General features: G+C 50.1%; 56 protein-coding genes (2 of these 56 cut by a window edge). 31 read left to right on the plus strand and 25 right to left on the minus strand.

The window, feature by feature from the left end:
- Nucleotides 1-237, minus strand: the 5' portion of a protein-coding gene (locus DQW12_RS09360) for a tRNA (cytidine(34)-2'-O)-methyltransferase (protein WP_113907599.1). The gene continues 228 nt to the left of window position 1, outside the view; the window shows 237 of its 465 coding nt (coding positions 1-237); its start codon is at nt 235-237; its stop codon lies off the left edge, out of view.
- A gap of 132 nt (nt 238-369) precedes the next feature.
- On the opposite strand from DQW12_RS09360, the gene DQW12_RS09365 reads away from it, so the two are divergent.
- Nucleotides 370-2,010 carry a type 1 glutamine amidotransferase family protein gene (locus DQW12_RS09365; RefSeq protein ID WP_113907600.1) on the plus strand — a complete coding sequence of 547 codons (1,641 nt, stop codon included), beginning with the start codon at nt 370-372 and terminating at the stop codon, nt 2,008-2,010.
- A gap of 22 nt (nt 2,011-2,032) precedes the next feature.
- Here DQW12_RS09365 and DQW12_RS09370 read toward each other — a convergent pair whose 3' ends face one another.
- The 4 genes from DQW12_RS09370 to rph form a co-directional block, all read right to left on the minus strand.
- Nucleotides 2,033-3,904 (minus strand): Lnb N-terminal periplasmic domain-containing protein, encoded by a 1,872-nt coding sequence (locus DQW12_RS09370; RefSeq protein ID WP_113907601.1) that lies wholly within the window; start codon nt 3,902-3,904, stop codon nt 2,033-2,035.
- 91 nt (nt 3,905-3,995) lie between these two features.
- Nucleotides 3,996-4,484 (minus strand): DUF3015 family protein, encoded by a 489-nt coding sequence (locus tag DQW12_RS09375; RefSeq protein ID WP_113907602.1) that lies wholly within the window; start codon nt 4,482-4,484, stop codon nt 3,996-3,998.
- A gap of 148 nt (nt 4,485-4,632) precedes the next feature.
- Nucleotides 4,633-5,274: an orotate phosphoribosyltransferase gene (gene pyrE / locus DQW12_RS09380; RefSeq protein WP_113907603.1), complete on the minus strand. Its 642-nt coding sequence runs from the start codon at nt 5,272-5,274 to the stop codon at nt 4,633-4,635.
- Nucleotides 5,271-5,987, minus strand: coding sequence for a ribonuclease PH (gene rph, locus DQW12_RS09385; protein WP_113907717.1), 717 nt, complete (start codon nt 5,985-5,987; stop codon nt 5,271-5,273). Before rph ends, pyrE begins: the two co-directional genes overlap by 4 nt.
- Before the next feature lie 84 nt (nt 5,988-6,071).
- Here rph and DQW12_RS09390 point away from each other — a divergent pair, with 84 nt between their 5' ends.
- The 8 genes from DQW12_RS09390 (at nt 6,072) to abiEi (ending at nt 15,868) form a co-directional block, all read left to right on the plus strand.
- Nucleotides 6,072-7,346, plus strand: a complete 1,275-nt coding sequence (locus tag DQW12_RS09390; RefSeq protein ID WP_113907604.1) for a sensor domain-containing diguanylate cyclase — start codon at nt 6,072-6,074, stop codon at nt 7,344-7,346.
- 81 nt (nt 7,347-7,427) lie between these two features.
- Nucleotides 7,428-8,291, plus strand: coding sequence for a YicC/YloC family endoribonuclease (locus DQW12_RS09395; RefSeq protein WP_113907605.1), 864 nt, complete (start codon nt 7,428-7,430; stop codon nt 8,289-8,291).
- 2 nt (nt 8,292-8,293) lie between these two features.
- On the plus strand, nt 8,294-8,590 hold the full coding sequence (locus DQW12_RS09400; protein WP_113907606.1) for a hypothetical protein: 297 nt from the start codon (nt 8,294-8,296) through the stop codon (nt 8,588-8,590).
- Between the two features lie 127 nt (nt 8,591-8,717).
- Nucleotides 8,718-9,896 carry a Fic family protein gene (locus tag DQW12_RS09405; protein ID WP_113907607.1) on the plus strand — a complete coding sequence of 393 codons (1,179 nt, stop codon included), beginning with the start codon at nt 8,718-8,720 and terminating at the stop codon, nt 9,894-9,896.
- Between the two features lie 427 nt (nt 9,897-10,323).
- On the plus strand, nt 10,324-10,614 hold the full coding sequence (locus tag DQW12_RS09410; protein ID WP_113907608.1) for a helix-turn-helix domain-containing protein: 291 nt from the start codon (nt 10,324-10,326) through the stop codon (nt 10,612-10,614).
- Nucleotides 10,615-10,616: 2 nt separating this feature from the next.
- Nucleotides 10,617-11,951, plus strand: coding sequence for a HipA domain-containing protein (locus DQW12_RS09415; RefSeq protein WP_113907609.1), 1,335 nt, complete (start codon nt 10,617-10,619; stop codon nt 11,949-11,951).
- 74 nt (nt 11,952-12,025) lie between these two features.
- Nucleotides 12,026-15,178, plus strand: a complete 3,153-nt coding sequence (locus DQW12_RS09420; RefSeq protein WP_113907610.1) for a DUF3427 domain-containing protein — start codon at nt 12,026-12,028, stop codon at nt 15,176-15,178.
- A 120-nt stretch (nt 15,179-15,298) separates the two neighbouring features.
- Nucleotides 15,299-15,868, plus strand: a complete 570-nt coding sequence (abiEi, locus tag DQW12_RS09425; RefSeq protein ID WP_113907611.1) for a type IV toxin-antitoxin system AbiEi family antitoxin — start codon at nt 15,299-15,301, stop codon at nt 15,866-15,868.
- Between the two features lie 16 nt (nt 15,869-15,884).
- Here abiEi and DQW12_RS09430 read toward each other — a convergent pair whose 3' ends face one another.
- Complete coding sequence (locus DQW12_RS09430) at nt 15,885-16,886, minus strand: SEC-C metal-binding domain-containing protein (protein WP_113907612.1); 1,002 nt, start codon at nt 16,884-16,886, stop codon at nt 15,885-15,887.
- A 206-nt stretch (nt 16,887-17,092) separates the two neighbouring features.
- Here DQW12_RS09430 and DQW12_RS09435 point away from each other — a divergent pair, with 206 nt between their 5' ends.
- From DQW12_RS09435 to DQW12_RS09465, 6 genes are all read left to right on the plus strand, one after another.
- Nucleotides 17,093-17,287 (plus strand): zinc ribbon domain-containing protein, encoded by a 195-nt coding sequence (locus DQW12_RS09435; protein ID WP_113907613.1) that lies wholly within the window; start codon nt 17,093-17,095, stop codon nt 17,285-17,287.
- Between the two features lie 98 nt (nt 17,288-17,385).
- A complete protein-coding gene (locus DQW12_RS09440) occupies nt 17,386-18,246 on the plus strand; it encodes a delta-class carbonic anhydrase (RefSeq protein ID WP_113907614.1) in 861 nt (286 codons plus the stop codon).
- Between the two features lie 302 nt (nt 18,247-18,548).
- Complete coding sequence (locus tag DQW12_RS09445) at nt 18,549-18,767, plus strand: hypothetical protein (protein WP_113907615.1); 219 nt, start codon at nt 18,549-18,551, stop codon at nt 18,765-18,767.
- Between the two features lie 48 nt (nt 18,768-18,815).
- Nucleotides 18,816-19,736 (plus strand): metallophosphoesterase, encoded by a 921-nt coding sequence (locus DQW12_RS09450; protein ID WP_113907616.1) that lies wholly within the window; start codon nt 18,816-18,818, stop codon nt 19,734-19,736.
- Nucleotides 19,737-20,084: 348 nt separating this feature from the next.
- Nucleotides 20,085-21,470: a type II toxin-antitoxin system HipA family toxin YjjJ gene (gene yjjJ, locus DQW12_RS09460; RefSeq protein ID WP_113907617.1), complete on the plus strand. Its 1,386-nt coding sequence runs from the start codon at nt 20,085-20,087 to the stop codon at nt 21,468-21,470.
- Nucleotides 21,471-21,658: 188 nt separating this feature from the next.
- A complete protein-coding gene (locus tag DQW12_RS09465) occupies nt 21,659-22,987 on the plus strand; it encodes an ATP-binding protein (protein WP_113907618.1) in 1,329 nt (442 codons plus the stop codon).
- A 6-nt stretch (nt 22,988-22,993) separates the two neighbouring features.
- On the opposite strand, the gene DQW12_RS09470 is transcribed toward DQW12_RS09465, so the two are convergent.
- A complete protein-coding gene (locus DQW12_RS09470; protein ID WP_113907619.1) occupies nt 22,994-23,731 on the minus strand; it encodes an endonuclease/exonuclease/phosphatase family protein in 738 nt (245 codons plus the stop codon).
- 169 nt (nt 23,732-23,900) lie between these two features.
- Between DQW12_RS09470 and DQW12_RS09475 the strand changes: the two genes are divergently transcribed.
- Complete coding sequence (locus tag DQW12_RS09475) at nt 23,901-24,590, plus strand: VIT1/CCC1 transporter family protein (protein ID WP_113907620.1); 690 nt, start codon at nt 23,901-23,903, stop codon at nt 24,588-24,590.
- 43 nt (nt 24,591-24,633) lie between these two features.
- On the opposite strand, the gene DQW12_RS09480 is transcribed toward DQW12_RS09475, so the two are convergent.
- The 5 genes from DQW12_RS09480 to DQW12_RS09500 all read right to left on the minus strand — a co-directional run bounded on the left by DQW12_RS09480 (nt 24,634) and on the right by DQW12_RS09500 (nt 28,937).
- Nucleotides 24,634-25,479: a putative RNA methyltransferase gene (locus DQW12_RS09480; protein WP_232819939.1), complete on the minus strand. Its 846-nt coding sequence runs from the start codon at nt 25,477-25,479 to the stop codon at nt 24,634-24,636.
- Nucleotides 25,479-25,958 carry a magnetosome magnetite crystal formation protein family gene (locus tag DQW12_RS09485; protein WP_113907621.1) on the minus strand — a complete coding sequence of 160 codons (480 nt, stop codon included), beginning with the start codon at nt 25,956-25,958 and terminating at the stop codon, nt 25,479-25,481. The genes DQW12_RS09480 and DQW12_RS09485 overlap by 1 nt, the downstream gene beginning before the upstream one ends.
- Nucleotides 25,959-26,081: 123 nt before the next feature.
- Nucleotides 26,082-27,335 (minus strand): kynureninase, encoded by a 1,254-nt coding sequence (gene kynU, locus DQW12_RS09490; protein WP_113907622.1) that lies wholly within the window; start codon nt 27,333-27,335, stop codon nt 26,082-26,084.
- The gene (locus tag DQW12_RS09495) at nt 27,332-28,174 is read right to left on the minus strand and encodes an alpha/beta hydrolase (RefSeq protein WP_113907623.1); all 843 of its coding nucleotides are present in this window, start codon (nt 28,172-28,174) and stop codon (nt 27,332-27,334) included. Before DQW12_RS09495 ends, kynU begins: the two co-directional genes overlap by 4 nt.
- 118 nt (nt 28,175-28,292) lie before the next feature.
- Nucleotides 28,293-28,937 carry a response regulator gene (locus tag DQW12_RS09500; protein ID WP_113907624.1) on the minus strand — a complete coding sequence of 215 codons (645 nt, stop codon included), beginning with the start codon at nt 28,935-28,937 and terminating at the stop codon, nt 28,293-28,295.
- A 128-nt stretch (nt 28,938-29,065) separates the two neighbouring features.
- Between DQW12_RS09500 and DQW12_RS09505 the strand changes: the two genes are divergently transcribed.
- Complete coding sequence (locus DQW12_RS09505) at nt 29,066-31,156, plus strand: sensor histidine kinase (RefSeq protein WP_113907625.1); 2,091 nt, start codon at nt 29,066-29,068, stop codon at nt 31,154-31,156.
- On the opposite strand, the gene DQW12_RS09510 is transcribed toward DQW12_RS09505, so the two are convergent.
- Nucleotides 31,153-32,046: a sensor domain-containing protein gene (locus DQW12_RS09510; protein ID WP_113907719.1), complete on the minus strand. Its 894-nt coding sequence runs from the start codon at nt 32,044-32,046 to the stop codon at nt 31,153-31,155. The genes DQW12_RS09505 and DQW12_RS09510 overlap by 4 nt on opposite strands.
- Nucleotides 32,047-32,160: 114 nt before the next feature.
- Here DQW12_RS09510 and DQW12_RS09515 point away from each other — a divergent pair, with 114 nt between their 5' ends.
- The 3 genes from DQW12_RS09515 to DQW12_RS09525 are packed head-to-tail and all read left to right on the plus strand — an operon-like array spanning nt 32,161 to nt 34,764.
- Nucleotides 32,161-32,898, plus strand: coding sequence for a hypothetical protein (locus tag DQW12_RS09515; RefSeq protein WP_113907626.1), 738 nt, complete (start codon nt 32,161-32,163; stop codon nt 32,896-32,898).
- Between the two features lie 35 nt (nt 32,899-32,933).
- The gene (locus DQW12_RS09520) at nt 32,934-33,977 is read left to right on the plus strand and encodes a sensor histidine kinase (RefSeq protein ID WP_113907627.1); all 1,044 of its coding nucleotides are present in this window, start codon (nt 32,934-32,936) and stop codon (nt 33,975-33,977) included.
- Entirely contained in the window at nt 33,970-34,764 is a 795-nt protein-coding gene (locus DQW12_RS09525; protein ID WP_113907628.1) for a LytR/AlgR family response regulator transcription factor, read from the plus strand. Before DQW12_RS09520 ends, DQW12_RS09525 begins: the two co-directional genes overlap by 8 nt.
- 47 nt (nt 34,765-34,811) lie before the next feature.
- Here the strand turns inward: DQW12_RS09525 and DQW12_RS09530 are convergent, their stop codons facing one another.
- Nucleotides 34,812-35,246: a hypothetical protein gene (locus DQW12_RS09530; protein WP_113907629.1), complete on the minus strand. Its 435-nt coding sequence runs from the start codon at nt 35,244-35,246 to the stop codon at nt 34,812-34,814.
- A 168-nt stretch (nt 35,247-35,414) separates the two neighbouring features.
- On the opposite strand from DQW12_RS09530, the gene DQW12_RS09535 reads away from it, so the two are divergent.
- Genes DQW12_RS09535 through DQW12_RS09545 form a run of 3 tightly spaced genes read left to right on the plus strand, consistent with a single transcriptional unit; the run spans nt 35,415 to nt 37,795 of the window.
- On the plus strand, nt 35,415-35,789 hold the full coding sequence (locus DQW12_RS09535) for a PepSY domain-containing protein (protein ID WP_113907630.1): 375 nt from the start codon (nt 35,415-35,417) through the stop codon (nt 35,787-35,789).
- A complete protein-coding gene (locus tag DQW12_RS09540; RefSeq protein ID WP_113907631.1) occupies nt 35,786-36,481 on the plus strand; it encodes a response regulator transcription factor in 696 nt (231 codons plus the stop codon). Before DQW12_RS09535 ends, DQW12_RS09540 begins: the two co-directional genes overlap by 4 nt.
- A gap of 3 nt (nt 36,482-36,484) precedes the next feature.
- Complete coding sequence (locus tag DQW12_RS09545) at nt 36,485-37,795, plus strand: ATP-binding protein (protein ID WP_113907632.1); 1,311 nt, start codon at nt 36,485-36,487, stop codon at nt 37,793-37,795.
- On the opposite strand, the gene DQW12_RS09550 is transcribed toward DQW12_RS09545, so the two are convergent.
- On the minus strand, nt 37,751-38,878 hold the full coding sequence (locus DQW12_RS09550; protein WP_113907633.1) for a GGDEF domain-containing protein: 1,128 nt from the start codon (nt 38,876-38,878) through the stop codon (nt 37,751-37,753). The two genes, DQW12_RS09545 and DQW12_RS09550, sit on opposite strands and share 45 nt — an antisense overlap.
- Nucleotides 38,879-38,983: 105 nt before the next feature.
- Between DQW12_RS09550 and DQW12_RS09555 the strand changes: the two genes are divergently transcribed.
- Nucleotides 38,984-39,430: a YaiI/YqxD family protein gene (locus DQW12_RS09555; RefSeq protein ID WP_113907634.1), complete on the plus strand. Its 447-nt coding sequence runs from the start codon at nt 38,984-38,986 to the stop codon at nt 39,428-39,430.
- 9 nt (nt 39,431-39,439) lie between these two features.
- Here DQW12_RS09555 and DQW12_RS09560 read toward each other — a convergent pair whose 3' ends face one another.
- From DQW12_RS09560 to DQW12_RS09570, 3 genes are all read right to left on the minus strand, one after another.
- Nucleotides 39,440-40,465 carry a putative porin gene (locus DQW12_RS09560; RefSeq protein WP_113907635.1) on the minus strand — a complete coding sequence of 342 codons (1,026 nt, stop codon included), beginning with the start codon at nt 40,463-40,465 and terminating at the stop codon, nt 39,440-39,442.
- A 61-nt stretch (nt 40,466-40,526) separates the two neighbouring features.
- Entirely contained in the window at nt 40,527-41,429 is a 903-nt protein-coding gene (locus DQW12_RS09565; RefSeq protein WP_113907636.1) for a c-type cytochrome, read from the minus strand.
- Nucleotides 41,422-42,783 carry a cytochrome c gene (locus tag DQW12_RS09570; RefSeq protein ID WP_113907637.1) on the minus strand — a complete coding sequence of 454 codons (1,362 nt, stop codon included), beginning with the start codon at nt 42,781-42,783 and terminating at the stop codon, nt 41,422-41,424. Before DQW12_RS09570 ends, DQW12_RS09565 begins: the two co-directional genes overlap by 8 nt.
- 222 nt (nt 42,784-43,005) lie before the next feature.
- Here DQW12_RS09570 and DQW12_RS13460 point away from each other — a divergent pair, with 222 nt between their 5' ends.
- On the plus strand, nt 43,006-43,158 hold the full coding sequence (locus tag DQW12_RS13460; RefSeq protein ID WP_157957892.1) for a hypothetical protein: 153 nt from the start codon (nt 43,006-43,008) through the stop codon (nt 43,156-43,158).
- 11 nt (nt 43,159-43,169) lie between these two features.
- Complete coding sequence (locus DQW12_RS09575; protein ID WP_113907638.1) at nt 43,170-44,198, plus strand: M23 family metallopeptidase; 1,029 nt, start codon at nt 43,170-43,172, stop codon at nt 44,196-44,198.
- Here the strand turns inward: DQW12_RS09575 and DQW12_RS09580 are convergent.
- Nucleotides 44,152-45,048 (minus strand): LysR family transcriptional regulator, encoded by an 897-nt coding sequence (locus tag DQW12_RS09580; RefSeq protein WP_113907639.1) that lies wholly within the window; start codon nt 45,046-45,048, stop codon nt 44,152-44,154. The two genes, DQW12_RS09575 and DQW12_RS09580, sit on opposite strands and share 47 nt — an antisense overlap.
- A 145-nt stretch (nt 45,049-45,193) precedes the next feature.
- On the opposite strand from DQW12_RS09580, the gene DQW12_RS09585 reads away from it, so the two are divergent.
- Both DQW12_RS09585 and DQW12_RS09590 read left to right on the plus strand, forming a co-directional pair.
- Nucleotides 45,194-45,637: a DoxX family protein gene (locus DQW12_RS09585; RefSeq protein WP_113907640.1), complete on the plus strand. Its 444-nt coding sequence runs from the start codon at nt 45,194-45,196 to the stop codon at nt 45,635-45,637.
- A gap of 43 nt (nt 45,638-45,680) precedes the next feature.
- Nucleotides 45,681-46,484 carry a DODA-type extradiol aromatic ring-opening family dioxygenase gene (locus DQW12_RS09590; RefSeq protein WP_113907641.1) on the plus strand — a complete coding sequence of 268 codons (804 nt, stop codon included), beginning with the start codon at nt 45,681-45,683 and terminating at the stop codon, nt 46,482-46,484.
- Nucleotides 46,485-46,496: 12 nt separating this feature from the next.
- Here DQW12_RS09590 and DQW12_RS09595 read toward each other — a convergent pair whose 3' ends face one another.
- From DQW12_RS09595 to pyp, 4 genes are read right to left on the minus strand one after another with little or no spacing between them, the layout of a single operon-like run.
- Nucleotides 46,497-47,780 (minus strand): DUF4236 domain-containing protein, encoded by a 1,284-nt coding sequence (locus tag DQW12_RS09595; RefSeq protein ID WP_113907642.1) that lies wholly within the window; start codon nt 47,778-47,780, stop codon nt 46,497-46,499.
- Nucleotides 47,781-47,789: 9 nt separating this feature from the next.
- A complete protein-coding gene (locus DQW12_RS09600; protein ID WP_113907643.1) occupies nt 47,790-49,319 on the minus strand; it encodes an HAL/PAL/TAL family ammonia-lyase in 1,530 nt (509 codons plus the stop codon).
- Between the two features lie 2 nt (nt 49,320-49,321).
- On the minus strand, nt 49,322-50,566 hold the full coding sequence (locus DQW12_RS09605) for an AMP-binding protein (protein WP_113907644.1): 1,245 nt from the start codon (nt 50,564-50,566) through the stop codon (nt 49,322-49,324).
- On the minus strand, nt 50,566-50,943 hold the full coding sequence (gene pyp, locus DQW12_RS09610; RefSeq protein WP_113907645.1) for a photoactive yellow protein: 378 nt from the start codon (nt 50,941-50,943) through the stop codon (nt 50,566-50,568). Before pyp ends, DQW12_RS09605 begins: the two co-directional genes overlap by 1 nt.
- Nucleotides 50,944-51,138: 195 nt before the next feature.
- On the opposite strand from pyp, the gene DQW12_RS09615 reads away from it, so the two are divergent.
- Entirely contained in the window at nt 51,139-51,801 is a 663-nt protein-coding gene (locus DQW12_RS09615; RefSeq protein ID WP_113907646.1) for a tellurite resistance TerB family protein, read from the plus strand.
- 23 nt (nt 51,802-51,824) lie between these two features.
- On the opposite strand, the gene DQW12_RS09620 is transcribed toward DQW12_RS09615, so the two are convergent.
- A complete protein-coding gene (locus DQW12_RS09620) occupies nt 51,825-52,616 on the minus strand; it encodes a thioesterase family protein (RefSeq protein WP_113907647.1) in 792 nt (263 codons plus the stop codon).
- 9 nt (nt 52,617-52,625) lie between these two features.
- Nucleotides 52,626-53,615, minus strand: coding sequence for an LLM class flavin-dependent oxidoreductase (locus DQW12_RS09625; protein WP_113907720.1), 990 nt, complete (start codon nt 53,613-53,615; stop codon nt 52,626-52,628).
- Nucleotides 53,616-53,748: 133 nt separating this feature from the next.
- Between DQW12_RS09625 and DQW12_RS09630 the strand changes: the two genes are divergently transcribed.
- Nucleotides 53,749-54,696 carry a phospholipase A gene (locus DQW12_RS09630; RefSeq protein WP_157957893.1) on the plus strand — a complete coding sequence of 316 codons (948 nt, stop codon included), beginning with the start codon at nt 53,749-53,751 and terminating at the stop codon, nt 54,694-54,696.
- 132 nt (nt 54,697-54,828) lie between these two features.
- Nucleotides 54,829-57,175 carry the 5' portion of an ATP-binding protein gene (locus tag DQW12_RS09635; protein WP_113907649.1) on the plus strand. 1,334 nt of this gene lie beyond the right edge of the window, so 2,347 of the gene's 3,681 nt are visible here — the first part of the coding sequence; it begins with the start codon at nt 54,829-54,831; the stop codon falls past the right edge of the window.

Consider the following 57,175-nt stretch of genomic DNA (forward strand, 5'->3'; position numbering starts at 1 on the left):
GGTAATGGCATAAATGGTGCTGTTTGGAAATGCGTCGGTAAAGGCCTGAAAATTCGGGTAGCGCGCCACACGGCTCAAATCGTGGTAATCCAGCCCTGCGCGGCGCAGTTTCTTTTCTTCAAGATCGAAGCCCAGTGGTTCAATAAGGTGGAGTTGGCAGCCATTGTTCGCGGCCAGCCGAATAATATTGCCAGTATTGGCCGCAATAACAGGGTTAAACAGAACAATGTGGAACATAGATGGTCTCTTTATAGTAGCCAGCTAAGCTTGGCGTTCCGCAAGCTGGGAACAAAGTAATTAAGCACCACAAATGATACCATGAAGCGCATTGAACAGAAGTAACCAAAGTTTTCTTAAAGGAGTTTAGCCATGAAGTTTCTTACTCCAGTTGTGCTCAGCACAGTGCTGCTAGCAGCTACGTTCGGTAGTGCCCGCGCCGACACCCTACACAACCTCATGCTCATTGGCAGTGAACTCGAAATATGCTCCAGCATGGAGTCGCAGCATTGTGTGAACAATGAATGGATTGTAGCCAACGACATGCGTACCGCGCGGCTGTTCCAGCTTACCGACGTGCGCCGCCGCGAAGCCACTAGCCAAGCCATTTGGCCGCGCGAACGCAACGACATGCGCAACCGTGTAGCGTCCGCGCTTGAGGAGCTAGCGGAGTATTTCGGCCGCGGCGTGGTACCCGACTATCGGTTTATTGAGCGGCTCCGTTCGCGTGCGTATTTAGACTTATTGATGGAGCTTTCGGAAGCCGAGTACGAGCGCATTTTAGACCGCTTAGAGCTTGCCCGTGTGCCTGGTTTGAACGACGTAGCCAATGTCAGTGAGTCGCCCGCTCATACCCAAGAGCTGATGCAAGCCTTTAAAACCATGTTAGAGCCATTAGCCGGCGACAACACACCGAACGTGGTGCTCATTACCGCGGCGGCCCGCGATAGTTTTAGCGCAGTAGAGCGCTACACCAGCGCCTTTGAACAAATAGGGGTGAAGGTAACTTGGCTGCCCGTAAGTGCGGTGGTTACCCGTGCCCAGCAAAGCAACCAGTGCGAGAACTTAGAAAGCTTGCGCCGCACCATGTTAGGCACGTTCGATCGTGATCGCGTGAACGCGGCATTTCATGAGCAGCAAGTGGCATACTGCAAAAGTAATGCATGGCAAGACACACTGGCGAACGCACAAGGCGTATTTTTTGTCGACGGCCGAGCCGATCGGTTACGCGACGCTTTTGTGGTAGAGCAAGAGCCTACGCCACTTTTACGCGGTATATTGCAGCGCTACTTTGACGGTAGTTTAGTCATGGCTGCAGAGGGCGGGGCTGCACAAGGCTTAGTTGCCAATAACATGGTAACCAATGGCACCAGCCGCGACGCCATGTTAAACGGCGCGAACGCACGGCCTGCGCCGCCGCTCGACTGTGATTTAGAAGGCAACTGCCCGCGCGGTTTAAATGCCAACAGCCTTACCTACGACACCCTTGGCGGCTTAAAAGTGTATAACTACGGTGTGGTAGACACCGACGTGTCGCAACGTGGCTTACAAATTCGCATGATGCGCATAGCGCAAGCCACCGGCACGCCTTTAGCCTTGGGCATAGACCGCCACACTGCATTATTGGTGAATACCGCACAAGGGTTTTTCCGAGTTGTCGGCGAGAACGGCGTATTCGGCCTCGAAAATGCGCAAGGCACCGACCGCATGTTAGCGGGCAGTTTCCACTACTTAATGCGCGGCGCAACAGGGCGGATATCCAGCACCGGACTCAGCGAGGTTGAGCTGGTAGAGCAAAGCAATCAACGCATAGAAGAAGTAACCAACCGCTTTCTTGGCAATAGCGGCATTAAAGACAGCCTCGACAGCCTTTGCCGCCGTGGCAACGCACGCCTATTACAAGAAAACATAGAGCTGGTGATGCAAACCACCGACGACAGCACCGTGTTACCCGCCACCCGGCGCTGCCAAGTGCTAAACGCCACGATTGGCGTGCAGCGGACTGGCCGTTAGTGAGCAAGCAGTGCGTTGTGGCTTACCAGTAGTAGCTTACGCCAAAGCCCGCCTCGCTGCCGTAGGTGTCGGTAGCGAGGTGAAAACGCAGATCAAACTCACGGCTAAGTTGCGAGCGATGTTGAAGTTTTAGGCTTGACAGTCGCCCGCTTTGTCCTTGCAAACTGTCAAGATGAGACACCGTTAAATAGCTGCTGTGTTCGGAATTCCAGCGCCGGAAAAATCCAGCGTGCAGAGTAGCGGCCAGAAAACCGTCTTGATACCCTGTTGTGCGCACTTGAAAGCCCGTAAGCGCGAAAGGAACCCAGCCATTAAAATACCCAGACCATCCAGCGTTGAGTTCTAGGCTGCCATCTAAGCAACTGTTGCATGCGAGTGAACGGTTACTTATTTGCGCCTTCATCTGCCATGCTATTTCGTTTACTTCATGCAAAGGCGTGCGGCGGGCGTGTAGGTTGGTTACGTCGAAAAGCTGCAGGTGATGTAAGCGTACCGTGTTGGCGGTAATGTCGAGGTCGACGCGCCCTAGTTCAAGCGCCGCATAAGGCATGCGGGTGCTGTCGCTTTGCAACATGTCGTAGTGTAACGGGCGAGCACTCAGCCGCAGACCATTGCTTCGCTCAGAGGCTGCAAATGCTGTTGCTCGCCACATTCCCGAAGGCGAAGCGTTTTCGATAGGTGCGGGAGCCGGTTCAGGTTTTAAGCCGCTGCCTGTGGGTAGCTGTAACCGCTGCACCAAGGCCTGTTGGCGAAGTTCTGCAATAGGCAGTTCAGAACCCGACTCTTCAAGGGTTAGCAAGTGACTTAAGATAACGTCAACCACGGGCGCGCGGTCTGTGGTACTGAGCATCCGAAATGCATTGTCGTTAAATTCTAGTTTCGCAGGGTTCGCCCAAAGGCTCACTACAGCGCGTTGCTGTTGCTCGTTAAGTTGATGGTAATACTGCTCTGTTTGCAAACGCCGCGACGGCTTATGTAGCCGCGACCGCACTAAGGGTTCGCCGTTGTAGGTTGCATTACTCAGCTGGATCATAACCTGCTCGGGTGCTACCCAGGGCATCGGCGAGTGGGCTAAGTTTTCATGCACCACCAGCTCAAGTGTGCGCGCTATGCGTGAGGCGCAATTTTCACTCAAAAATAAGTAATCAAAATCTTGCCCTTGTATTTCCCACATGTGAGCAATGAGAAAACGCCGATCGTGTTCAGTTAAGTTGAATTCGTAGTGCCACAAGTCGCGCATTTCCGACTCGCTGTAAAGTGCCGAATTTCGGAAAAATGGTGCGCTTGAGTAGCGCGCGGTATAACCACTAAAAAGCCCCTTCCACATGTAAGGGAGAATACTGTCGCCTTGGGTGTCGGCACCGAAATTTAAGCTCGTGTCGAGCAACTGAATAGGCGACTGGTTAGTGTTTGTGTTGCTGCCAAGGTGCAGCAACATGTGGCCGAAAAAAGAAGCTGGGTTGCCTAAATAGCCGGAAGCGAACATAACGCCAACCTCATTTTTACTGTGTTTTTGCAACCATTCGTCTCGTTTCTCGCACTGAGCAGTTACTGGAGTTACTAATCCTTGCTCTTCGAGCCACATGGCCCGCGCTGGGAACTTACAGGCAGCGTGCTCACCCTCTCCGGCGTCTGGCATTTGCAAAGCGTTAATTGTGGCTTCAAGTTCTGCTGTGGGGTTATTTGCGCCATGCGCACTGAGAAAAAAGTCGGGGTCTATAACAGCGCTATGGGGGCGACCGAAAGCAGGCGTTTTGTCGAAATGTAAAAGCTTGAGCCAGGTACGCGACTGCGCCGCTTGCTCCGGCGTTAGGCTTTGAGAATATGCAGCGACCGAGATAAAACAGCTGGAAAAAAGCAACGCAAGCAAACAGGCAGGGAAGGGGCGCAACATAAGTGAACTCAGTAGAAGGTGACCACAGAAAGCGGGATTAGCAAATAAAAACGGCGAAGCCTAAGCCCCGCCGTGTATTCATAAAAAAAGCTTACGCGCCGCAGCTTGCTGCAACGTTTTCTAGGCTTGAATAGTAGCTGTACGCTTTTTCTTCGTGTGCCATTTCAACATAGTTTGCAGACGTTGCTACCGCAGTAAGGTCTGCGCGCAATGCATTTACGTTTGCTTCAGTTGCAGAACAACCCACTAAGTTCAGTGCAGCATTTAAATGCTCACCAGAACCCTGTGCAGTTTCCATTGCTAATTGGTCGTAAGAAGAGTCAATTAACAAGGCAACAGTAACAAGCGTAGTGCCACAGCTTTCTGGGCTAATAGTTGCAGAGGCAACCGCAGTAGTACCTAAGTCCCAGATAATGTTAGAAATAGCAGCTGCAACACCATTGTCGGTGAAAATCATTGCGCCAATACCACAGTGCTGCCATGGGTTAATTTTAGTTTGCGCAACCGCTTCTGTTGGAGTAACAGCAGCGCCAAGAGTCATTAAGCCAGCAACAGCAACAAATCCGAATTTTTTAAACATGTGTATGCTTCCTTTGTTATTGTAAATAGTTGCAACTAAAGTGTTTTGTGTTCATGCAACTTACAAAAGTTTAGATCACGAATATGATCATGTATATGTTTTTTTATTGTAATAATTTGTAAGCGCTGGTTTTCAGTTGCTCTTGCAACTAAACCCCGTAAGTGGCGCGGTAGCTGCGTACTTTCTCTAACATTTCTTCCTGACCTGGCTGTTCACTTAGGTATTCAATGAGATCTGTTAGGGTCACGATAGAAATGACCTTGGCGTTGTAATCGCGCTCTACTTCTTGAATAGCGCTTAATTCGCCTTTGCCACGCTCTTGTCGGTCAAGGGCAATAAGTACACCCGCAAGGCTGGCGCCGTTGGCTTCGACAATGTCCATCGACTCACGAATGGCTGTGCCGGCGGTAATAACGTCGTCTACCAGCATAATACGGCCTTTGAGTTCAGAGCCGACCAGGTTGCCGCCTTCGCCATGGGTTTTGGCTTCTTTGCGGTTAAAGCAGTAGGGCACGTCTTTGCCGTGGTGTTCGTACAGGCTCACCGCCGCGGCTGTTGCAATGGGTATGCCTTTGTAGGCGGGGCCGAACAGCACGTCGAATTCAATGCCCGAGTCTTGCAACGCGGCGGCATAATAGCGCCCTAGCTTGGCCAAGTCGGCGCCGGTATTAAACAAGCCGGCATTAAAAAAATAAGGGCTGGTGCGGCCCGACTTCAGCGTGAATTCACCAAACTTCAACACGCCTTTGCCAAGGGCAAACTCGATAAATTCGCGTTGATATTGCTTCATGCGTTGAGCGCCTCTTTTTGGTGGTCGTTTAGTTCACGAATAGCGTGCTTGGCTAACTCTACCATGGCGTTCATTTCGTCGAACGAGAACGGCTCGCCTTCCGCAGTACCCTGAATTTCAATCACCTTGCCGGTGTCGGTCATCACCACGTTCATGTCGGTTTCTGCTGCTGAGTCTTCTGGGTAGTCTAAGTCTGCTACGGGCTCACCTTTGTAAATTCCCACCGAAATAGCCGCCACCATGCACTTTAACGGGTTTACTTTCACAAGGCCTTTCTTGCGCATAAAGTTAATAGCGTCGACCATGGCTACGCAAGCGCCCGTAATAGAGGCTGTGCGTGTGCCGCCGTCGGCTTGAATAACGTCGCAGTCTACGGTAATGGTGTTTTCGCCTAATGCGCTTAAATCCACCGCCGCGCGTAACGAGCGCGCAATTAAACGCTGAATTTCCATTGTGCGACCACCTTGCTTGCCACGCGCGGCTTCGCGGTCTGAACGGGTATGGGTAGCGCGAGGGAGCATGCCATATTCGGCAGTAATCCAGCCTTGGCCTTTGCCTTTCATAAAGCGCGGCACGCCTTCTTGCACACTGGCGTTACACAGCACCTTGGTGTCACCGAACTCAATCAGTACACTGCCTTCTGCGTGGCGTGTATAATTACGGGTAATAGTTACAGGGCGAATTTGTTGGCTGGTACGACCGCTAGGGCGCATAGAAAATACCTCTTGCATTAACTTGCTTGAATGGCTTTGTGGGCGCAAAGTATAGCACGGAACCGTAATAATGAGGGATAAGGAATGCTCGTTAAATCTATACCGTTTTTAGCGTCTGACATAGCGAGTAGCTTTCTTGCTGCGTTCGAGCAGCTGCAATTCAGCGTTATTATTACCGACCCGAACAATGGCCCAAATGGCCATGAATTTTTGTATGTAAATGAAAGTTTCAAGCGCCAAACCGGTTATAACGAAGCCGAGTTAAAAGGACAAACGCCGCGTATTTTGCAAGGCAAAGGCACCGACGTGAAAACGCTGAACACGTTGAAGGCGAAACTTGAGCGCGAGGAAGTTTTCATCGGTCAAGCCGAGAACTATCGTAAAGACGGCTCTGCCTATATTGTGCGCTGGTCTATTTTGCCGCTCATTCATAATGGCGAAACCGTTGCTTACCTTTCCGTGCAACAAGAGCTTACCGACTATTTAAAAGTGCAAGAGCGCGAGTATTTCCTGAGCCAAGCGCTGAATCAGTCTGCCCAAGCCGCCATGATTACCGACCCAAGCGGGCAAATTGTTTATGTAAACCGCGCCCTTTGTGCCATAACCGGCTACGAGCCCGCCGAAATCTTAGGCAACAAGCCCAGCATGTTTAAGTCGGGCCAAATGGACGCCGACTTTTATGAAAAACTTTGGGCAACACTAGCCAGCGGGCAAAGCTTTGAGGGGGTTTTTATTAACCGCTCGAAAGAAGGTATGGTGTACCACGAACACAAAGTGATCTCGCCCATATTCAATGAAAAGGGTGAGCCCGAATTTTATCTATCGCTCAGTTCCGACATTTCCGAACGCGTGCGCGAAACCCTATGGCTGAGCTATAAAGCCAATCACGACGCACTGACCGGCCTGATGAACCGCAACGCCTTGCAAGAAAAAGCAGTGCGCGCCATTCAGGAATTCAAGCAAAAAGGCAGTACAGTTTCGCTTGTTGTAGCCGATATCGACGACTTTAAACCCATAAACGACACCCACGGACACGATAAAGGCGACACCGTACTCAAACGCGTTGCCGAGGTAATGAAAACCTCAATTCGCGACACCGACGCCGTAGGCCGCTGGGGCGGTGAGGAATTCTGTTTACTGCTGCATACCGACAAAGCCCAAGCGGTGCGCATTGCCGACATGCTGCGCGAGAAAATTGCCAGTTTGGAATTTACAATATTAAAAACGCCCATAACCGTTAGCTTTGGTGTAGCCGAAATAAAAGTAGAAGAAGACTTCGACAGCCTATTTAAACGTGCCGACAACGCCCTTTACGAAGCCAAAGAGAGCGGCAAGAACAAAGTGGTGAGCGCGCCTTAAGCAAGGCTTTGGTGTATACTCCGCACAAACTCCACGCATAATTTTTTACGCGCATAACTAAGCGCACAAAAGGCAAGTACCATGATTTACAGCATGACCGCGTACGCACGCGAAGAAGTAAAAGGCGACTGGGGCACAGCCGTATGGGAGCTGCGCTCAGTAAATCAGCGTTATTTAGAAACCTATTTTCGCTTACCCGAGCAGTTTCGTAGTTTAGAAATACCCCTACGCGAGCGTTTTCGTAAACACCTGCAGCGCGGTAAAGTAGAATGCAATCTGCGTTTCAACCCCGGCAATGCCAGCGGCACCGACCTTAAAATAAACGAAACACTCGCGCTCGCCGTGCTGCGAGGCGCAGAGTGGATTCAAAGCCAAGGTGCCAATGCTTCGGTTTCACCCCTCGACGTACTGCGCTGGCCCGGCGTAATAAGCACCGAAGAAAATGACACAGACAGCCTGCAAGCCGAATTGCTAAAAGGCTTCGACACAGTATTGAAAAGCTTTATCGACCACCGCGGCCGCGAAGGCGACACCATGAAAGGCCTCCTTGAAGAGCGCTTAAACGGCATAGGCCAAGAAGCCGCAAAAGTACGCCAACGCATGCCCGAAATATTACAGTGGCAACGCGACCGCATACTCGCCAAATTCACCGAAGCCAAAATTGAACTCGACGCCGAACGCGTAGAACAAGAAATGGTAATGCTGGCGCAAAAAACCGACGTAGCCGAAGAACTCGACCGCCTCGACAGCCACATTAAAGAAACCCGCAGCATCCTCAACAAAGGTGGAGCCTGCGGCCGCCGCCTCGACTTCATGATGCAAGAGTTCAACCGCGAAGCCAACACCCTCGGCTCCAAATCCATCCACACCGACATCACCGCCAGCGCCGTGGAAATGAAAGTGCTGATCGAGCAGATGCGGGAGCAGATCCAGAATATCGAATAACCATGCGTAAATCCGACAAAAAGCTAGAAAATGAAATCATTCGGCGCTTAACCGAGGTGTGTGAAGCTATGAAGCCGCAGCTCGAGGGCTTTGTGTGGCTGACCCATGAGGTGAATTATCAGCGTTTTCCACAGAGCTTGTTGGTTACGTTGGTGTTTAATGATGAAATTTCGGAGCCCGCTTTATTAACTGAATTTGCCGAGCTTCTTCCTGCAGTTCAAGCCGCGCTGCGGCCTATTCTGAACAAAGATTTACCCGCCAAGCAAATCGAAGCACGACGAGAGCACCGATTGCATTGATCGCAGAGTGCTCCTATTCTAGCTGCTTATTGTAAAGTGAGCCGAATACTACTAATATTTGGCTCATTAAGTGAGCTGAATAATCAGTAAATTGGCTCAAATAGTATAATGGGTGGCAGGTGAGTTAATGGGTTTTAATGAAATTGAGCAGAACCAGTGGCTGTGGCAATCGCCAAACTGGCCAGAATTCCGGTGGGACCAGCAACGCTTATCGCCGCTGCTCCGCCATGCCTATGATCACATCGGGCAGCTTAAAGGACGTATGGCTATGGTTGAAGGGGTCGAGGCTTTTACCTTAGATGCCATGTTAGCCAACATCGTCGCATCGTCGGCCATTGAAAGCGAAAAGGTGGACGTGTATGGCGTGCGTTCTTCACTTGCGCGCCAATTAGGTATTAATGACCAAAACCCAGTGAAAATTTCTGAGCAGAGTGAGGGCTTAGCCAGTTTAATGCGTGATGCAGTGACAGCTTGGCAGCAACCGTTGTCACTTAACGTGCTATTGCAGTGGCATTGTTGGCTGTTTCAAGGTTACACATCGCTCATGCAAAAAGTGACACCGGGTGAGCTGCGTGGCGAGGCTCCGATGCAAATAGTATCGGGGCCACTGCAAAGCCCAAAGGTGCATTTTGAAGCGCCGCCTCGCGCTATTATTGATCAAGAGCTTGAGCAGTTCATTCGCTGGTTTAATAGCTCACAGCAAAGTGATCTTGACCCTATCGTGAGAGCGGGCATCGCCCACCTTTGGTTTGTTACTATCCACCCATTCGAGGACGGCAATGGCCGTATCACGCGGGCGCTTACTGACCGGGCACTTGCCCAAGCTGACCAAAGTAGCATTCGAATGTTTGCCATGTCTGAGGCCATATTGGAGCACCGCAAGGCATATTACGATGTGTTGGAGCGCACGCAAAAACTCGGCGTAAACCAACAGCCTGATATTACCGAGTGGTTGGTGTGGTTTGTGAAAACCTTAGTGCTGTCTGTGGAAATGGCATTAGCGAGAATAGAGCGCACTGTTGTGAAAACAAAGTTCTGGGCTCGCCACAACGACCTACCCTTACTTGAGCCTCAGCGTAAAGTGCTGAACCGATTATTAGAAGGCGATTTCCAAGACGGTATCAATGCAACGCAATATCAACGCGTGGCTAAGGTGAGTAAAGCCACCGCCACACGACATTTAAGCGACTTGCTTGCACAAGGCGTGTTAGAAAAACTACCCGGCGGCGGGCGCAGCACGCGTTATCGAGTTCTGCGGCGCGATTTTTCAATGCTTTTGGTGTCGCCTCGTCGTACGCGTAAGTAATGATAAAACGTTCACCTTCGGGTTCGCTCAGGGCTTTCATTTCCGCTCGCCATTGGTCGCGGTGAATATAAAGGAATACAAAAGTGCCGATGAGTAAAAACACCGGCCCGAGTACGATCATAATTTTAGCAATGGTATCAGCCATGATTTATTTCCCTTTCGTGAATGAGTTAAAGCTGTGCTATTCCATTCATTGAATCATGCTTTTTGAATCGCGCAACAAATTAACAGACCGTCTTCCCTTCTACCAAGTGGTGAATGCTAAAGTGCTTGATGCCAAGCAATTATTAATCTATATCGGTGATTAAAGGAGGAATCATTCGCCTTTCCTTTATAATCACTGCTATCGGTGAATATATTTGACGCGGCTGGCAATTCACCTATAATCACTACTTCTGGTGATTTTTGTGAGTGGAGAATTAGTACCATGGCAAAAAAAGTAACGGCTTCAAACATGCCTCGCGTGGCTTGTATAAACAGCCCAGACGTATTGGGGCAGTTAATTAAGGCCAAACGTACAGAGCTTGGTATGAAGCTTATCGACTGCTCGGCGCTTTGCGGTATCGGCATTAATACCTTGTCGCGGATAGAAAATGGAAATGGGAATTGTACGCTAACGGCTGTTTTTGCGGTTTTAAATGGGCTAGGCATTAAACTCACATCCGAATTGTTAGACGCCAGCACGCTTGCCTCATCAAGCGAAGGCGAGTGGGTGTAACCATGAAGCAATCCGACGCTTATCAGCTGAACATGCACTATGGCGATGATGTGATAGGGACATTAACGCAAGAGAAGTCGGCCAACCTGCTCACCCTTAACTATGCGCAACAATGGCGAGAGCGAGGCTTTGCGATCTCGCCGCATTTGCCACTAAACGAAGAGCACGGGCGCACAGCCGCCTATAACTATTTTGATAACGCCTTACCTGAAGGCGAGGCTCGTAAACTACTCGCTGAGAACTTGGGCGTGTCCGAAAAACAGGTGTATTCCCAGGTGCGTGCTATTGGCCGTGATTTGTCGGGGGCTGTGGTTTTTAAACCAACTCACTGCGATTTGGCTGCTGAAAATAAGCCGATGTTTAGGCTGCTTGAAGAGCAAGAGCTGGTGGCGAGGCTGGATAGAAAAGAAGATTATGGCTTGTTAACTTGGGACGAAAAGCCACGTTTAAGCGTTGCGGGTGTGCAAGACAAGCTTAATGTATTCATTGATGCTGCTGGGAAGATGGGATTTGGGGACGGGAGCCTATGCTCAACGCACATTCTAAAATTCGAGCGGAAAGATTGCCCGAACCTCGTTTTGAACGAACTTTTTTGTATGAAGCTCTCGCGGGCGATTGGCTTACCCACCGCAGAGGTAGAGTTTAGACGATTCGGCGCTCACCCTGTACTGATTGTTAAGCGTTTCGATCGAAACTATGTAAAAGACGCGAATAAGGTTTTACGCCGCCACGTGATAGATGGCTGCCAAGCGCTTAATCTCTCTCGAGATCATAAATATGAGCGGAACTTAGGAGACGGTCGCGACGTCGCGCACATCAGAGACGGCGCTAGTTTGCCCATGCTATTTGAGTTTTGTAAGCAAACTTCAAGACCTATAGAAAGCAAACAGTGGCTCATTCACTGGCAGCTCTTTAATTTAATGATTAGTAATTACGACAGCCATGGGAAGAACGTTTCTTTCTACTTCGACAGGCAGAATAGTAGTTTTACCCCCGCATACGATTTGGTGAATATCTCCATGTTTCCACAATTTAAGCATGTGTTAGCCATGGCGATGGGTGATGAATTCGAGCCACAACATATTCACGCGTATCAACTCGCGGACTTTGCCGAAACCTGTCATATCGACAAAAAGCTATTGGTCCGTAATTTATCCGAGCTCGCGGATAATGTGCTCAAACAACTCTCCGGAGATCGCTTTATCAAGACGTTGCAAGATAACCCCGATATTACCATTGAAGATCAGCGCTATTTCAGAACATTGAGCGATAACATTGTCGCCAGAACGACCTACCTTAAAACCCAAGCAGCGGATATTGCTGGTATTGTGGTTTGAGTGTAGCGAGTGGCTTATAAACTTGCCCTTCACAAATTTTCCTGGCACTTTAGGTTTCCAAGTAAGGAGGCTGCATGTCGGATTTGCCACAGGGTTTGTATGAGCTGCTGAGAACGGCCGAGTTAGACGAGGCGTTGGCGCAGTTTGGTGGCCGCGCGGAGCTTGAAAGCCTTAATTTAGAAACCGGTGCGCGCCATTTGGTGCATGCCATTACCGAGCAGATTTCCGATATTTTAGCGCAGGTGGCAGAAGCGGGGGGCAATGGCCAAGAGCGCCTACAGCGGCAAGTAGAGCTTCTCAACGCACTGCTCGTGCAAGCGCGGCAACTCGCGCAGATTGAGCGTAGCGCCAACCCAATAGCAAATCCGCCTCAAGTGCTGCGCAGTATTTCGCCACCGAATCAAACATTAGAACTACCAGCCATTGGCCTTGCACAACCTTGGTTGTTTACTTCAGGCAAAGATTCCCCAGCACTTTTGCATGAGCTGCAAAGTGAACTGAATAGCTGCGATTCCGTGGACATTCTGGTGAGCTTTATTACAGTGTCGGGTGTTCGCAAAATTATCGACACTTTGAAACGCATTACAGCGCTTAACGCTGCAGGCCAATCGCAAACCCAGCTACGCATTATTACCACCACCTACATTGGCGCGACCGACCAAAAGGCGCTCGATCAGCTCGCGGCATTGCCAAATACCCAAGTGAAAGTTTCCCTCGATGGGCGGCGAACTCGGCTGCATGCTAAGGCTTGGATTTTTGAACGGGAAACGGGCTTTGGCTCGGCGTATGTGGGCAGTGCGAATCTTTCCGGTGCAGCGCTTATGGGCGGTTTAGAATGGACGGTGAAGTTTACTGAAAAAGGCCAAAAAGCACTTTTCAGTCGCGCCAAAGCTCATTTTGAAACGCTTTGGCAAGACGAAGAATTTCAAACCTACGATCCGAAGAACGCAGAGCATCAACGCGCCCTTAAAGACGCACTGGTGCGGGAAAAAGGCGGGCAATACGAAGTGGTGCAAGGTATTACCACTTTCTTCGATATTCAACCGAAGCCTTTTCAGCGTATTTTGTTGGATCAGCTCGAGAATGAGCGCGAGCATGGCCGTTTTAAGAACCTGTTGGTGGCCGCTACAGGCACAGGTAAAACTGTAATGGCAGCCTTTGATTACAAACGTTTATGTGAGCGTGAAGGCGGTCAACCGCGGTTGTTGTTCGTGGCGCACCGAAAGGAAATACTCCAGCAAGCATTGAATACTTATCGGCATGTGTTGCGCGACGGTAATTTTGGTGAGCTTCTTTCCGGGCAGCACCAACCGAGCCAATATACCCATGTGTTCACTACCATTCAAAGTGCTTTGAGCCAGAAATTGATTGAGCAATATGGTGCCGATTACTGGCGTGTGGTGGTGATCGACGAGTGCCACCATATTGCCGCTAATAGTTTTACTCAGTTTGCACAAGCGATTCAGCCGCGCTATTTGCTAGGGCTTACCGCTACCCCAGAGCGCTCCGATGACAGAAGCATTTTTACTCATTTCGATATGCGCCCGGACGGTTCACCTGCAGCACAGTTACGCCTTTGGCATGCACTCGATCAGCAGCTGCTAGCGCCTTTTGAGTATTACGCCTGTGCCGACAATACCGACTATCGCGATGTTCCGTGGCGCCAAGCGGGGGAAATTAGTGCGCTCGATGCCGTATTAACCGGCAACCATGTGCGTGCACAAGCCATCGTGAATGCGTGGCAAGGGCTGGTGAGCAATATTGAGGAATGCCGGGCGCTCGCCTTCTGTGTAACCATTGCTCACGCGAAGTTTATGACGGAAATGTTTAATAAAGCGGGTATTAAGGCGGCCTGTATTACGGGTGAGGCTTCAGCTTCAGAGCGTGAAGAATTGCCGCGCATGTTGGAGCGCCGAGACATCAACGTGCTGGTAACCGTTGATTTGTATAACGAAGGGGTGGATTTGCCCTTCGTTGATACCTTGCTGTTATTGCGCCCAACTCAAAGTGCCACGCTTTTCCAACAGCAAATTGGCCGTGGACTGCGCTTGCATGAAGGCAAAGAAAGCTGTTTGGTAATTGATTTTGTGGGTAATTCCGCAGGCAACTTCCGTTTTGATGTGCTTTACAGCGCTATTACAGGGCTTTCTCGCAAAGGCATTATGGAAGGTGTCGAAAAGGGCTTTGGTAAGTTGCCGATGGGCTGCCACATTCAACTACAAAGCCAAGCCCGTGAACAAATTCTTGCTTCCTTGCGTGAGGCTGTGAATTTCAGTTGGAATCGATTAGCACAAGAACTCGCTCACTATCGCGCCAGAGGCGGAGCGAACTCGCTCAGCCAGTTTTTAAGTGAACAGCAGTTGGAACTTGAAGATATTTACCGGCGAGCCACGGGAACAGGTAAAACCGGTTGGACGCCACTGAAGCGTTCTGCGAATATCGTTACCGAAGAAGTAACCACTCACCAACTTAACGAAGAAGCATATTTTAGCCGCCGCTTCGCGGCACTTCTGCATGTAGATGATGTGGAGCAACTTAAGGTTATGCGAGCCGTGGGTGCCAGCCTTGGAGAGCCAAAAGTTACTACAGAAAATAAAGCGCGTTTGCTGATGCTTTGTTATCAAATAGCAGGTGGAAGCGGAGCACTTACCATTGCAAGTGTCATGGAACGACTCGCGGTGTTGCCAGAGGTGTGTCACGAATTAATAGAGCTCGCTGATTACTTAGATGCCCGCACCAACAAAGTATATGCGCCACTTCCGGGATTAAGTAAAACGCCGTTAAAGCTGCACAGTGCCTATAATATTCGGGAAATACTCGCCGCTATTGGATATTACACCGAAACCACAGCGCTAACATCGCGCTCAGGTGTGCTGCGCTTGAATGAGCAAAAAACCGAATTGTTGTTTGTTACGCTCGACAAATCCGATGCCCTGCATGAAGGCGTGGCGTACGACGATTACGCAATCAGCCGTTCGTTGTTTCACTGGCAATCGCAAAGCTCAACACGACCCAACACCCCTGCAGGTAGGCGCTATATAGAACAGGCGCAAAATGGCTGGCAATTTCAGCTCTTCGTGCGCCTCAACAAACAAAGCCCTTATCGCGCCTGTGGACCAGTCGATTTTGTCAGCTACCACGGCTCACAACCCATGAATATTACCTGGCAGCTCCGCGAACCTCTCACCGACGAACTCTTCCAAGCGTTTTCGGTTATTCGCGGCTAAACCTCAAACACGAAGGTTTGTGCCAACAGACCAGTCTTAATGTAACACCACATTGCCACAACAACGCAATAGGTCTACACTAATGATAATAAAAGTTACTATTATCGTGAACCAGGTGAGATGAAGCAACTCGATGCCATTCGAAAATTATCTGATTTCGATAAACAAGGCCGTTACGTTTATGCGTTGTCGGATCTCAGAAAAATTTTTCATGAAGACAGTGAAGCAAATTTGCGCGCTGGTATTAAACGGCTAATTAAAGACGGTATTTTGGTGCGGGCGAGTAATGGTGTTTTTGTCTACATGCCGGCACGTTCAAAGGGTAGTAGCACGCTAGAACTGGTGGCGCGTACTATTCGACGCGGTGAATACAACTATGTCAGCCTTGAGTCTGCGTTGTCAGAATACGGTGCTATTTCACAAATTCCAATTGATCGGTTAACGGTAATGACCACTGGCCGTTCAGGTGAATTTAAAACGCCCTTTGGCACTATCGAATTTACCCATACCAAGCGGAACGTTATCGATATTTTGGATAATTCCGTTGAAGTTGGTCGTCCGCTTCGGCTTGCCACGCAGGCTGCCGCTTATCGTGACTTAAAACAGGTCGGCCGCAATCTGCATTTAGTTGATACCGAAGTTCGCCGCGCACTGTTCAGTAATGATGTGGAAAACGAATTTCGGATGTAACTTAAGTTATTCGAGGCTAAACCTCAAACACAAAGGTGTGTGCCAATAGGGGTTGCAGCTCCACGCTGCGCTGTACATTTTCTTCTGCGCTATAGCGATCCGAGTCAGGCTTTAAAAAGCCCCAATACTGCAGGAAGCGTTCGATAAAGCGAATTCCAATGATATTGCTAAATGTGCGTTCAATGGTGGTGTATCGCGACTGCGGAATTTGCGCCAAAATGTCTGGAAACGCAGTGGCGGTTTCTGCAACTAATTGGTTGAGTGAGCTGTGCTTTTGGATGCGCCAAAGCATGAACACCCAAAATAGGCGTATGTCGATGTGTTCACCGTAGCTGTCGAAGTATGCCCAGTTGTAGCGATTCACTGTAACTTCCAGCATGGGCATAAAGAATGCGCCTATCCCATGTTTTAAGTACTGCTTTTGCGCGTCTTTCTTTACATGGAAGTAGCCGCCACGGCGGTAAATAATACCGGCGATTTCTGCCAAAATGCGGGTGTAATGCAAGGCGTTGAATTTGTCTTCGTTTGCACCTGCGAATTCACTGATACTAATATGGATAGGGTAGTCGGAAGTGGGCAATTCTGACCACAGCTCGGTGGCTTGTTTCACAATAAAGGTAGGTAAATTCCCTTTCGACGTCGCTTTAAACTTGCCGTCGTTTTCCATGGCCGCGTTAATCATCAATTCCAAGTAACGCATTACGGGGCTGGCGCTGAAGTCTGTGGGGGTGTTAATTTTTATGCCCTGCAGCGCATTGAACGGCGCATAAAGCCAGTTCTGCATGAGATTGGGTGAAATGCCACAGAAGTCGTCAACGGGCTTGTTATTTCGGTCGTGCATCATGCGCTCGGCCACTAAATTAAGCTCATCGATGGACAAATTCGGATTCATCGCGAGCGTTTGCTCAAGCGCATCACGAATTTCATTGGTTTGTTCGCCAACGCTGTTCATGCAGCATTTCTTGAATTTTTTGCCGCTGCCACAAGAGCATGGGTCGTTCCTACCGAGCTGAGCCATAAACGCCTTTTCATCGTGAGTTTCAGGCGGGTATTCTAACAAACAAAAGATAAGGTTGAGAACCACGACATCGGCTGCCGTGGCGTGTTGTAAAATGTGAAGTATCAGCCGCAGTTATGCTATGTTCTGCAAAGATAGAAGTCAGCTTGGGAAATGGCCTTGAAACAAAGGGTGGTTGTCGACGCTTTTAATTACAGGAACACCGAATGCCTCTAAGCTACGAATCAGAATTCTCATGCCCTTATTGTATGGCACCGAATGTGCTCGAAATTGATGCATTAAACGATGTCGGGCAAGCGCAGATCGCAGATTGTCAGATTTGCTGTCAGCCGATTGAAATTACCGTGTACGAAACTGAAGAAGACGAGTTTGAAATTATCGCTCGCACCGATGATGAATAGGTAAGGTACTCTAAATTGTTTGCGATGATCGAACGCTTGTATTAGCTTCAGGGTTTAAGCTAGCGGTTCGTTATTCATTGGCTCAAAGGAATCGTAAAATGCGTGTCGTTAAATTATCGCTTATTTCAGTCGCTGTACTTTCAAGCGTGGCATGTGCAAGCCAGCACTCAACTTACAACCATGTAGATGATTCAGTGATCGCAGAACAGCGTGCAGCACTGGCGGCAAATACCGAAGGCAAAGATTTTGGGCCACAATCGCCGAGAGATTTGGAAACGTTGTCGGGAAATAACACGAGAATGTTCAATGCGGCACCTAGCCACACCGAAATGAATTTATGCAATATCCACTTCCATGTAAGTGCAGAGCATCGCGGTGGTGAATTTACTACTTATGCGGGGAATGGCGACGGACAAGGCCATCATTCCGGCTATGTTTATAACGGTCGTTTACCCAGCGCACATTTACAAACACCGTCGCGTGCAATTTGTGAGGGGCCAAAAGGTGGTTTAAAAGCGGGCGATACCATTGAGGTGCATTATGTATTTACCAGCGCACTGATAACGCCTGGCCCTACGTTAGCTGCGTGTTTTTCGGAAAGTACGATGAATCCACAGTTACGAGTTGAAAGCCAAGTATATGTGTTGGTGAGCGACGAAGATGCGCTAGACTTTCAGGAACTGACCGCATTTGGAGAGCGCAATGGCTATCAACAAGCGCTTAATATCCCAAGTAACACAGGAACGCCAATTCGCTATGCAGGCTCTACCACAGGCCATACTTACAACACGCTAGGGTCGCCTTTGCAAGTTTCTTGGAGTGTGCGGCCGAAAGTAGCGTATGTAAATATTGAGTCGGTGGGTGAGTGGTGTGATAGCAACCCATTTAACGAAACGACCGCTCATGGCGTGCGCAATTTAGTGGTAAACCCAGATTTAATCTCCGATATCGAGCAGTAAACGATAGCCGTTACCCCGAAGTGTTTGAATGTGTGAGCGAACGCCCGGGGTATCAATACGCTGTCGTGATAGTGTAATCCCCCGAAAAATCGCTGCATGAACACCCAAAATAGGCGTATGTCGATATGTTCACCAGTTGTAGCGAGTTACTGTAACTTCCAGATCACAAGCGTTTGCTCGAGGGCATCACGAATTTCAGGCTGGCATTCGAACAAACAAAGGATAAGGTTGAGAACTGCGACACCGGCTGTCGTGGCGTGTTGTAAAATGGAGCCTCATTAAAGAACACAAGGAGAGCACCAATGGCACAACGACTACACATTGTATTAAGTGAGCAAGCAACTCAGCGGTATTTAGAGTTGGCGAGTGCGAAAACAGAAGGGGAGATAAACGAAGACTGTGAGCCCTCAGGCGCAAGCATTCAGATAGATATTTGGCACCTTGAGAATGGTGTGTCAATGCAAAGAGGCAACGACTGGATCGACATCGGCGAAGCGAGTGTGGATTTGATCGATGCCTAACTTAAAGGGTATACACTAAGCCTTTAATTGTTAGCTAAAGGAGCAACAATGTACGACGTTATTGGTGATGTTCACGGCTATGCCGACCAATTGGAAGCGTTATTGAAGAAGTTGGGGTATGAGCTTAAGCGGGGGGTGTACCGGCACCCGGAGCGTAAGCTTATTTCGGTGGGTGACTTGTGTGATCGCGGGCCTGCGCAGCGGCGCACCATTGATATTATTCGTGCTATGCATGAGGCGGAGCAAGCCCACGTGATTATGGGTAATCATGAGTTTAATGCGGTGGCGTGGGCTACGCCCGACGGTAACGGTGACTTTTTACGTCCGCACACGGATAAAAATTACAGCCAGCACCGCGAGTTTTTGTTGGAGGCGGAGCAAGATTACGGTTGGTATGGCAGTACCATGGAGTGGTTCAAGCAACTGCCGATTTATGTAGAGCTGCCAGAACTAAGAACTGTGCATGCCTGTTGGCATGTGCCGTCGAAGCAGGTTGTGGATCGGTATACGGATAAAAACGGCATATTGCTACCAGAAGCATGGGTATTGGCGAGCACGAAAGGGCACGAGCTTTTCACCGCCATTGAAGTATTGAGTAAAGGCTGGGAATTGCAGTTGCCGGAAGGTTACTACTTTCTCGACAAAGACCAACACCCGCGCACGGCTATTCGTACGGAATGGTGGCGCGAAGACACACGGCGGTATCGCGATTTGGCGATTGGCGTGGGAAATATCGACGAGCTACCTGAAGGTGATATCCCGGGCTCTGCTTTACCGGGGTACGCCAGCTCAGAAAATGAAAGCCCCAAGCCACTTTTTATAGGCCACTACTGGATGAACGGCACTCCGTCGTTGCAGTCGCCGTATATTGCCTGTGTTGACTGGTCGGTAGCCGACAACGGCTTAATGGCGGCGTATCGCTTTAATGGCGAGCGCGAGCTAAGTGACAAGGGTTTTGTGTGGGTGTAACGCTCTTTTAAGCGCAGAAAAATCAAAGGATACTCGACTTCAGAACAGTCCTTTGCTTCTGGAAGTGAAAGCGTATTTATAGGAATGGCGTCATTGGGAGCTGGCTGCAATACCTTTCAGTTCCGCCAGGAAGCGATGAGCCTTAGCGGCCTTTTTCACACATGAAATATTTGTTCAAAAAACAATCATCTCTACCTTTGCTATAACATCTAAACAGTGGTAGCTTATCTATGCATTAATGTATGCAAAAAATAGATCGCATCGACATAAAGTGTTGAATATAAATGCGTATGTCATTATTTTAATCTGCATTTTTCGATGCAAAATTGGTCTTTCTAACGGTTTTCGATGAAGAAAATAGCTGAAAATATATTGTTAACACTCCGGGCGGGTCCGATGTCAGCAACTGACATTGCGGCGAGCTTGCGTGTTAATGCAACGACTGTCAGTCGTCAGTTGAACCGGTTAGGTGAGCGCGTCATCAGAGCGGGTGCGGGTCGGTCGACGCGTTGGTATTTGCCGCGCCCATTAGAGGCGACCGGCGGACTATATCGTTTGCCCGTGTACCGTGTCGATAAGGCAAGGACGGTGAGCAAAATAGCTCATTTGTATTCTGTGTTTCCTGCAGAGAGTTATCTGGTCGAATATTTCCGAGAGAACAAAGAACAGGAACGATCAGAAACCGTTGTTGAATGGACATATTTCGAGTCATTGCCCTGGTGGCTGACTGACATGAGACCTCAAGGTTTTCTCGGGCGCTCTTTTGCGAACCAACTGCGGGAACGAGGTGAGTTAGTCGATGCTGATCCGCGAATGTGGAGTGAAGATGAAATTCTGTCAATGCTTGCCAAGCACCCGCAAGAAGGAATTGGTAATCTATTGCTTGGTGAGGAAGCCTACAGACAATGGCTGCACTTGTCTGAAGCGGTATCAATCAGCGATTCCGAAGCCGCAGAACGGGCTGAAGCTATTGCGCGCGGTGAGCATTTTGATTCCTCAGCACAGGGGGAGCAACCGAAGTTTATTGCCCGCATTGCGGGGGCTGAGTGTATCGTTAAGTTTTCCGGTCAGGTAGACCAAACAGAAGTCGATACTGTTGCAAACCGCTGGGCGGATTTGCTGCATGTTGAAGCACTTACATCCAACGTACTCAATCATTCGTTACCCGACATTGCGGCTGTAAACCGGACGTTTCAGGCGAACGGGAGAACGTTCATGGCTTCGGAGCGCTTTGATCGGACTGCTAAGGGAGGTCGTGTTGGGGTAATTTCGCTCAGCAGCTTAGACGCAGAGTTTGTTGGCAAGGCGAATCAGCCCTGGCCAGTCATTATGCAAGTATTGGCAAACTCAAAAATAGTGACCGAGAAGGCTGTAGTGAATAGCAAAGTAGTCTGGGCGTTTGGCCAATTAATTGCAAACTCAGATATGCATTTGGGTAATTTGTCCGTGCTCAATGTCAGCGGTAGACCTTACCCTTTAGCGCCTATTTACGATATGCTCCCTATGCATTTTGCGCCCACTGCTGCCGGTGATCTTCCAGCGAAGCCGCGTGACATTACCCTGTGCTTAGAAGTAGAGCGCGTGCATTGGGAGCTAGCCTACCCGATGGCACTTGAGTTATGGCAAAGAGTTATCGAACACCCAAACATTAGCGACCACTTTAAAGCCATTGCCCGACAGCAATTTGAGGTTGTGAAAGACTTCTCAGCTGTGATTGAACGAATGGTGAAATAGCCTGTAAATATCCGGCGAACGCCTGCCAACCTTCAAGGGTTTTGTGTGGGTGTAACGCCCTTTTAAGCGCAGAAAAGTGCGGGTGTTTACATTATTATGCGCATAAAAGTGTAATCTTTATTGTTTTTAAGCGCGGAAAAGTGTAATTTGGTTGGTATTGAGTACTCGAACTAGCCGAGGTTTATGCAATGCAAAGACTGCTGCTGCCCCTGTTACAACACTGGAAAAGCCAATCGGTGCGCAAGCCTTTGCTTATCGATGGTGCGCGTCAAACGGGTAAAACCTATTTGTTGCAAGAGCTCTTTGGTAAGTCGTTTAGGCAAGTATTACGTGTCGACTTTCTTGAGTCGCCTGATATGGCGAGCGCATTTTCAGGCTCACTCTCGCCCAAGGACATTCTCACAAATATAGAGCTTCTTAGCGGCCAAGTATTCAATGAAGCTAGCGATTTACTGATTCTGGATGAGATTGGTGAATGCGAACGAGCGGTTACCTCGCTCAAGTATTTTGCAGAAAAAGCGCCTCATTTGTATGTTGCGGCGAGTGGTTCGAATATTGGTCTACTCAATACCTTCCCGGTCGGAAAAGTTGAACAGCACAACTTACGACCACTCTCTTTTTATGAGTTTTTAATGGCGGCTAATGAGCCTGCTGTGCTTAAAGCTTACGAAACTCAAACTAATTCTGAAGCAGCGCATAAAATGCTTATGGATAAGCTCACCGACTATTATTTCACAGGTGGCATGCCAGAGGCGGTGCGTGTTTGGTATGCGTCTCGTGAGCAAAGTATTTTGGAGCGGGTGGAAAAAGTAAAACGTGTGCATGGTGATTTAATTTCCGGTTATCAGCGGGACTTTGGTAAATATTCAGGCAAAGTGGATGCGGGATTAATTGAGTCGATTTTCAACGCGGTGCCGGCACAACTCTCTGCGGTGTTAGACGACTCCGTGAAGCGATTTAAGTTTAAAAATGTGCACGAACGTAAGTCGCGTTATCAAGAGTTAGAGAGCGGTATTTCTTGGCTAGAAAAATGTCGACTGGTACTCAAGAACCACCCTATTGAGGGGCGGCCACGCAGTCCATTAGCGGCGTACAAACAAGAAAATAAAGTGAAATTATTCCTCATGGACGTGGGCCTGCTTCACCACATGCTGGGCGTTGGTTACAAAGAAATTAAACAACAAGGTTATGAATATAAAGGCTATGTTGCTGAAAATTTTGTGCAGCAGGAGTTTGCGGTAATGGGCATTGAACCGAGTTATTCATGGAGTGATGCGAGGGCTGAGATCGAATTTATCGCGTCTGACTCGGAGGGAAATGTTATTCCGATTGAGGTGAAAAGCGGTAAACGGACGCGCGCGAGGTCACTGCAGTCTTACATTACCAAATGCGCTCCAACAAAAACCATTAAGCTTACGGGTACGCGAGGCTCAGGCGCGCTCGAAAACAGGCACTTGGTTTATCCACTCTATTACACAGAACATGCTCTACGCACGCATATCATGCAGCGTGCATGAACACCATTACAACGCAAAGCGCGCATAAATGGGGTTGTGATCAGACACGGTGGTGGTGTCGATGGCAGTGGCTTCTTTCAGCTGCAGGCCGCGATAAAACATAAAGTCGAGCGGGTGTTGGCGGTAGGCTTTAATATGGTGGGCGTCGAGCATGATGGCTTCGCGCAGCCCTACTGCACGGCAAAAGCGGCGCAAGTGTAAGCGCCGTTGTCGGCTCCACACGTTAAAGTCGCCTGCCACAATCAGCGGCCCTTGATGATGTAAAAGCTCCTCTTTAAGTAACTCCATTTCACGCAAAAAATAATTCGCACTGACAAAGTTAATGGCATGCACGTTCACGATCAGTAGGGTTTCGTTGGTGGGCAGTGGATGGTACGACAGCATATAGCTTTTATGGGTGGCTATAATGCCTTCGCGGCGTTCGCTGAGCAGTGTTTGCACATTGTTAAATGCGAACTGGCTGGCGGTAACAACGCCATAAGTAGCGCGCCGAGTTTGCATATTGGGGGCGACCGCATAAGACCACTGTGGCAACAGCAAGCTTGAGCCGGAGGCGAGTTTGGCCTCTTGAAACAGCAGAAAAAGGCTTGGGAATTGCTGCAAAAGCCGCTCTAGTTCAATTTGAAAGCGCGTGGTTTGGGTTAGCTTTTGTGTATTCCAGCACAGCACGCCAAAGTCTTCACCGAGAGTGAGCTTTTCTTGGTGTATAAACCGTTGTGGAACAATGATTTTGGGCTTTAACACGGTGCAGCCTTACGTTTTACATGTATTTTAAAAGTGTTCAGTATAGCTAAATACGTATGCGCGCGACCATTGGTTTTCCTGGTTCAAACTGCGCGCTAACCGCTAGGTATTTCGTGGGTGTAGGGCTATAGTGCGTGTTTACTCTAACGGGTATTGAGGAGATTAAATAATGGAGCTTCATACGCCGCATCGCTCGAGCCGCGTGGGCTGGCTTCGCGCGGCCGTGCTGGGCGCAAACGACGGTATTGTGTCGACCAGTAGTTTAATTATTGGCGTGGCCGCGGCAAGCACGGGCCAAGCGGAAATTATGTTAGCGGGTGTCGCTGGCTTGGTGGCTGGTGCTATGTCGATGGCGGCAGGCGAGTATGTGTCGGTTAGCTCGCAGTCGGACACTGAATATGCGGATCTTGAGATTGAGAAAAAGTCGCTGCGCGAACAGCCTGAAAAAGAACAACAAGAACTAGCGGAAATTTACCAACAGCGCGGATTAACCCCAGAGTTATCTCAACAAGTGGCGGCGCAATTAATGGCGAACGACGCGCTGGCGGCACATGCCCGCGACGACATTGGCATCACCGATGTGGGCAAAGCCAATCCGGTACAAGCGGCCTTGTCGTCTGCGCTTACCTTTACTATTGGTGCCTTGTTGCCGTTGTTGGTGGCGTGGTGGGTGCCTTTACCAATACTTATTATGGCGGTGGCGGGTTCGTCGTTAGTGTTTCTTGCCGCACTCGGTGCTGTTGCAGCGCGCGCGGGCGGCGCGCCAATGTTTCGCGCGGCTATTCGGGTTACCTTTTGGGGTGGCTTGGCTATGGCGTTAACCGCTGTTGTGGGGCGGCTTTTTGGCGTGGCCGCCTGAGTGCCCGACTAAGTGCCCGCAAAAGAGGCCACTTAATAGCCATTTATGTAGGCGTGAATACTCGCAACCAAGCGTCGGCAGTAAGCGTTAGCGTGTGCAGGCTTTCTGCGCGTGCACGGCCCTCTGCGCTAGCGCGGTATAGATGTGGTGTCATAACCAGTAGGTTGTGAATGGCTTGTGGGTTAGGCAGGGTAAACTGAAAAGTAACGCGCTGCTCGTGCTCAAGCTGCCATTCGGCGGTTGGCAACGGTAATTGGTATTCCTTTTCGTGCACGTTGGGGTAAATAATTTGCTTGAGCTCCTGCAAATGTTGGGCGGCGGGATCGAGCATAACAACCCGGCCAGTGGCTGCGAGCACGCGTTTAAATTCATTACTTACGGGAAAGCCAAATAGGCACAGCACTGTATTTATGCTGTGCTCAGCTAGCGGAATGTGGCTATTCGACGCCACCAACCAAGTGGCTGGCACTGAGCGAAAGCTGGCGCACTGTTTGGCGTGTTTTGCTGCGGCTAATACCGCCCACTTGGAGATGTCGAGGCCGGCGACCTCCAGTTGCGCACTGGAGTTGCTTTTGCCCGCAGCGGCAACGAATTCGCGCAGGTAATAGCCTTCGCCGCAACCTGCGTCGAGTACAGTGCCGATTTCTACTGTACTTGCCCAGTGTGCGAGAGCATGAGCAAAGGGTTGGTAATAACCGCCCGCTAAAAATTGCGCGCGCGCCTCTACCATGGCTTTGCTGTCACCTGGATCTTTAGAGCGTTTTTTCTGCACGGGCAGTAGGTTTACATAGCCTTGCTTGGCCACGTCAAAACTATGGCCTTGCATACAACGCCAAACCCGATCGGTGAGCACAAGAGGCTCACCGTCGAGTGGACAACAAAGTTTCACTAGAGTGTGTCTACCTTAAAGAACTTAATGCTGAGTGGATACGCCCATACTTCGCCTTCTCTGGCTTTCATGGCGCCTACAATGGCGAACACCACGGTACAAATGGCCACAGCGGCTAAAACAGCAATACCAATGAGCACCAAGAGTAACACCATGCCAATAGCAGAATAGATTAAGGAGCTAATAAGCCAGTTCACTACAATACGGCCTTGTTGGTTAATATAGCTGTTTTCCTTTTTCATAAGCCACAGCACTATAGGAACAATGAAGCCCACCCAAGGAAACACAAGGCCAAGTAATAAGCTTAAGTGCATAAACATGGCGTATTGGTTAAGGTCGTTCGTTTCTACTAATTGCGTAGAGCGCGCGGCGGCTTGCTCTTCATTTAACAATTTCTGTTTTTCTTGTTGAAATTCAGACTCACTTAAAATGCCTTCTTCCTTGAGCTGGTGTAGCTTACGGAGCTTTTCTGTGTCCATGGCTAGATTCCTTTTTATAGTTTAAACTTAAGTAGTTAGTTGTCGCTAACCGTTAAACCATAAACTGCATATAGAAAAACAACAAGCAAGCTCAGCCATGTCCGACCTTTTTAGCAATCACGCTCAGGTAACAGACTGCCGCTGCTGAAACTCTGCGCGGGTGTAGCGCTTTGTTTGCATAATGCGTGCAAGCACATCAACCGCATTGGCAATGTCGGTAAAGCTGTTGTAAAGCGGCGCAAAACCAATGCGTAAGTAATGCGGAGCACGAAAGTCGGCGACTACGCCTTCGGCAATTAAGGCTTGGCAAATGGCGTAAGCGTGTTCGTGTTGAAAGGCCAATTGGCTGCCTCGATGTTCTGCAGTTTCTGGTGATATGCAGGGCATTTGTTCGAGTAAACCCTTTTGAGCCATCGCTTCTAGCCAGGTTTCGCTGAGCGCGACGGACTTGGCTCGAATGTCGGCCATGCTGACCTGTTCAAAGACGCGCAAGGCGGCATGCACGGAGGCCATGGCAAGTACCGGTGGAGTGCCAGTTAAAAACTGACGAATTCCCGCAGCGGGTGTGTAGTCTGGGTCAAAGGCAAAGGGTTCGGCGTGGCCAAGCCAGCCGTAGAGTGGCTGCAGTGAGAGCTCGGTTGTTAAATTCTGTGGGGCAACATACAAGAATGCGGGGGCACCGGGGCCGCCGTTCATGTATTTGTAGGTACAACCAATGGCAAAGTCGACGTGGTTGTCGTAAACGTTCACTGGCATAGCGCCGGCGCTGTGGGCCAAGTCGGCAATGAGCAGCGCGCCGTTGCTATGCGCGTAATTTGCGAGTTCTTTTATGGGCAGTTTACGGCCGGTTCTAAAATTCACTTCTGTTACTAAAAGCGCCGCGGTTTGTTCGTTTACCGCTTGCATTAATTCGTGCTCTTCTACCAAGCGTAATCGGCAGTTTTGACCTAGCAGTTGGCTTAAGCCTTGCACCATGTAGAGGTCGGTGGGGAAATTGTCACGCGTAGAAACAATTTCAGTGCGCCCTGGGTTTAACTGCAACGCCGCGTAGAGCACTTTAAATAAATTTATGGAGGTTGAGTCGCAGCACAGTGTATGCCCTGCTGGCGCGCCAATAATGGCGCCAATTTGGTCACCCACAGTAAGTGGCAAGTTAATCCAGCCGTGTTTATTCCAGCTGGTAATTACACTATTTCCCCATTGTTCAGTGAGGGTTTCTTGCACGTGCGCTTGGCTTGCCTTAGGCAGCAGGCCCAGTGAATTGCCGTCGAGGTAAATCATGCCATTCGGAATATGAAACTGGCCCTTAATGTCGCGCAAGGGGTCGGCCTGATCACGCGTGTCTGTGTTTAAAACGTGCGCTAATGATGAACTCACAAAATTTCCTCTCGTGCAAAGCTATGCTGTGGATAAAGTGCACGCAGTGCCTGAACAACATGGCGAAAAGCGGGTGTGCCTGGATGAATAACGTCGAAATGCCCTGCGTTTTCGATAATAACGTGGCTGGCTTGGGCAAGCTCTTGTTGGTCTCTGCCTACAATAGGATCGGCGGTTCCCCAGAGCAAGGTAATGTTGGAGTGCCTTGGCTGGTGTACCGGATTCATAACGTGTTCTTGTTCGGGGGCGGTTGCGATAAAGCGCGCGGCTGCCTGCTGGCAGCCACTTTCACCGGCGGCGTACTGGCGAATGTCAGTAATGGCTGCAAGACCAATAACGCCACGTATGCTAGCGCCATGCTCGCGCTTCGGTTGGCTGGCTAAGAGCGCTAAGTGGCCCCCTGCGCTATGGCCTATAAGAGTAATATCGGTGGTACGAAAAGGTGCATTGGGCATCGCGGTAAGTTGCGTTATTGCCTGCTCAATGTCGAGTAAGGTGTTGGGCCAGCCGCCTCCTTGGTCGTCGAGCCGACGGTATTCTATAGCGGCAACAGCAACGCCTTCTTTGCGTAACCCGTCGGCGAGACCGCGCGCGTGATCCACACCAAAGCTATTGAGCCAGCAACCGCCATGAATATACACCACCAATGGCGGCATTTCGGTGTGCTTCTTGGGTAGGAAAAGTTCAATAAACTGAGGCTCGGCGTTACCGTAGCGCAGAACTTGGTCGGCATTTATGGCAGACCGCTCCAACACAGCCTGAAAATTAACGGTTTGAGAAAAGGCGGGCTGCAAGAAACCGAGAATGAACACGAAAAAAAGCAAATAACGAAACTGCACAACTTATCCTCTAACGTTGGGTAGATGTATAGTAACGTGTTTTTGCGTTGATTGGGTTTCCACGTGTTGAAATTTTACGTTGGGATTGCGCGTCCGTGCGCAAATTTATAATTGAGTGCTATTCAGGGTTCACTAAGCCCATGTTCATGGCTTTTAGTGTGGCTTCGGCGCGTGAATTAATTTGTAACTTACGGTACACCTCTTTTAAATAGCTCGCTGCCGTGTGGTAACTAATACCAAGCAACTCCGCGGCTTGCTTTACTTGGTAACCTTTCGCGGTAAGCGTTAGCATTTCTGTTTCCCGGGTAGTGAGCCCTACCTGTTCGTTGTTCGGCTGCGGCTGAAATTGCTGCAACAATGCTTTGGCTATTGAAGCCGAAAGCGGTGGCCGGCCATGTAATATTCCCTCGAGTTGTGTTCTAAATGCCGGCTCGGGATCATCTTTTAATAAATAACCATCGGCTCCCGCTTTTAACGACTCCAGCAAATGCTGCGCGTCGTCGAAAATAGTAGTAACTACGCACAGCGCGTTCGCGTTACTTTTCTTAATTTCCGGTATAAGGCAAGCGCCAGAGCCATCGGGTAACCCTAAGTCGACTAAAGCCAAGTCGTAAACCTTCTGCGCTAGGGCTTCACGCGCTGGAGCAATGGCGTTTACCACGGTAACCTGCGCCTGCGGCAACACGGCGATCGACTGCGCATTTAGCCACTCTGCGACCTCGGGTAAATCTTCAATAACCAATACACTCTGAAACGATTGCATGAATGAAACCAACCCAGCGTGTTAAAAAAATTAAACGAATGTTAAAAAGTGTTTTACATTAAATAGGGTTATAAAAATTAATCAACCCCCACACATAAGGGGGGCTAACCTTCAGCGGGGTAGCAAGCATGGTGTCGTTAAAGGCTCAACTTACCTTCGGCCTCCTAGCAGTGGTCTTTTATGCAACTGCAATAGTTGTTTTAGCGCTTTCCTTACCACAACCTTCACCCTTGGTGCTTAAAGCACCAAACGAACTTACTGTTCAAATAGCGAATGAACAGGAACTGCCCATTACCGCTTTTCGGTTAGCCGCAGGGGAGCGCCCTGCCGATTTAACGCTGGCGCTCGAAGAGCCCGACGTGCTGCCCACTTATGCCCAGTTTAATGGATTTTTTCAGCAGCATAGTGAATTGCACGACGCACTCATAAGCGGAACGCTTTCTGCGCAAACCGAAGCTGGCGAGCGGGTACAAATTACGGCTAGGCCGCGAACGTTAAATGACCTACCGGGATTGTTTTGGTTGCAGCTATTCTGTGGTGTGGCCGGCATGTTTATTTGCTTGATGGTGTGGGCTCCCGCGCCACGCGACACCGCGCTTACTGCATTTGCACTCACTGGGTTTAGCAACCTACTGTTCACCTCGGCCGCCGCAATTTACAGTACCCGCGCATTCTTTATCGACGGTAATTTAGCTATGGTGCTGTCGGCTATTAACCACACGGGTGCGCTCTTATTTTCGGCTGCTTTGGCGGTTTTTTTATGGAACTACCCAGTACGCAGAAACTCAGTGGCCAGTACCGCTATATTCTATGGTGCGTTTTTAGCGGCAATTCTTACCGACCAATTTCAGCTCACCAGTACACCTGTAACCGGTTTCCACAGTTGGGTAATGGTTATTTTTCTGGCCGGGCTTGCGGGGGCCATAAGGCAGTGGTGGGACACCCGAAAATTACCGTCGCAACGCGCTGCATTACGTTGGGTGGTGGTGTCTATTCTTGCCGGTACGCTATTTTTTGCAGGCGGCATGATCCTACCTGCCATGCTGCAAGTGGCAGCACCCGCGGCTCAGGGCCTTTTGTTTACAACATTTTTGTTAATGTACGCCGGCATCGCCATTGGTGTGGGGCGGCACCGTTTATTTAATCTCGACCGCTGGTGGTATTCCTTGTGGGCATGGCTACTTGGTGGCGTGTTGGTGATGGTAACCGACTTGCTGTTGGTGGGCTTGCTGCGGCTTTCGGGTGCCACCAGCCTTGTGCTTGCTGTGGCTATTGTAGGTTGGCTCTATTTTCCGCTGCGCCAATGGTTATGGAAAAAGCTTATTCATTCCGACCGCGACCAATTAGACGACTGGCTTGCTGTGTCGCTTCCGGAAATGCTGACCGCACAACAAGACAGCAACGAAAGCGGGCTTAGAAATGCGCTTAATGCGGTGTTTAGTCCGCTTTCTATTGAACCTTGCCACAACTACACCATGGGCCAGCAGCCCCTTGTTGCGGCGTTGAATAACCAAGGTAAGGGCTTAGTTGTAGTGGATCAGCACCAACAAAAATGTTGGTTACTAAACCATGCCATGCAGGGAGAGCGGCTTTTTAACAAGCGTGACGAACGTACGGCAAAACTGGTGGTTTCCTTGTACCAGTTGGTTGCGCGGGTAAGCTCGGCTTATGAGGAAGGGGTGCAGCAAGAGCGTTTGCGTATTCGCCGCGACATGCATGACGACCTCGGCGCCAAGCTTTTGCATTTACTCCATAAAACACCCGACGAGAGTAAACCCTTGGTACGCGAAGCCATTGCCGATCTACGTAATTTGCTGAAAAACATGGAAGGCGACGACTTAACCTTAACCGCTGCTATTGAACATTGGCACGATGAAACAACGCGCCGCTGTACTGATCACAACGTTCGGCTGGAATGGCAGTGCAATGTGGAAGCAAAGGTTTTGTCTATGGCGAAAATTAGCGAGCTTACCCGAATATTGCGCGAAGCAGTGAGCAACGCATTACGCTATTCAAAATCGCCTTACTTGCGCGTAACGTTAGAGAGTCACAACGAAAGCCTACATTTACGTGTGGAAAATGAAGGCGTGCCGCTGGCTGAAGGAGGTGCACCGAGTGGGCTTCGAATTATGCAGGAACGCGCCATAAAAATGGCCGGCCGATTTGAGCTAAACCAGAGCAATAACACGTGGCAAGTTAAAGTAAGCGTTCCGCTTTAAAGCCAGTACTGGTTGCCGCCGGCCCGTTTTGCGCTGTACATGGCTTCGTCTGCGAAATTGAGTAAACTTTCAATGTTGCTGCCGTGCTGAGGCCACAGCGCAATGCCAATACTGGCCGTTACCTTTTCTTGGCCATGAGGCAGAATTAATGGGGGTTGCAGCGCGGCGAGGATTTTGTCGGCTACGGCTGTTACAGCACTGTTGTCGTTACTTGGCACTGCGTCTACCAGAACTGTAAATTCGTCACCACCAATACGGGCTGCAGTATCGGTGGCACGAATGGCACCGGAAATTCGCCGGCCGACTTCGCGCAATAACTGGTCGCCGGTGGCGTGGCCACGTTCGTCGTTAATATGCTTAAATTTGTCGAGATCGATATACAAAATAGCGAAGGTTTTTTGGTCGCGATGAGCCCGCGCTTTAGCAGCCTCAACGCGGTCGTAGAATAACGAGCGGTTTGGTAATTGCGTAAGCGGGTCGGTAAGCGCCATTTCAGACAGCTTTTTTATGAGGTTTTCGCGGTCTTCTTCAAGCTGCTTTTGTACAGAAATGTCGCGCGCTACGCCAATGCGTTGCTGATCAAATTCCGACCAACGCGCCGACCAAAGTAAATGAATAACATGCCCATTTTTATGAATATAGCGGTTTTCAAACTGCATTAACTGCTCACCTCTATTCACCGCGTACGCACTTTCTTTGGTTTTTTCTAAATCGTCGGGGTGCACAAAGTCGAAAATTAAACGCCCTTTCATTTCTTCGGGTTCGTAGCCAAACACATTTTTTGCACCGGGGCTCACATAGGTTAGTCGGCTGTCTTTATCGACCGCACAAATGGCGTCGAGTAACAGGTCCATATATTGAGCGAGCTCGGCAAAGGGTGTTCTCTTCATTTGAATTTTTCCTGCTTTTATCGAAAAGCTTCCGGCGTTCATTCGAATTCACTATGGCCGCCGTTTAGGGCGCAGCACACTGCCCGGGTAAATCTAACCCACGAGGAACCAAAAATGACTACAATCCAAGAACTAAAAATATTACGCGTTGGTGTTTTTGCAAGCTTAGCACTTTCTGCCGGGCTTATAGCACAGCAATTTTTGTTTTCTGCGCCTACGCATTTTGAAACGCTGTCGGTAGAACGCTTAAACATTGTAGAGCGCGACGGCACAGTAAAGCTATTAATAACCAATACCGAGCGTTTTCCGGTGACTGAACAGGTGAATGGGCGAGTGTTGAACGAAGATCGGAAAAAGCGTTCGGGCATGCTGTTTTTTAATGAAGACGGTATTGAGGCGGGTGGCTTTATTTATGACGGTTCAAAAACTGCAGATGGCCATAGCTCTGGCTTGTCGCTCACGTTTGACCAATACGACGGCGACCAAGTAATGCAGCTGCTCACTACCGACATGCAGCGCGGTGAACAACGCCGAGTAAGTTCTGCTTTAGCGTTTAATGATCGGCCTGTGCATGAAACGCAGCAGGGTGTGCGCGCGATTATGAATGAACTGAATGCCATTGAAGACCGCGAAGCACGCCGCGCTAAATATTTAGAATACGAAGCGCAGGGGTTAGTGGGTGGCGCCACACGGGTATTGGTAGGCAAAACGGGTGCACAAAACAACGGTTTATTTTTATTCGCGAGTGACGGTTCGCCACGGGCAATGTTTTATGTAGACCAAAACGACCAAGTGCAGCTGCAATTTATGAACGCCGAAGGCGAAGTAACGCACCAGTGGACGAACGAGTAAAGCCACCGCTACTATAGGGTTTTCTGGGGGTAGGTATGTTATTGATTCAGCGCTATTTACGGTTTTTACAGGTCGACCCAAGGTTCCTGGGCTTAGTCTTTTTACTGAGCTACCTGTTGGTAATAAAAAACCGTATTAGCGCCGGTATGATAAGTGTGTACACACTCACCCCAGAAGGCCCAGTTTTCCAGTTTTTCTCAGCGCTTATTATTTTCAGTTTTGTGCGCCTAGGGCTGAATACATTCTACGGTAAGCAACACCAGCCGTTGCCGTGGCAACGCACGATTGGTCCAAGCCTTGCGGGGCTGGGCGTTTACCTCGTTATGGTAAGCCTAATGGAGCTGGGGGTTGCTGCATTGTTTGGCAACATCGAACGAAACTTTAGCAGCACCTTGGTAGTGCAGCGGAACCTGTCACTATTGGTCGACGCAGCGCTGTTTGGTGGTATTTATTTAGCGTATTCGTACCGAAATAAGGTGCAGAATTACCAACAGGAGCTCGCCGAGCTTCGTATGCGGCAACTGAAGAATCAGCTGGCGCCGCATTTTGTATTCAATGCACTCAATACTCTCGACGAATTGATTTATTCGAATTCGCAGGCGGCGAGCTTGTATTTACAAAGTTTCGCCGAGCTTTATCGCGGCGCAATAAACCACGGCGGCGCGCCGCTGGTGCCATTGCAGCAAGAGCTCGACTTTGCCAATCATTACTTTGTGTTATCGAATGCGCGGTTTGGCGAGAATTTTGCGTTGAAGGTAACCGGTACCGAAATACCCGAGGCATATCTACCGCCATTTAGCTTACAGCTGTTGATTGAGAACGTATTTGTGCATAACTGGGCTACTCAAAGTAAACCTATTTATATTCATTTGAATATAAAAGCGCATGAGGTTGAAGTAATAAATACCGTGGCGGCGAAACAACGAGCAGGCAGGAGTGGTATTGGTTTACGTAATTTGAGTGCACAGTTACAACTATTGGGCGGTAAAGCCTTACGGGTAGAGCAAAACGAGGCTGAATTTAAGGTAAGCGTGCCGTTGTTCGCGCATTCACAAATTGGAAAAGCACAGAATGTATAATGTGGTTATTATTGAAGACGAGCCCTTAGCGCGGCAAAAGCTGGTGCGTATGTTACGTAACTTAGCCAGCGACATTAAGGTTGTGGCGGAGTTAGAGTCGGTAATGGCCGTGCGAACATGGCTGCAAAGCCGCGCGCACAATACACAGCGGCCCGACGTTATTTTTTCTGATATTGAGCTACTCGACGGTAACGTGTTTGAGGCTTACCAAGACCTCACCCTGCCATGCCCAATTATATTCACTACAGCTTACGACGCCTATTTTTTACCGGCGTTTGAAACTCACGGCATTGCGTACTTGTTGAAGCCCTATAGTGAAGAAAAACTGGCACAGGCTTGGCAGAAATTTACTCAGCTTACGCAAACCAATACGGTAAACCCGCTCGCTCAGCTGGAACAGTTGCTTACTGTTGCGCGTGTTCGGCAGGCAGAAGAAGAATGGCCGCAGCGTTTTGCCATTAAGCAGCAACAGCACACTTATTTTCTTAATGTGGACCGTATTCATTATGTAAAAGCCGACGCGGGTTTGGTGATGGCATTCGACGAGAACAATCAGCGCCACTACTTACCTTTTACGAGCCTGCAGGCGGCAGAGAAAGCGTTGGACCCGAAGCGGTTTTTTCGGATTAATCGAAGTGAGCTCGTGTGTGGTGCAAGGGTAGAAAAGCTTGAGCGCTACAACAAAAATACCTTGGCGCTGTATTTACCAAATGGTGTGCAATTAAAAACAAGCGAAAGCAGAACAGCTGAGTTTGGCCAGTGGATAGGTTTGGGGCGGCTAAGCTAGCGCCAACCCAATAGAAAAAGCCCCGCTTGAAGAGCGGGGCTTTGGGCTTAAAGCTCTTGGTACATAACATTGAATTCGGTTTCAAAGCCGGCATCGGTTTTACCCTCTACTTCAATACGGCCCGACTGCGACACTTCAACCTCTTCAATGGTGGCGAGCCCAGACTCGCGCGCAAGCGTCATCACCTGCTGTAACTGTTCGTAGGTTAGGCCCCACGCCGACGAAATACGGCGCTCTCGTTGTTCCTTTAATACGCTGTTACCGCCAAACTCGGCTTCCACGTACCAATGCGTGTCGGTCCAGCCGTCCACTTCAATGCGGCCGTCGCGTTCAAACTCAACCTTGTGGAAATGCTTGAAACCAAACGCTTGAACCTGTGCCAAGTCGGTAGTGGGTGTATTGGCTTGTGCCACAAAAAAGGCAGCACTAGCGGTTAAGGTCGTTAAAGCAATAAGTGATGTGGTAAGTTTTACATGTTTCATCTTACGTCTCCTTTGTGGCTTCTTTCATGTTTTGCACAACGGCTTGTTGTGTATGGGGCCATACTAAGGGAGTAAACCTTGCAGCAAGATGAACGCCGTGTTCATGTTTCGTTCATGTTGAAAATGACACAATAGCGTGACCCTAAGCAGGAAACTCGAGGAAAAGGCATGGCCCGACTGTTGAATTTGTTTTTGTGCACATTGCTGGCGTTGTTCGCGGTTACGAATACAGTAATGGCAGTGCCTGAGCGGGCCCCTGCAGCGCCGGCCAACAATGACCATCGTGCCATTTACCAGCTGGTGCAACAGGGCCAAATAGTGCCACTTGAAGACATTCTCAAAGTGCTCGAGAAAGCGTTCTACGGCGACATTATTGAAATTGAACTTGAACGCGACGATGGCGTGTACATTTATGAAATTGAAATGCTGGGTCCAAACGGCCAAAAAGTAGAGTTTGAATTTTTAGCCAGTAGCGGTGAACTGCTCGAAATGGAAGGAAAGCGGGTGCATGAAATGCGCAAGCCGGGGGTGAAATTTCCATGAAAATATTGTTAGTGGAAGACGATAAAGCCCTTTCAGCGCGCATTCAAAAGCTACTTGAAAATGAGGGTTTTCGCGTAGACAGTGCAGAAAAAGGCAGCGACGCTGACTTTCTATTAAGTACGGAAAGTTACGATGCTATGGTACTCGACCTTGGCTTGCCCGACGGCTCAGGCGTGGAATGGTTGCAGCGTTGGCGACGCAACCAAATTGAAGTGGTTACGCTCATACTTACCGCGCGCGACAGTTGGGGTGACAAAGCCGCTGGTTTTAATGCGGGTGCCGACGACTATGTTACCAAGCCCTTTGAACCCGCCGAGTTAGTGTTTCGGTTAAAAGCCTTGATCCGCAGAGCAAAAGGCCATGCGCACCCAGAAATTCAAATTGGCGAACTGCAACTAAATACCCATACCCAACAAGTATATTTAGCGGGCCTCGCTATTAAACTTACCGCTCAAGAGCTGCGCCTATTGAGCTATTTAATGCACGCGGCGCCGGCGGTAGTGTCGCGCATAGAGCTTTCAGAGCATGTGTACGACCGCGACCAAGAGCCCGACTCGAATGTGATAGACGTACAAATTAGCCGCCTGCGGAAAAAATTAGGAGGGAGCTACATTGTAACTGAGCGGGGGCATGGCTACCGCGTTTGTGAGCCGGAGCCCGCTAGCGGAAAAAGAGTAACGGATGAAGAATAACGTATGAACATAACGCGGCGTACGTTAATTCTCGGTGCACTTTTTACCGGCGTTATTTTGCCGATATTTGCATGGTTAATGAGCTATGCATTCAGCCAAACTGTGCAGCAGAACTTCGACGACAGGCTGCGCGTGTGGCTTAATGTAATTGCCGCTGAACTTGAAGTAGATGCAACAGGCAACTTAATACCGCTAGAGTCACTGGGTGATCGGCGTTTTGAACGCATTTATTCAGGTTGGTATTGGCAGTTAGCCACCGACACGGAAATTCTCTATGTGTCGCGGTCGCTCTGGGATCAGCGGTTATTTCAGAGCCTCGACGGCACGCGCGGAAATTTGATTTTGCGCGATGGTGTTGGCCCCCAGGAGCAGCAGCTCAGAGTGGCAGAACGCGACATTATTTTACCGAATTTTTCTGAGCCCGTGCATATAATGGTTGCTGGCGACGCTAGTGAAATAGCGGAGCAAGTACGCGCATTTCAACAGCTATTGTGGGCAGGCATTGGAATAATTGCGTTGCTGTTAGTGGTGCTTTCTACCTTACAATTACGTTGGAGTTTGGCGCCGCTGCGGAAAATGCGTAAAGACCTGCAACGCTTAAAGGCGGGCCAGCAGCGGCGTTTACAACGTACTTTCCCTAGTGAACTGCAAGGTGTGGCTGAAGCGCTAAACGACGTGCTGGCGCGCGACGAGAGCCTAGTGCAAAAAAGCCAGGAAACCGCAGCCAACCTCGCGCACAGTTTAAAAACCCCCTTAGCAGTAATGCGTGCGGGTTTGCCCGATCTTCCCGAAGCCACCGCGCAGGAGTGGCGTGATCAGCTCCAACGCGTTGAAAATACCATTCAGTATCATTTGTCGTATGCCGCTCACCTTGGTGCAGCAAAATTCTCGGGGCGTATTGCGGTAAACGATGAGCTAGCCCCCTTGGTTACCATGTTTACCAAGCTAGCAGAGGCTGAAGGTAAGCAGCTGGAATACAAGGGTGCTCCGTTGCAGTGGGCGATGGCGAAAAACGACTTGCAGCAAGTGTTTGGCAACCTTGTTGAGAATGCATTGAAGTTCGCACACCAGCGTATTGTTATTGGTTTGGTTGTTGAACAGAATGCTCTGGTAGTAGAAGACGATGGCCCTGGCATTGCCGAGCACGACTACGCCAACGTGCTGGCGCGAGGCGGCCGTGCCGATGAGCAAAAAGACGGCCAAGGATTAGGGTTAACCATGGTGGCGGATATTGCCACGCATTATGGTGCGCGTCTTGAGCTTGGGCGTTCAGCTTTGGGCGGACTGAAGGTCTCGTTTCGCTTGGTAGAGTAGGGTGTCGGCTTCACGCATAAGATTCTGAATAGTCGTTCCTTTTTGGGTGGCGCACACACCGCAACTAAAGGTTAAGGGCTCGCCCATAATCAAGTGAGCCTGCTCGGCGAAGGTTGTGCGCAAACGTGCAAGAATAACGTTGTGGTCGGGGCTGGTGTTGTGCGGCAGAATCAGCCCAAATTCTTCACCGCCTAACCGACCTGCAATGGCGTTATGTTTGTTTTCTATTTTTCCCAGTAGTTGCCCAAACACCCGTAAAATGTCATCGCCGGTGGCATGACCAAAGCGATCATTCACTGACTTAAATTTGTCGAGATCGAAAAAATAGAGAGCAAACGAACGACCAGACCGCAGCTCTCGCTCGGCAAGGCTCTCAAAATGCTGGCGATTATGTACACCCGTGAGGTAGTCGAAGTTGGCACGTTGCTGTAATTTTGCGTCGGAACGTTCCTTTAAAAAGCCAATGAATCCAATACCATTGCCTAAGCCGCTGATAAAAGTAGTAAACATAAAAAGCTGATTGGTAAAGAATGTTTGCGTAATAATGTAGTATGGATTGTCCATGGCTGCAGTGCCACGCACCAAACACAGCAGCGTAATGGTAGCGTTCACCACGAACAAAACCACGGGGAAAACACTCCCCTGATGCTGTTTGCTTAAGGAGTAAAGGGCAATCACATTCATAAAAAGCGGCACCACTAATAAAAAGGAGGCCGTAATAATCATGGTGTTGTTTGGCCCAGGGGCACTATTCACATGCATAAAGGTAAACACGGCGCTGGACACAACAAACCCAATAAACAGGTAACTGGTTTTGATACTGCCTGCTGAAAGCTTGATATAAGCGCGTACTTCCGCCCAGCAACCTAACAGAATAAGAATGTTGGCCAGCAGCCGCAGGTCGTTTGAGCCATTCGACAAGGCCACCGCGTAAATAACAAAAGAAATGGCTTTAATAAAATGCGCTTGCGCCCAAAACTTACAGGCAGAGTGCGACTCTGGATTACGAACTTGCTGCCAACTGTATAGCGCAAAGGTGAGGTTGGTAATCCCTGTCAGTACAATAATGGTAATAATGTCCATGCGCGCCCAGCAAGCTTTGTTGTTATTGTTTTCAATGCTAAGGCAAACTTTAGGGCGTTACACGCCCTGTGGCAAGTTCATTTTGAAGGCAGTTAGAGGATTGTAATGAATATTTGGGTTGACGCAGACGCTTGCCCAAGCGTTATAAAAGACATTCTGTTTCGTGCCGCTGAGCGCAAGCAAATTCCGCTGATATTGGTGGCGAATCAGCGCCTTCGGGTACCACCGTCTAAGTATATTCAAAGCCTGCAAGTGGCCAGTGGCTTTGACGTGGCCGACAACGAAATTGTAAAACGTTGTGAACCCGGCGACTTAGTGATCACCGCCGACATTCCTTTAGCCGCCGATGTAATCGCCAAAGGTGGCGCTGCCTTGAGCCCTCGTGGTGAGTTGTTCACAACACAGAACATTGGCGAACGCCTGAATATTCGAGATTTCATGGATACGATGCGCAGCAGCGGCGAACACACAGGCGGTCCACCCCCACTGCATCAGCGGGATCGAATGGCATTTGCTAACGCGCTCGACTCCTTTCTTGCGCGTGTAAATTAAAGAGTATGTTTAAAAAACAATTTGTGACCAAATGCCAAACTCATTGTTAATTGCACGGCTTGCGTTATTGCTGTTATTCACATGCTTAAGTACCGCTGAGAACCGTAGTTTAGGGTTGTAACGCCATTCAAGCGCCGCCGAGTAGTATTCAATTTCACGCGTGCTGTCGAGCCGGCGGCTTGGGGTGGTGAGGTCATGGCGCAGTGCAATGGCGTAATTGGCATTGAGTTGATACGAACCCCACAGTGAATAGCCGCTGGCGGCGTCTTCGGTGGGCAAGCTCACACGGCGCCAGTTGTTGGCGTAGAAATACTGGGCACCCGCTCGCCATTTACCTTGGTTATAAGTAATTGCGCTGTTCCAACGTTCGGCGGTATGTATTTTGGGGCGGTCGTCTTTGTCTTGGGTTAGGGTTCCGCGGTAGGCACCTAGGTGTACACGTAAGCCCTCTAGAGGCTGCCAGTAAACGCGGCCTTCAAAGTCTACGCTATCGCCAAGCCGAGGCTTCTGAAAGCCACCTCCGGTAATCGCTGCAACAGCGTAACCGAAGTCACCGGTCTCACCTTCCAAATGCACACCATAGTCGGCTGGAGCTCCGTGGCCTGCTCGTGGGAGTAGGCCAGGGTCGAGGTAGCGGTAACCGTTTAGCTGAGCAATGGGTAAAATCCACGGCGTGGGAGCGTTACCAATTCGCACGCGCATGGTGTCGCTAATTTTCTTTTGCACATAAAAGTGGCGCAAAATGGGATCACTTGGGTCTTGATACCGTTGCCATTGAAAATCCGTGGTTACATGCATCGACCAGTCTGAACTGAACTGATGATTCACATTCAAAAAGAAGCGCTTTAAATCAACATTAAAGTTGTCGTTGCCATTGGCTGGCTCTTGTTGGCTTCCGTTTAAAAAGATCATGCCCGAAAATTCCGTGGTGCCAGGCTCTTGTGCATTGGCGCTTATGGAGAGCGCGCCAAAGCTCAGCACTGACACTGCCGCAATGGCAATAGCTCGAGGTCGTATTGAAAACAAGTTGTGCATTAAAGTCTCCTTTGCGTTCTTAGTAACGGGTTCTTAGTAACGCTTTCTCAGTAACGCATTCTCAGTAACGAGAATCCGGTGGATTCGGTACGCCAGGCCAGTCAAAAATTTTGTCTGGAAAATCGGGGCGTGGCTTCACGGTAAAATAGGCAGAAACGTCTACAGCGTCTTGCTCGCTCAACTCAATTTGGCCAAGCGGTGCGTGCAAACTTACGCCAAGCGGCATGTTGTGCTTCACAAAGGGGGCGGCACGAGAAAGACGCGCCATACCGGCACCAATGTTGAAGCTTTCATCGCCCCAAAGCGCAGGGAATATGTAGTCGCCAAATTGGTCTTTCATGCCTTCACCGTTTTGCCCGTGACAGGCCGCACATTGTTGGCTGTAAATACGTTCACCGCGCACGGGGTCTGGCGTGTATTGGCCTACTTTGAAGTAGTCCATATTTTCAATGTTCACCCGTTGGCCCGGCTCAAGGTCTTTGGCGAGCCAAGCCATGTAGGCCTGCATAGCGTGCATTTCTGCGGAGTCGTCGGGTAAGGGCTCGCCATTCATGGAGCGGCGAAAACAACCATTTATACGCTGAGTGAGGTCGAGTACCGCCTGCGAGCGCGGCATAAATTTGGGGTAGTCGCCTACGGTATTAATGTAAGGTGCACCGAGTGGGCGTTTGCCTTGCGCCATGTGGCAGCTGTTGCAATTTAAGCCATTGCCCACGTTATCGGGCAGCAACCGCGAGGTTTCATTAAGCAAGCGCATACCGTAAATAATGTCCTCGGCATTTTCTTCGCTCAAAATATCGCGAGCCAGCGGAGCACGATATTCACCCACCACCTCACCGTCGGCGTTCACGACCTCAAGTGCTGGTGTAGGTGGTGCGTCGTAGAAGGAGTTCGAATACATCGCCCATGCGGCCGAAGCAGAGCCTGCAATAAGTAAAACAACTGAAATAAATCCCTTATTCATAATCGGCCTCCTGAGCCGGTGGAACAAAATGCTGTGGCGCGTTATCCACAATTTTTCGCATGCGAGCAATATCGCGCGGCGTAATTTCACTGCCGTGGTTGCCCCAGCCATTTCGAATAAAGTTCAACACATCGGCTAAATCTTGGTTACTTAAGTGGTAGAACCCTGGCATGGCAAATGCCATGGTGTCGTGCTCGGTATGCGGCATGCGGCCCCCAGCCATGGTGACTTGAATCATTGAGCTGGGATCTTCGGCAAACACAATAGAATTTCCCGCTAAAGCGGGGAATACGCGTGGCGCTCCCATGCCGTCCATACGGTGGCAGGCGGCACACTCTTGCGCATAAATAATGGCGCCGGGGCTGTCGAAGTTACCATTTCGCAACTGTGCAGTAGTGGTGTCGGATTGCGGTTGCCAAGTGGCTTCGCGGCCGGGTTTGGGCGCAAGGCTTGATAAATAAGCGGCCATGGCTTCAAGGTCTGGAGCCGTGAAATATTGGGTACTGTGCTCAACCACTTCCGCCATGCTGCCAAAGGCAGCTGTAATATCTGTACGCCCCGTTCTCAGGAATTCTACAATGTCGGCGTTAGACCAAGTTTCCAAGCCAACACCTTCGTTGCGTAAACTCTTCGCGAACCAACCTTCAAGGACACTTCCGGCAAGAAAGTTGCCGCTGGTATCGTCATACAAAGCTTTTTCTTGAAAGCCAATACCACGCGGTGTATGGCACGCACCGCAATGAGCAAGGCCTTCTACTAAATAAGCGCCGTGGTTTTCTTGCGCGGTGCGGTTCGGGTTAGGCTGGAACTCACGCGGTTGTGCATACATTAGGTGCCATAACGAAACCGGCCAGCGCATAGAGGCCGGCCATGGAATGGTTGAAGCTTGGTTCGCTTGCTGCACTGGCTCCACGGCGGACATGAAATAGGCATACATGGCTTCAATTTCTTCGTCTTTGGCGATCATGTACGACACAAAGGGCATGGCAGGGTAAAGCGCAGTGTGGTCAGGGCGCACGCCGCGGCGAACTGCGCGCTCAAAATCGGCATAGCTATAGTTGCCAATGCCTGTTGTTGGATCAGGCGTAATATTGGTGGAGTAAATGGCACCCAAAGGTGTTTGCATACCTAAGCCGCCAGCGAAAGGCTTGCCGCCCGGCGCGGTATGGCATGCCACACAGTCGGCTACCCGCGCGTAATATTCGCCCTTGGCAATGAGCGCTGGGTTGTGAATGTCGACCTGTGGTGGATTTTCCATCTTAGGAGCAAACCAATAGGGAACGGACTTGGCAAATGCAAAAATGAGCAGGAACCCAATCAAACCCATAGCAACGAGATATTTAACTGCTTTCATAGCGCCTTTCTTCCTTGGAGATTTCTTATAGTTTAGCAGTTTCTAATAAAGAATAGGCGCCTAACCCTAACGGGGTTGATCTATATCAAGGCAGCTCACTCCTTACTTGTACCTTCACATTGAAAAATATATTACGTAACAATTTTTGTTACTTTTGGCACTACTGGAAGGCGAAGAAAATTGGCATGATGAGCTTTCAATACGTTACCGGAGAAAACCGTTATGAGTTCGTTTGAAACATGGAAAGAAAAATTCAAAGCCTTGCCAAGCGGGGCTCAGGTTTTAATAAGTGTTGTTGTAATACTTATTTTGGCAGGTTTTTTATTTTCTATGGGCGCCAACATAGGTTCAGCCATTTATAACGCAATAAGCTAGTTTCAAACAAAATGAACAAAACGAAACGCTTTCAGGCCTGGTACTGGCCCATTATTTTTGCACTCGCCGTGTATTTTTTCGGCCTGTGGTGCGCACGACAACTGTGGGGGCTTGAGCCGTCGGGTGTAGTCAAACTTATTACCTATTTTGTTCTGTACTTTCTTGCAGTAGGCGGAATTTCTTGGCTCAACAGTAGTACAGCAGAACCGGTAGAGCGGCACCCCGCCTACGATTGGCCTGTATCTGGGCCTATTCGGGTACTCGGGCATTGGGGTGTACTACTGGTGTTCTATCCCACGGCGTTTTTGTCTGCGTTTAATCCGTTTCAATTACGGCAGCAATTTTTACAAATATTTGGCCAAGAAAAGGCTGCGAAACGTTTAAAAGGCAATGAGCTTGAAAACGCACAGTACCAAACCAAGGTGCGTTACCGGCTGCCCTTTCACGGCGAATGGCTGGTCTTTAATGGTGGGCTCACCGAGTCTACGTCGCACTCTTGGCAAGTGCTTGCGCAGCGCTATGCCTACGACTTCGTAAAGGCCGACCAGAGCTTTTGCCGCCATAAAGCGTCTGGTGCTCGTTTAGCGCACTATTATTGCTACAACGAACCCATTTTGGCGGCGGCTAACGGTGAAGTAGTGAATGTTGTCGACGGCATTGGCCCCGCGCCTTTGGTTGGTTTTGCTGTTGCCGACTTTCTATGCCGCCATTTTGCTGGTAATCATGTGGTAATTCGCCATGCAGACGGTGAATATGGCTTTTACGCCCACTTAATTAAAGGCTCTATTCCCGTAAAGGTTGGTGATCAAGTGACAGCGGGCCAAGAAATAGGGCGCTGTGGGCATACCGGACATTCCTCGGAGCCGCATTTGCACTTTCATTTGCAAGACACGCCTTCTATTTACTCATCACTCGGTTTGCCTATTCGTTTTCACATAGCGGGCAACATCCACGAAATTAAGCGCGGCAACCGAGTAAACACGGAAAGCGGGATCAGAAGTTGTCCCAATAAGGCGGCTCGCCGTAGTAATCGTTTATGAACTCAAGAAAGGCCCGTACCTTGCTCGCCATAAACTGGCGGTGGGCAAACATGGCATAAAGTGCGATAGGCTCGGGCTCAAAGTCGTGCAAAATTTGCTGTAACGCTCCCGTTTTCAAGAATGACCCCACAATAAAGGTCGGCTGCATGAGTATGCCTGCGCCGGCCATTGCGGCCGCGACCAGCACGTCGCCGTTGTTGCTGTACAACGCACCCTCTTGCGTTTGTGCGTTTGGAATAAAGCTTTCAGGAGTGCTCTTGAGATCCGCATAGCTGTAATACAAACGGCGATGGTGCGCGAGATCAGACGGGTGACGGGGCACGCCGTTTTCTCGTAAGTATTGTGGTGCGGCACAAATGACCAACCGAATAGGCGCAATACGCTTGGCCACGAATGAAGAGCTCTTAAGCTTGCCAATGCGAAGTGCAATATCAAAACCCTCGTCGACAATATCTACTTTGCGATCGTTCAATTGTAAGTCTACGGTCACTTTTGGGTGAAGCTGCTGAAACTCTTGAATTGCTGGGCCCAAGTGCTGAATAGCAAAAGACACCGGCGCACTGATTCGGAGTGTGCCTTGTGCCTGGGTGCTCATGTCGGCCAGTTCCGCTTCCATAGTGTCGACTTCATTCAACAGGTTCTGAGCGCGGAGTAAATACAGTTGACCCGCTTCGGTAAGATGAATGCGACGCGTGGTTCGATTAAGTAGCCGCACATTCAACTGGCGCTCGAGTTGGGCCACATATTTACTGATCAGTTGCGGGGATGTACTGAGCCGCTCTGCCGCCTGAGTGAAAGAGCCTTCGGTAACCACAGTCACAAAAGCTTTCATGGTTTGGAGTTTATCCAATGCGTTTCACCAATTATTATTATCAATTTTATGTTGATAAATATAAAACATAAGCCGTATTAATCAATGCTCATTATTTAATTAACATGCACATGTTGTCGGTGCGCGGGCATTAAAACCTTATCTTTAAACTGGAGACATTATTGTGAATACAACGTTAGTTCAAAAATTATTTTCAACGCAGGCGGGTTACGCTGCATTGTTACTACGGGTACCTGTAGGCGTTATTCTATTTGCCCATGGCGCACAAAAGTTATTTGGTTGGTATGGTGGGCACGGGCTAGCAGGCACCGGAGAGTGGATGGCGAGTATTGGTCTTACACCGGGCGTGTTAATGGCGTTTTTGGCTGGCTCTGCCGAGTTCTTTGGTGGATTAGCTTTGATTTTGGGTGTGTTGACCCGTCCTGCAGCATTCGTGTCTGCCATTACCATGGTCGTCGCGATTTTTAGTGTGCATTTTGCCAATGGTTTATTCCTTTCCAATGGCGGTTATGAGTTTGGCTTGGCGCTGCTCGCTGCCACCGCCGCATTAACACTACAAGGCGCCGGGCGTTTTTCTATCGACTCATGGATAGCAAAAAAGATTTAAAACAACCACTGGGGTCTGACCCCATTGTTATTTGGAGGTCTATATGGCTGGAATTTCGCAGGTGCTTTATATTTCGCATGGGGGTGGGCCGTTGCCTTTATTGGGTGATGCGGCGCATAAGGAATTGGTGCAGCAGCTCGAGCATTATGCGCGTAAAATAGAAAAGCCAGAGGCTATAGTGGTAGTAAGCGCTCACTGGGAAGCCGATGTGCCCACGGTAACGGCGGGTGCGAACCCGAACCTTATTTACGACTACTATGGTTTTCCAGAAGAGTCGTACCACATTCAGTATCCCGCGCCAGGTTCTCCGGCTTTAGCCCAAGCTCTCGCCGATGCTTTTGCTGCGCATGGTCTGCCGCTTGAACAAGACACGGAGCGTGGTTTCGACCACGGCATGTTTGTGCCGTTAAAGCTTATGTACCCAAACGCAGACATTCCGGTGGTACAGTTGAGCCTAGTGAAAAGCCTCGACGCCGACATGCATGTACGCATGGGCGAAGCGCTACAAGCCCTTAAAGGAAAAAACATACTGCTGCTCGGTTCAGGGTTTTCTTTTCATAACATGAAAATGTTTTTCACGTCGGAAACAGCGGAGATCCGCGCCCAGAACCTTGCCTTTGAACACTGGCTACAAGACACATTAGGTAATCCTGACCTTACTGAGCATGAGCGCAAAGCTCGGTTAGTTGGGTGGCAGCAGGCGCCGTCTGCTCGGTTCTGCCACCCTCGCGAGGAGCATTTGTTGCCTTTGCATCTGTGTTATGGCGCAGCGGCGAAAGTCGCTGACGAGCTCAACAGCGCAAAGGTTTTAGGGAAAAGCGCGGGCTTGTTTTATTGGCGCTGTTAAAACAAGCGCAGGCTAGAGCGTAATGGGGTGGAAAATGCCGGTTTTGGTCATGTTTCGATTAAGCGTAAAGCTTTCGAGCGCGGCTATAGGGTTAATGCGCTCTGGGTTGTTGAGATTGAGAATGCCCCACTCACTGCGTTTTACCGTTACCGCGAGTAGATATTGATCAGTGTCGTGGCCGGTGGCCTCATCCAGTTGTTGGGTGTATGCGGAAACGGTTACTTTGTTTACGGCCGGCAAGGTTACCAATACCACACCCACTAAGCGCAACACCACGCCGTGGGCGTGCACTGCGTATTCCTTGCGTTGTTGCGTGGCGCTTTTGTTTTTTATCAGTAGGCGTTTGCCATTTTTACTAAAGCGCGCCTCGCGGCTCGGAAATTGGTCCGGCTCTGGTAGGTCAACGTCGAGATTTACCACGCCGTTTACAACCTCAAAGTCGACATGAGTTTCTCGCGGCCAGTCGAGCTGGGCAAGCTCACTACTCAGTAATTCCGTCATAAAGTTTTGGTCTTCAAGTAAGTCTTGTTCAAACGCAGCAGCATGCTCCGCCTGCTCTTGGTCATGTTGCGCTTTGCGCTCACTCCACTGTTGCAGTTGTTGTTCGTAATGCGCTGTTTGCACACCGCGCTGTTGCTCAACCTTTTCGTACTGACTGCGCCATTCCGCTTGCTGTTGTTCATTTTCGGTGCGCCGTTTTCGCTCTAACCCGTTAAAAATAGCGTGCCACCAGCGCTTTGGCTGAATAGCAGGTTCGGCAGGCAAGTCGGGTAACAGCGGAGGTTTGGGTTTGGCTTCTGTAAAGGACTGGCGTTCAAATTCTGGCGGCGGCGTGGAAAGCGCCGGTACGTCGTGATGAATTTCAGTTAACAAGGCTTGGTCGTCGTTAATTCGCTCCAGCTCTTTTTGCAAAAACGCGTGAATTTGGGCGCTATGGTTTTGCCACAATTTTCGCACTATAGCAGGCGTGAGCGGTGCACCCTGTTCGTCGTTCAAAAGCAGCTTTCCGCGCTCGTCGAGGGTAAGTTTGGCTTCGCGTGTTTCCGTGCGTTGTTGCTGTTGCACTTGTTCGCGCTGTTGCTGGCGCTGCAAGCGGCGCTGGTGTGCGGGTGTGCGGTCAAGCCGCGTGCGGTACGACATACCGGTTCCAGGAGCGCCAACATTGCCATAAATACCGCGCTTGCCGGCAGTAATGCTCGCGCCACGAATGCCGGCCGACACACTTACCCCAGTTTTACCAATATTCAGCCGAACGCCAGGAAATAAAGTGACTCTGCGATGAAAACGAAATGCCATGGTTGCTCCTTAAACGGGAATACGCTCCTCTCGTAAATGTAGCAGCCAAGTGCGTAAGTCGGTGTCGAGTGCGCGGTCCATTTCTACAAATTGAAAATGGGCAGCCACATACTGGCGCAAGGATTCAAGTTGAGCGCTAGCGCTTACCAGCTGCCCTGATTGTTGTTTTCTTAACTCAGTAGACTGCCATGCCGCCAATAAGGTGGCAACCGCCACTTGTTCGGTAAGTTCGAGCACGCGTAATGCGTCGCGAGCGGCAATGGTGCCCATACTTACTTTGTCTTGGTTGTGGCACTCGGTTGAGCGTGAAAATACAGAGGCTGGCATGGTGAGCTTTAAGGCTTCGGCAGCCCAAGCCGAGCAACCAATTTGAACCGCTTTAAAACCGTGATGCAGGCCATGTTCAGTGCCTCGCGCGCCACTTAAATTTGCAGGTAAGCCGTGATTTGTTTTCGGGTCGAGCAGCAGCGCCATTTGCCGATCATGCAAGTCGGCAAGGTTCGCCACTTGGGTTTTTAGCATGTCCATAGCCATAGCAATATGGCCGCCGTAAAAGTGGCCACCATGTAAAATACGCTGGCTGTCTGGGTCTACAATAGGGTTGTCGTTGGCGCTATTCAGTTCGTTTTCAATGGTGTGCTGCAAAAACGGCAAGGCGTCGACTAGTGCGCCAATAATATGAGGAGCGCAGCGCAGCGAGTAACGGTCTTGCAATCGCGCGGCGTTTTGTTTCGCTTCGGTGTGGTTGAGGTCGTTAGCAATGGCACGTGCTACCTGTTGTTGCCCAACATGTGGTTTAACTTGGAATAGTTGCTCGTCGAAATGGTAAGGGTTGCCGTTCGCACCGACCACAGCAAGGGCGGTAATTCGTGCCGACACTTTCGCTAGGTAATCCGCTCGGCACCACGCTAAACAGGCGAGCCCAGTCATGGCGGCGGTACCGTTCATTAATGCCAGTGCTTCTTTGGGCTTGAGCCTATAAACAGGGAGGCCGGCTGCTTTAAACGCCTGCTCGGCAGGCATCAATTCACCGTTAAAGCGCACTTGGCGTTCACCAATGAGTGCGCCCGCTATATACGAAAGCGGAGTTAAGTCGCCACTGGCACCCACGCTGCCTTCTTTGGGAATTTGCGGCAGAATATCGTGCTGTAGCAGAGCTGCAAGGGCCTCGAGTAGTGCGTAACTTACCCCCGAATAGCCTTGGCAGAGCGAGCACAAGCGCGCGGCAATAATGGCACGGGTTTCCTCGGCGTCGAACAAGTCGCCTAAACCACAGCCATGAAAACGAGTAAGGTTAACGGGCAGTTGCTGCCAATGCTCGGCCGCGATGTGCTGGGTGCAGCTGTCGCCGTACCCAGTGGTTACGCCGTAAATAACGCCGTCGTTGGCGAGCACTTGGTCAATCACCGCGCGGCCCGCTTCAATACGAGCTTTAAACTTTGGTGCTTGCGCAAGTTCAATGGTAACTGAACCTTTAGCAATGCGGTAAATCTGTTGCAGGGTAAGCGGTGCTGCACCGAAGGTAATGGTTGAGGTCACGTCTAGGGGTCCATGGGCCAGTCGGTTTCTTTACCGAGCTTGTTAACAGGAATATGGCTTGCCACTTGGTAATGCTTTGGCTGTTCCACAGCACTCAACTTTGCTTGTGCGTACTGTTGAAGTTCTGTAATCAATGTTTGCGCTTGCTGCGGCTCGGTGTGGGGAACGATCAGCGCTTTTAACCCTGAGCCGTCGGGCAATAAGCGTACACGGGCCTCTTTTACGTTTGGGTGTTGGCCTAGAATGTCCGCGACTCGGGTAGGAAAAACGTTAATGCCATGCACCGATACCGCTTGGTCTATTCGCCCTTGCGGTAAAAAATAGCGCTCGCTGCTCTCGGGCTGCCACGTTAATGAGTCTGGTATTGCTACCGTTTGCTTGCTGTTGCGATCGATTATAGAGGAACGCGCTCGCTGCCAGCGCGGTAACAGTTCGTAGGGGCTTGTTTCATGATGGCGAACGCCAATGCCGCCGGTATCGGTACTGCCATAAATTTCAACCACCTGCTCGGCGCCTTCGGCTTTTAATGCGGCCAGTGTTGCGGGTGGGCAGGGGCCGGTCGAGGTAAGCACGGCAACGTTCGGGGCAAACTGAATACTTCGTTTTGCCAGCTGGGTTAAAAAGCTGGGAAAGGCTACGAGTAAATCTCCTGTCTGCAGCCCTTGCTGGGCTTTGGCATGAGCACCTATACCACGCATTACAGGAATGCTGAGCAGGTCGGGCAATAATACGGTAAACAAAAAGCCATAAATATGGTGAGCAGGAACCACGCTTACTATTCGCTGGGGTTTAATGTTTAGTTTTTCAAAGTATTCAATAAAAAACGAAACCTCAGCCACCAGTGCGCTATAGCTGTGGTCTATTACTTTGGGTTTACCGGTCGAGCCCGAGGTAGTGAGGCGTAAATCGTGGCTGGCTAATTCTCGGCTTTTGAGCACTATTTCAGCCCAGTCGCTCAGCGCATTTTTACGCAGCAAATAGTCCTCTAAACCACTGCTGTTGAGCCTGAAGTAATTCACAACACGAGTGGCTAAGGCCATCCACTCAAAAGAGTCGATCGCAATCGCCCACTCACTCTCAACGGGGCGCGAATCGAGCGCCAGTATGGCATGTTCAGTAACCACGTGTTCAGTAACCAGTGGTTGCGAGTTGTGGCGTGGTGCTTGCGCACGGAGTTGGCTAAGTTCGTCTTGAACCAGCGCGCAAATTACCGAAGTAATTGCGCGCTTTGACAACAGATGCTGCATTAGAGGCGCTTCACGAACACCCAAAATGAGTCGCCGGTGAGGGCTTTTTTCATGTGAACTTTTACTTTGGTTGGCTTCATTTCGTAGTCGAATGTGTATTCGAACATGGTGTTGAGGTTGTCGTTTTTTACACCCTCGTCGAACTTACCTTTAAACTGCGGGCTGTTGGTGCAGGGCGCCACTTGGGTAAAGAAGTTTTTACCAATAACAGAAGACGGATCGCGACCCGTAATATCACCCTCGGCCGCATTGTACTTTAAAATGTTCCCTTTTCCGTCGAGTTGAATCGCACCAAAGGCTACGTTGTCTAACTGTTGTTTGCTCATCGACGAAAGTTTATTTTCAACGTCGTCACTACCAAATTGTACTATTTCCATTCTCATCTCCTTTTATGTAGTTGACTTTGCATATTAGTTGATTTCTACAAAGAAAGATCATTAATCTGTAACTATTGTTTTATCACAAACATCGTAAGTCGCGCCTTCCAAGGCGTGCGCCTCGGTTCGAAAGGGCTCTGGAACTTTTTTGTTTTTGCCAAGGTCTAGTAAACAGAACCATTAAGAGGAAAAACAATGAACGCAAAAGGCATACTCGACCAACTTCTTCAGCAGGGCTCGTCTTTAGCCAATACGGCAAAAGAAAAGTCGGGCGGGCTCAATAGTTTTGCCGGTGGTGCGGTGACCGGCGGTGCTTTAGGGCTCCTACTCGGCAATAAGAAGGGCCGTAAAATTGGCGGTAAAGTGCTTAAATATGGCGGTTTAGCCGCCGTTGGGGTTTTAGCCTACAAGGCATATTCGTCGCATCAGCAAAATAAGCAAGGGCGCGTAGAGCATGAGCCACAAACGATAGATCGGTTACCGGCCGCTCAAGCGCAAGCCCATGCAAGCCCAATTTTACGTGCGGTTATTGGTGCTGCTAAAGCCGACGGCCATATTGACGCTCGTGAACAACAGCTTATTCAGGAAGAGTTCGCCAAGCTCAGCACCAATCCGGCTGATCAACAGTGGTTACAGGCGGAAATTGCCAAGCCGCTCGACCCTAGTGATATTGCCCGTGCGGCAACCTGCACCGAAATAGCTGCGGAAATGTATTTGGCGAGTGTGTTTGTGGTCGACAGCCAAAACTTTATGGAACGTTCCTATTTGCAGGAGCTGGCGCGGCAATTGAACTTGGAGCCCGGCTTACAAGCCGAGCTCGACCAACAAGCGCAAACCGCTTTGGCGCAAGCAGGCTAACTGTTATTAGCCAAACACAGTAATTACCCAAATACAGTAATGGTTTGGCGGCTAATGGCCACTAAGTTACCGCTTTCGTCCCAAATATGGGCTTGGGTGTGGCCGTAACCGTCGGTGGCGTGGTCGATATAAGCAATGTATTGCCACCAGCTACGGGTAGTCAACTGCGCCGAAAGCGGTTCGGGGAATTCAATGGTCCATGTGAGCGAGCTTGCGGGTGCAGGTTCGCTTAAATGGGGCAGCACAGCCGGTGGCCAAGCGTCGACAAGACCTAAAAACAAGCCAATGGAAATAGGCTGATCTTCTTGCTCGTAACGCATCCAACCACCAAATTCGCGCACCGGGTTGTTGCTAAAAGGCATGGCGCCAACGCTAACACGGTATTCGTAATGGCGCGCAAATTCGGGCACCTGTTTTAACTTACCCATATCAATACCATGCTCTCGCGAAGGTACGCTAGAACACGGGGTTTCGGTTACTTTCACCGTAGACGGTCGTGACCGGCCGAAAGTAAGCAACGCGCTCAAGCCAACTTCACCGTTTTGTGCAATTTCCACACTTACCTGCGTAACATTCTTGCCTTCGCGCAAAATACGGCGTGTTAGCTTCGCTTCGCCCACGGCAATGGGGCCCACAAAAGAAACCGTCATAGCGCGTAAATGTTGATCAGGGTTTACACCATTCACCCCATGTTGGTAGGCAATACCCGCGCTTAAACCACCAAACAGCGCACGCCCTTGAGCCCAACCGCTTGGCATGCTTAACACTTGTTCGGTGTCAGGCGTAATGGCCTGTAATAATTCATGAAATTTCATGCTCATTCCTTAGCTAAAGTCTTTGGCTATTTCAAAACTGCGCAAACGCGCTTGGTGATCATAGGCATGGCAGGTCAGCATAATTTCTTGCACCCCCGAGGCTTGGGCAAACTTTGCTAAATACTCATGCACCTGTTCGGGCGTTCCGCAAGCGGTGTATTTTAGCGCGTGATTGGCTGCTGCCAAGGCACTAGGGTCTACTGTGTTTTCAATATTGTCGACCGGAGCCGGTAATTTACCTGGGTTACCTTGGCGCAGCGCCATAAACTGCAACTGCATTGAGCTTTTCATACGCTTTGCCGCCTGCTCGGTGTCGGCTGCAAATACATTCACGGCCGCCATGGCGTACGGTTTGTCGAGATAGCGCGACGGCTTAAAGTTTTGGTAGTAGGCTTCTAGCGCCACATGCAAGTAGTCGGGGGCGAAGTGCGACGCAAAGGCGTAGGGTAAGCCGAGCTGCGCGGCCAATTGCGCGCCAAACATGCTGGAGCCCAAAATCCATACTGGTACTTTAGAGCTCATGCCAGGTACAGCTTTAATGGCTTGGCCAGGTTTGGGATCGTCAAGGTACATGAGCAGTTCTTGTACGTCGTGCGGGAAATTGTCGGCGGTGGTGTAGTCGCGGCGCAGGGCGCGTAAGGTTGCCCCGTCGGTGCCGGGCGCGCGGCCCAAACCGAGGTCAACACGGTCCGGATACAGTGCGGCTAAGGTGCCGAATTGTTCAGCGGCAATCAACGGGGCATGATTCGGCAGCATAATACCGCCGGCACCTATGCGTATTGTTGACGTTTGGCTACCAATGTAAGCCAGTGCCACAGCTGTTGCTGCACTCGCAATGCCGGTCATGTTGTGGTGTTCGGCCATCCAAAAACGGTGGTAACCCCACTGTTCTGCATGCTTGGCCAAATCGGCAGACTGCAACAACGACTCTCGCGCGTTGCTCTCCTCGGTAATGGGGGCCAAGTCGAGTATGGAGAGAACAGGAAAAGCATTAGCCATAGACACCTCAAAAAACATTGCTTAGGGTAGTGGTTCAAATCAGTGTAAATATTAACACGGTAAGGGTGCAGGCCGAGAGTATAGGGGTATAGTAATGGCCGGAGGTGGTTTTTCGCAAAGCAAAAGGGTGCAGATGAAAAATGTAGCGAACTATTTGAGGGTTTTAGCCTGTGTAGTCGGGAGCGTGCTTGTATTACCGAGTGTGGCCAGCGAGTTGCCGCTCGACGAAAATGAAAACGGCGAGCAGGTGTTACCCTCTACCGGCGAATTGGTCAGTCGCTTTTGGGAGCTGGAGCCTGAACACAAACGGGGCATTTACCAAATGCGCACCTACCAGTCGAATTACTTGCTGCCTGTGCACTACACCGACAATATCAATATTCAGCCCACCAGCCCGTCGCGCGGGCCTTCGGAGCTGCAAGACGGTTTCAAGCGTGAAGAAGTAAAAATTCAACTATCGCTGCGCACCAAAGTGTTAGAAGACTTTCTATTGCCAAATGCCGATGTGTGGGTGGCTTACACGCAAAAATCACTCTGGCAAGCGTGGAACAGTGCCGACTCGTCGCCGTTTCGTAGCACGGATCACAACCCTGAAATATTTTACGTCGTTCCCCTCGCTGAGCGCTTTGACCTTATTCCCGGGCCCGTGCGGCTGCAAATGCTAAAGGTCGGTTTTGCCCACCACTCGAACGGTCAAAGCCAACCGCTGTCGCGCAGTTGGAACTACTGGAACATAGGCGGTGCGTTTGAGGTTGGCGGTTTTCTAGTAGAAAGTGCTTACAAGTTGCGTATTAATGAAAGCGACGATGATAACCCCGATTTAGAGCGCTACGCCGGCAATTTCGACACCCGGGTTACCGGCATTTTTGACCTGTCGTCGCTCACGGTAACGCGTGTTTCGCGGAATTTGTCGCTCAATAAAGGCTCATGGCAGTTAGACTTTACCTATCCTATTCGCAAAAGCGTACCCGACGGCGCCCGTTTTCACTTACAAATATTCTCCGGCTACGGCGAAACTCTCACCGACTACAACCATTATCAAAACCGCATCGGCATCGGTATTGTGCTTTTGAATATCTAACCACGGGTCAGTAACCACGGGGTCAGAGTAAACTTCTGCAGCCCGCATGTATTCGGCTGTGGGGTTGGGAAAGTGTTCTCTGACCCCATGGTTTGTGGTAGTCTTTCGGGGTTTATTTGGGGGGTAAATTAAATGGCGCAGCTGTTAAAGATAATAATGATTAATGGTCATTTACCGGGCGTGGTAGAACTTGATTTAAATGGCCATACAAATATTTGCGGGAGTAACGCTTCGGGTAAAACCACGTTGCAGCGCATGATCCCAGTGTTCTATGGTGAGCTACCGAACCGGGTAGTGCCGCGTACTCGGCAAAACTTCGACAAATATTACCTGCCGCACAAAAACAGCTACGTTATTTACGAATACCAGCGCCCTAGCGGTGAAAATGCCCATGTGGTGTTAACCAAGCGCGCCGACGGTGTGGACTATCGCTTTGTCGACGGGGCCTATGCACCAGAGCTGTACCTTCATGAAAAAAATGGTAAAGCAATTGCGGTTGAGTATGCAGAGTGGGCTACGCGCTTAAAAACGGCGGGGCTGGCCAGCAGCCATAAAATTTCGTCTACCAGCGAGTACCGCGGCATTATTTTAAACGATCTCAAAATGGACCGGAGCCAACGCCGAGAAGTATTGAAAGCAAAGCAGCTGGTGTCGCGGTATGCCTTGGCCGGTGACGGCATGCGTTTGCGCCATATTGAAAAACTGGTATCGGCGGTGCATGCAAAAGAAGGCAAAATGGACACGCTGAAAAGCATGTTGGCGGCCATCTTAGAAGAAGACGGCCACGACCGCCCCGACAACTCCATTACGCGCAGTAAAATTAACGCGTGGCTGCAAGACATGCAGCAATACCTGAAGCTCGACAAGCTGCAAACCCAATTCGCCAAGGTGGAGCAGCAAGCGAATGAACGCCAACATAATTTAACCGCCCTTTGGCAATTAAAGCCCTTGGTTGAAGCCGACCACCAAGCGCTGATGACACAAAAAGCAGACGACGACGCGGCGTTGCAGCAATTAACCAAAGTTATTCAGCAACGGGAAAACGACTACGACAGCCAGCGCCGCAGTTTAAAAGATCAGCTGCAGAACGCAGAAGTTGAGCTGAAGTCGGTGCAAAAGCAAATAGAAGACGCGCAAAAACGGTACGACACCTTTGCCGATGAAGACATGGACGGGCTGGCGCGCAAGCTTGAAGCGTTACCCGACATGCGCACCGAATTACTCGAGCTCACTCAGCAATATCAGCTATTTATGGAAGAGCACGGCGAGGCCGAACGGCAGCTGAAAGCGCACCAACTCAGCCTTGAGCAAAACCTTAACCAACTGATAGAGAAAACGCAGAAGAAAACCAAAGAAAAAGAACGCCAGCATCGTGAGCTGTTGGCTCAACAAAGCGACGCCATTGAAGAACTACGGCAGCAATTACAGCACAAAGTACAGCAACTGAGTGACCGTTACGGCGAGCGTATAGACGCGGTGCAACAGCAACTGACCCGTCAGCAAACCCAGCTCAGCCTTTCCGGAGTAACCGAAGAGGAGCAAGAAGCGGCGAAGCTTGCCGACTTACGCCTCGACGCCGCACAAGCACAGGTGAATAAAGAGGCGCGGGCGCGTGAGCTGGCGCAAAAGCAAGTAGAGCAACAGAAACGCACACGCGACCAAGCCGACGAAGCCCTAACCGCGGCTCGCCAGCAAGAAGTAGCCGCCCAGCAAGAGGTGCAGCGGGTACAGTTACAATTAAGCCCTGTGCCGGGAAGTTTGCGACAGTTTTTACGCGACCATATCGACGGCTGGGAAACGAACCTTGGTAAGGTATTGGCCGAAGACTTGTTACAGCGCACTGATCTGCTGCCCCAATACACTGGCAGCAGCGATTCGCTATTCGGGTTGCAGCTTGATCTCACGGCGATTACTTTGCCGGAACACGCGCAGTCTGAAGCAGAATTGCAAGCACGTTTAACCACTGTGAAGGCCCAGTGGCACGACAAAACCAGCGCCCGCGAACTGGCTGAAAAGGCATTAGCCAAAGCGGTTGCGCAGGTTAAACACGCCGAGCTTGAATGGCAAGAGGCAGACCAACGCTATCGGCAGCGGCAAAACGACGTCGACTTTGCCCGCGACGCGAAGTTGCGCTTAGCGGAAGAACAACAAAAGCAATTGCGTGAACGTAAAACCGCATTAAGAGCGGGTATTGCCGAGCGTGAAACGGAACTTGAGCGGTTTAAAAAGGAGCGCGAAACGGCGCTTCAGGCGTTAAGGAACGACGTGCGTGAGCAAGAAATGGAGTTAAAAGCCGACTTTCAAGATCAACTGCACCAACTTGAAGACGCGATTGAGGCTTTGAACAACGAAGTGCAGCGCCGCCGCGAACAAAATAAGGCGCGCTATAAAGAGTTAGAGCAACAATTTAACGACGAGTTAGCGGCCAAGGGCGTGGATCAAAAGCGTTTGCAGGCGCTCAAAGCAGAAATGGAAGCGC

The sequence above is a fragment of the Aliidiomarina celeris genome, assembly GCF_003316875.1.
GTDB lineage: Bacteria > Pseudomonadota > Gammaproteobacteria > Enterobacterales > Alteromonadaceae > Aliidiomarina > Aliidiomarina celeris.

Coding starts and splice junctions, on each gene's coding strand:
- DQW12_RS09605 (WP_113907644.1), bottom strand. CDS start 50,566: ATGCAGCATCTGTTGTCAAAGCGCGCAATTACTTCGGTAATTTGCGCG.
- DQW12_RS09365 (WP_113907600.1), top strand. CDS start 370: ATGAAGTTTCTTACTCCAGTTGTGCTCAGCACAGTGCTGCTAGCAGCT.
- DQW12_RS09625 (WP_113907720.1), bottom strand. CDS start 53,615: ATGGCTAATGCTTTTCCTGTTCTCTCCATACTCGACTTGGCCCCCATT.
- DQW12_RS09560 (WP_113907635.1), bottom strand. CDS start 40,465: ATGCACAACTTGTTTTCAATACGACCTCGAGCTATTGCCATTGCGGCA.
- rph (WP_113907717.1), bottom strand. CDS start 5,987: ATGCGCCCTAGCGGTCGTACCAGCCAACAAATTCGCCCTGTAACTATT.
- yjjJ (WP_113907617.1), top strand. CDS start 20,085: ATGAAGAAAATAGCTGAAAATATATTGTTAACACTCCGGGCGGGTCCG.
- DQW12_RS09615 (WP_113907646.1), top strand. CDS start 51,139: ATGAACGCAAAAGGCATACTCGACCAACTTCTTCAGCAGGGCTCGTCT.
- DQW12_RS09535 (WP_113907630.1), top strand. CDS start 35,415: ATGGCCCGACTGTTGAATTTGTTTTTGTGCACATTGCTGGCGTTGTTC.
- DQW12_RS09545 (WP_113907632.1), top strand. CDS start 36,485: ATGAACATAACGCGGCGTACGTTAATTCTCGGTGCACTTTTTACCGGC.
- DQW12_RS09525 (WP_113907628.1), top strand. CDS start 33,970: ATGTATAATGTGGTTATTATTGAAGACGAGCCCTTAGCGCGGCAAAAG.
- DQW12_RS09550 (WP_113907633.1), bottom strand. CDS start 38,878: ATGGACATTATTACCATTATTGTACTGACAGGGATTACCAACCTCACC.
- pyp (WP_113907645.1), bottom strand. CDS start 50,943: ATGGAAATAGTACAATTTGGTAGTGACGACGTTGAAAATAAACTTTCG.
- DQW12_RS09500 (WP_113907624.1), bottom strand. CDS start 28,937: ATGCAATCGTTTCAGAGTGTATTGGTTATTGAAGATTTACCCGAGGTC.
- abiEi (WP_113907611.1), top strand. CDS start 15,299: ATGAAGCAACTCGATGCCATTCGAAAATTATCTGATTTCGATAAACAA.
- DQW12_RS09390 (WP_113907604.1), top strand. CDS start 6,072: ATGCTCGTTAAATCTATACCGTTTTTAGCGTCTGACATAGCGAGTAGC.
- DQW12_RS09430 (WP_113907612.1), bottom strand. CDS start 16,886: ATGGCTCAGCTCGGTAGGAACGACCCATGCTCTTGTGGCAGCGGCAAA.
- DQW12_RS09375 (WP_113907602.1), bottom strand. CDS start 4,484: ATGTTTAAAAAATTCGGATTTGTTGCTGTTGCTGGCTTAATGACTCTT.
- DQW12_RS09555 (WP_113907634.1), top strand. CDS start 38,984: ATGAATATTTGGGTTGACGCAGACGCTTGCCCAAGCGTTATAAAAGAC.
- DQW12_RS09515 (WP_113907626.1), top strand. CDS start 32,161: ATGACTACAATCCAAGAACTAAAAATATTACGCGTTGGTGTTTTTGCA.
- DQW12_RS09530 (WP_113907629.1), bottom strand. CDS start 35,246: ATGAAACATGTAAAACTTACCACATCACTTATTGCTTTAACGACCTTA.
- DQW12_RS09590 (WP_113907641.1), top strand. CDS start 45,681: ATGGCTGGAATTTCGCAGGTGCTTTATATTTCGCATGGGGGTGGGCCG.
- DQW12_RS09575 (WP_113907638.1), top strand. CDS start 43,170: ATGAACAAAACGAAACGCTTTCAGGCCTGGTACTGGCCCATTATTTTT.
- DQW12_RS09445 (WP_113907615.1), top strand. CDS start 18,549: ATGGCACAACGACTACACATTGTATTAAGTGAGCAAGCAACTCAGCGG.
- DQW12_RS09420 (WP_113907610.1), top strand. CDS start 12,026: ATGTCGGATTTGCCACAGGGTTTGTATGAGCTGCTGAGAACGGCCGAG.
- DQW12_RS09595 (WP_113907642.1), bottom strand. CDS start 47,780: ATGGCATTTCGTTTTCATCGCAGAGTCACTTTATTTCCTGGCGTTCGG.
- DQW12_RS09485 (WP_113907621.1), bottom strand. CDS start 25,958: ATGGACACAGAAAAGCTCCGTAAGCTACACCAGCTCAAGGAAGAAGGC.
- DQW12_RS09520 (WP_113907627.1), top strand. CDS start 32,934: ATGTTATTGATTCAGCGCTATTTACGGTTTTTACAGGTCGACCCAAGG.
- DQW12_RS09570 (WP_113907637.1), bottom strand. CDS start 42,783: ATGAAAGCAGTTAAATATCTCGTTGCTATGGGTTTGATTGGGTTCCTG.
- DQW12_RS09540 (WP_113907631.1), top strand. CDS start 35,786: ATGAAAATATTGTTAGTGGAAGACGATAAAGCCCTTTCAGCGCGCATT.
- DQW12_RS13460 (WP_157957892.1), top strand. CDS start 43,006: ATGAGTTCGTTTGAAACATGGAAAGAAAAATTCAAAGCCTTGCCAAGC.
- DQW12_RS09410 (WP_113907608.1), top strand. CDS start 10,324: ATGGCAAAAAAAGTAACGGCTTCAAACATGCCTCGCGTGGCTTGTATA.
- DQW12_RS09505 (WP_113907625.1), top strand. CDS start 29,066: ATGGTGTCGTTAAAGGCTCAACTTACCTTCGGCCTCCTAGCAGTGGTC.
- DQW12_RS09510 (WP_113907719.1), bottom strand. CDS start 32,046: ATGAAGAGAACACCCTTTGCCGAGCTCGCTCAATATATGGACCTGTTA.
- DQW12_RS09435 (WP_113907613.1), top strand. CDS start 17,093: ATGCCTCTAAGCTACGAATCAGAATTCTCATGCCCTTATTGTATGGCA.
- DQW12_RS09465 (WP_113907618.1), top strand. CDS start 21,659: ATGCAAAGACTGCTGCTGCCCCTGTTACAACACTGGAAAAGCCAATCG.
- pyrE (WP_113907603.1), bottom strand. CDS start 5,274: ATGAAGCAATATCAACGCGAATTTATCGAGTTTGCCCTTGGCAAAGGC.
- DQW12_RS09620 (WP_113907647.1), bottom strand. CDS start 52,616: ATGAAATTTCATGAATTATTACAGGCCATTACGCCTGACACCGAACAA.
- DQW12_RS09475 (WP_113907620.1), top strand. CDS start 23,901: ATGGAGCTTCATACGCCGCATCGCTCGAGCCGCGTGGGCTGGCTTCGC.
- DQW12_RS09630 (WP_157957893.1), top strand. CDS start 53,749: ATGAAAAATGTAGCGAACTATTTGAGGGTTTTAGCCTGTGTAGTCGGG.
- DQW12_RS09450 (WP_113907616.1), top strand. CDS start 18,816: ATGTACGACGTTATTGGTGATGTTCACGGCTATGCCGACCAATTGGAA.
- DQW12_RS09565 (WP_113907636.1), bottom strand. CDS start 41,429: ATGAATAAGGGATTTATTTCAGTTGTTTTACTTATTGCAGGCTCTGCT.
- DQW12_RS09400 (WP_113907606.1), top strand. CDS start 8,294: ATGCGTAAATCCGACAAAAAGCTAGAAAATGAAATCATTCGGCGCTTA.
- DQW12_RS09440 (WP_113907614.1), top strand. CDS start 17,386: ATGCGTGTCGTTAAATTATCGCTTATTTCAGTCGCTGTACTTTCAAGC.
- DQW12_RS09415 (WP_113907609.1), top strand. CDS start 10,617: ATGAAGCAATCCGACGCTTATCAGCTGAACATGCACTATGGCGATGAT.
- DQW12_RS09405 (WP_113907607.1), top strand. CDS start 8,718: ATGGGTTTTAATGAAATTGAGCAGAACCAGTGGCTGTGGCAATCGCCA.
- DQW12_RS09395 (WP_113907605.1), top strand. CDS start 7,428: ATGATTTACAGCATGACCGCGTACGCACGCGAAGAAGTAAAAGGCGAC.
- DQW12_RS09370 (WP_113907601.1), bottom strand. CDS start 3,904: ATGTTGCGCCCCTTCCCTGCCTGTTTGCTTGCGTTGCTTTTTTCCAGC.